Raw genomic sequence first — 57,179 nt, 5'->3', positions numbered from 1 at the left:
CCGCACCGGCCCGGAGGCGCTCGGCGCGAGCGGGGTGCTGCTGCTCAACAGCTCCGGCAAGGAGCCCCGGATCGCCGCCCGCGCCGCCCTCGCCGCCGCCCCGCCCGACGCCGAGACCGAGGACGCGCCGGAGCCCAAGGGCCCGGTCCTGGTCGGCGAGTTCAAGACCGGCTTCCTCAGCGGGCTGCTGGTCCGCCCGGGCCTCGGCCGGGTCTGGCTGCTCGACGACCGGCAGCGGGTGCTCGCCGCCAACGAGGGCTACAGCTCCTTCGGCGAGCTCCCGGACGGCCGCGCCCGGAAGGTCCTCGCGGACGCCAAGAAGTCCGCCGCCGCCGACGTCCTGCGCGACGGCGACGACCCGACGCTGCTCGCCGCCGCCCCGCTCGGCGGCAACGGCAGCGTGGCCAAGCTCGGCTGGTCCGTGGTCACCGCCCACCCGGTGGCCTGGCTGCACCTCGACCAGAACCGCGCCGACCGGCGCGCCGTGCTGGCCGGCATGCTCGGCCTCACCGCCGCCGCGCTCTGCCTCGGCTGGCTGTTCATCGTCGTCGGCCTCCCGCTGCGCCGGCTCGCCGCGAGCGCCGAGGCGCTGGCCGCCGGGGACCGCCGCACCGTGCTCTACCCCGTCCACCACGACGAGGTCGGTGCCGTCGCCCGCAGCCTGGAGCTGATCCGCCAGGAGCTGGTGCGCGCCGAACTCGCCGAGCGTGCCGTCCGCCGTACCCCCGCCACCGCCCGCTGAGCCCCGCCCGAAGGACCTCCCCGTGCTCTTCCTCTACGTCGTGCTGCTGGTGTGCTGCGCCGTGCTGCTGGTGGCCGGCATCGTCGAGCAGCGCCGGCACTTCACCGCGCTGGAGCAGATCCCGACCCGGGTGCTGGTGAACGGGATCCGCGGCAAGAGCTCGATCACCCGGCTGTGCGCGGGCGCACTGCGCGGCGGCGGGCTGGTGACGGTCGCCAAGACCACCGGCACCGCGGCCCGCTTCATCCACCCGGACGCCACCGAGGAGCCGGTCTACCGCAAGTTCGGCATCGCCAACGTCGTGGAGCAGATCGGCATCGTCCGCCGCGCCGCCACCTACCGGCCGGACGCCCTGGTGATCGAGTGCATGGCCGTCATGCCCGCGCTCCAGGAGGTCAACCAGACCAAGCTGATCCGCTCCACCATCGGCGTGCTCTGCAACGTCCGCGAGGACCACCTCGCCGAGATGGGCCCGACCCTGGACGACGTCGCCCGCTCGCTGTCCCGCTCGATGCCGGTCGACGGGGTGTGCGTGACCGCCGAGCAGGAGCGCGCGCACATCCTGCGCGCGGAGGCGGCCAAGCGGAACTGCGAACTCGTCGTGGTGGATCCGGAGTCGGTCACCGACGAGGAGCTGCGCGGGTTCAGCTGGTTCACCTTCAAGGAGAACGTGGCGATCGCCCTCGCCGTCGCCGAACTCCTCGGCGTGGAACGGCAGACCGCGCTGCAGGGCATGTGGGCCGCCCCGCCGGACCCGGGCGTGCTCTCGGTCGAGCGCTACCGGACCGCGGACGGCAAGCGGTTGCGCTTCGCCAACGTCTTCGCCGCCAACGACCCCGAGTCCACGCTGATGAACGTCCGCCAGCTGGAGGGCCTGGGCGCGATCCACCGCCCGCTCAACGTGGTCATCAACTGCCGCCCCGACCGGGTCGAACGCAACGGCCAGATGGGCCAGATCGTCCCGAACCTCGACCCGGACACCGTCTTCCTGATCGGCCACCCCACCAGGAGCGCCCGCGACGGCATCCCGGCCGGCTGGTCGGGCCGCGTGGTCGACCTCGGCGGCGACAAGCGCGACCCGGCGCAGCTCACCGCCGACCTGCTGGCCGAACTCGGCCCGGACTCCTCGCTGGTGGCCGTCGGCAACATCCACGGCCAGGGCGAGCTGTTCCTGGAGGAGCTGGCCCGGCTCGACCCGGACGACAGCCCGGACGCGCCGGAGGCACCGGAGTACGCGTACCACGAGCCCGAACCGCTCTACCCGGAGCCGGAGCCGTACCCCGGGCCGTACGCCGAGCCCTACCCGTACGCCGAGCAGTACCGCCACGCCGGGCAGGCCCCCTACGCCGATCCGTACCCGTACCCCCCGCAGGCCCCGTACGCCGAGCCGGTGTACCACCCCGAACCGCTCCCCGACTCCTGGTTCGACCCCGACCACCGCACCGCCGCCCCCTACGGAGACCAGCCGTGATCCCCACCGAGCTCACCCCCGAGATCGCCGCCATCGGCATCGCGCTCGGCCTGGTCTTCTCGCTGGTCTGCTACCTGACCACCAACCTCTCCCCCGGCGGCATGATCACCCCCGGCTGGCTGGCCCTCACCCTGGTCGAGTCGCTGCAGCGGGTGGCCATCGTGATCGGCGTGACGGTGCTGACCTACCTGGCCACCCGGGCGGTCCAGAAGCTGGTGATCCTGTACGGCAAGCGGCTGTTCGCCGCCGTGGTGCTGATCGGCGTGCTGCTGCAGGCCACCGTGATGCTGGTGCTGCAGCGCGAACTGCCCACCCTGTACGCCAACCAGACGCTCGGCTTCATCGTCCCGGGCCTGATCGCCTACCAGCTGGTCCGCCAGCCCCGCGCGGCGACCCTGATGGCCACCAGCACGGTGACGCTCGCCAACTACGTCGTCCTCACCGCCGGCGTCCTGCTCGGCGCCCTGCCCGGCACCTGATCGCCCGGCACCTGATCCGACGGGAACCCCCATGCCATTGACCCGCAAGTCCCTGCTCAGCGGCGGCCTCGCCGTGACCCTGCTGGCCGCCAGCGGCTACCTCACCGTCCAGCTGCGGGACCGCGACCGGCAGCCGGCGGCGGGCAGCAGCGCACCGCTGATCACCACCACCGCCGCCCCCGTCGGCGACGCCGCCACGGCCGCCGCCGCGCCCGCCCAGTACCGCTACGAGCGGCTGGCCGGGCCGGACCGCACGGTGGTCCGGGACGCCCGCGGCGGCGTGGTCGCCACGCTCACCGACAACGCCCGCACCGCCGTGCTGGCCGGCCCCAGCCGCACCTTCGCCGAGCCGGGCACCACCACCGCCACCGTGGTGACCGACAGCTGGGTGCGGCTGATGCCGCAGCCGTGGAAGCCGGGCGCCGAGCAGGAGGCCTGGTTCCGCACCTGGTTCCAGCAGTCGCTCGGCTCCACCGCCGACGACGTCCTCGCGGCGGCCACCCAGTACGTGGGCGGGGCGCCGGCCGAGAAGGACGCCAAGGGCGTGCGCTTCAAGGGCGACGCCTCCTTCGGCCCGCTCAACCCGAACGGCTCGGTCGGCAACGACCTGCGGCTGGAACAGACCGACTTCCTCGACTACCTCGGCGTTCCGTACACGTTCGCCGACAAGGTGACCAAGCAGCCCGACAAGACCCGCTACGGCGCCTTCGACTGTTCGGGCTTCGTCCGGATGGTCTACGGCTACCGCTCCGGCTACCCGCTGCTCTCCAAGGACGCGGCCGGCCCCGGTCTGCCGCGCACCGCCAACGGCCTGGCCCGGCTCGGCCCCGGCGTCCCGGTGATCCCGCTGACCACCGCCGCCGGCTCGGACACCACCCTGCGCCCGGCCTCGATCGACCCGCTGCTCCCCGGTGACCTGGTGTTCTTCGAGATCGACGCCCGTACCGGCGCCCGGCTCGACCACACCGGCATCTACCTGGGCCTGGACACCGACGGCCATCCCCGGTACATCTCCAGCCGGGAGGAGGCGGACGGCCCGACCTTCGGCGACAAGGGCGGCACGGCGCGACTGGACGACAACGGCATGTACGCGAAGGGGCTGCGCAGCGCGAAACGGCTGTGAGCCGGATCCGCAGCTGTCGGAACCGACGAGACCCGTCACCCGGAAAGCGCCATCGAGCTGTGGTTTCGGGTCAACCGGGTAACGATCCGACATGCCGCAGCGGATTTTCTACGCGCGTAGTCGATTCCCGTCTATCCTCGGACCCGTGAACGCTTCTCCTCAGTCGGTCCTCTCCGCCGACCCCTACGCCGCCGCCCAGGCCGCCGCCGAGCGCCTGCGCGAGCTGACCGGTGCCGAGCGCCACGACGTCGCCCTGGTGATGGGCTCCGGCTGGGTGCCGGCTGCCGACGCCCTGGGCGAGACCGTGGCCGAGTTCCCGGTCACCGACCTGCCCGGTTTCCCCGCCCCCGCCGTCGCCGGCCACGCCGGCAAGATCCGGTCGGTGAAGATCGGCGACAAGCGCGCCCTGATCTTCCTCGGCCGCAACCACTACTACGAGGGCCACGGCGTGGCCACCGTGGTCCACGGCGTGCGCACCGCCGCCGCGGCCGGCTGCGGCGTCATCGTGCTGACCAACGGCTGCGGCGGCCTGCGCCAGGGCTGGACCCCGGGTCAGCCGGTCCTGATCAGCGACCACATCAACCTGACCGCGGACTCCCCGATCGTCGGCGCCAACTTCGTCGACCTCACCGACCTGTACTCCAAGCGCCTGCGCGCGCTCTGCCACGAGGTCGACCCGTCCCTGGACGAGGCCGTCTACGTGCAGTTCCGCGGCCCGCACTACGAGACCCCGGCCGAGGTCAACATGGCCCGGGTGATCGGCGGCGAGCTGGTCGGCATGTCCACCACCCTGGAGGCCATCGCCGCCCGCGAGGCCGGCTCCGAGGTGCTCGGCATCTCCCTGGTCACCAACCTGGCCGCCGGCATGACCGGCGAGCCGCTCAACCACGAAGAGGTCCTGGAGGCCGGCAAGGCCTCCGCCGAGCGCATGGGCGAGCTCCTGGCGAAGGTCCTTGAGCGGATCTGACGCCCGGCAGGCGCAGAATTCATGAGTGACGGGGCCCACGGGCGGCGTGATCCGCTGATCACACCTTCCCGTGGGCCCCGTCCGCATGCGCATCCCCCTCTTTGCGGAACCCCCCGGTCTTAGCGGAACCCTCCGGCCGACACACCGACGCACTTCCCGATGGAGCTGGCAGCCATGTCTCAGGCACCCACCACCGACCTCCTCGCCCGGACCCGGGCCTGGCTGGCCGAGGACCCCGACCCGCAGACCCGCGAGGAGCTCAGCGCCCTGCTCGCCCGGGCCGAGGGCCCGGAGGCCGAGTCGGACAGCAAGCTCGCCTGGGCCGAACTCGCCGAGCGCTTTTCCGACCGGCTCCAGTTCGGCACCGCCGGCCTGCGCGGCGAACTCGGCGCCGGTCCGATGCGGATGAACCGCTCCGTGGTGATCCGGGCCGCCGCCGGCCTGGTCGCGTACGTCCGGAAGCAGGGCCTGGGCGACCTGGTCGTCATCGGCTACGACGCCCGGCACAAGTCGTACGACTTCGCCCGCGCCACCGCCGCCGTAGTGGTCGGCGCCGGGCTGCGCGCCGCGCTGCTGCCCCGCCCGCTGCCCACCCCGGTGCTCGCCTTCGCCATCCGCCACCTGGGGGCGGCCGCCGGCGTCACCGTCACCGCCAGCCACAACCCGCCGCAGGACAACGGCTACAAGGTCTACCTGGGCGACGGCTCGCAGATCGTCCCGCCGGCCGACGCCGGGATCGCCGCCGAGATCGACGCGATCGGCTCGCTGAGCGAGGTCCCGCTCGCCGAGGACGGCTGGGAGGTGCTGGGCGAGGACGTCATCGAGGCCTACCTGGCCCGCGCCGTCTCCATCGTGGACCCGCACAGCCCGCGCGAACTCGACGTCGTCTACACCCCGATGCACGGCGTCGGCCGCGACACCCTGGTCGCCGCCTTCCGCCGGGCCGGCTTCCCGGCGCCCACCGTGGTCGCCGAGCAGGCCGAGCCCGACCCGGACTTCCCGACCGTCGCCTTCCCCAACCCGGAGGAGCCGGGGGCGATGGACCTCGCCTTCCGCACCGCCGCCTCGGTCGGCCCGGACATCGTGATCGCCAACGACCCGGACGCCGACCGCTGCGCGGTGGCCGTGCCGGTCAACGGCAACGCAGCCGGCAGCGGCAACGGCACTTCCGGCTGGCGGATGCTGCGCGGCGACGAGGTCGGCGCGCTGCTCGGCTCGGCCCTGGTCGCGAAGAAGGCCGAGGGCACCTTCGCCACCACCATCGTCTCGGCCACCCTGCTCGGCCGGATCGCCGAGGCGGCGGGCCTGGGCTACGAGGAGACGCTGACCGGCTTCAAGTGGATCTCCCGCGCCGAGGGCCTGCGCTACGGCTACGAGGAGGCGCTGGGTTACTGCGTCGACCCGCAGGGCGTCCGGGACAAGGACGGCATCACCGCCGCCCTGCTGGTCGCCGAGCTCGCCGCCACCCTCAAGAAGTCCGGCCGCACGCTGTCCGACCTGCTCGACGACCTGGCGCTGGAGCACGGCCTGCACGCCACCGACCAGCTCTCGGTCCGGGTCCAGGACCTCTCGCTGATCGCCGACGCCATGCGCCGCCTGCGCGAGCAGCCCCCGACCGTCCTGGCCGGCCTGAGCGTCACCCGCGCCGACGACCTCGCGGCCGGCTCCGCCGAGCTGCCGCCCACCGACGGCCTGCGCTACTACCTGGCCGGCGAGGCCGTCCGCTCGGCCCGCATCGTGGTCCGCCCCTCCGGCACCGAGCCCAAGCTGAAGTGCTACCTGGAGGTCGTCCTCCCGGTCGCCTCCGCCGCCGAGCTCGCCGCGGCCCGCACCCGCGCAGCCGAGCTGCTCGACACCATCAAGCAGGACCTCGCCGCAGCCGCCGGCATCTGATCACCCGCACGCGGGAGGGCCCGCCGGTCCGTGACGTACGTGACCGGCGGGCCCTCCCGCGTTCCGGGTCGGGACTCCCGGGCTCAGACGGCGATGACGGTGACCAGCGCGATCAGGCCGGCCACGGTGGGGGCGATCACCCACCAGCACCAGCGCACCACGACCGGCCCGGCCGCGTCGGGGCGGGCGGCGTTGCGCTCGGCCATCTCCTGCAGCACGGCGGTGACCTGGTCGGACCAGGCGCGGGTCGGGTCGGGCGAGCCCTGGACGACGGGGTTGCTGCGGGTGGGGAGGCCCAGCCCCAGGCCGGTCCGGGAGGCGTGCTCGGTGGTGCCGCGGCTCTGGGCGCGGGTGGCCCGCTTGCGCTGGCGCAGCGACACCGGCACCGCCCACACCTGGTACTTCTCGCCGTCGGCGAACAGCTCGACCGAGTACCCGGCGCGCAGCCCCTCCACCGAGGCCCAGGGCGCGACGACGGTCCGCCAGGGGTTGCGCACCACCAGGCGGCTGCGGCTCGCCCGCACCTCGGGGCGCAGGGTGTAGGCGATCACCGGGAACGCGAACACCGGCACCGCGGCGAGCGAGACGTACGGGGTCTTCCCCGTCCCGGTCACCACCGCGTCGCCGATCAGCCAGGCGGCGACGGCCAGCAGCAGCACTCCGGAGATCACACCGGGAACGGAGCGGTACACGCGGTCCGCGTACTCGGGCTCCCCGTCGGGGGCGGCGGGGCCCTGGTGGGGCTTGCCGTCGGAATCGGTCATGGCCTCGATTCTGCCCCATGCTCCACACCCGGAGGTCTCGGTCCGGCCACGAAAGCGGCCACGAAAGGTGGCCGCTCTGGCGGACTACTACGCGCGTAGATATGCTGGTCTGGTGACTATGTCCACTGTTGCAGCCAATGCCCCCGGCGTTGCGGGCAGCGGCCTTCAGGACGTTGCGGCGTCCGAGGCCTCGCTCCGCCGCTTTCTGCACGGCCTGCCCGGCGTCGACCAGGTCGGCCTTGAGGCGCGTGCCGCCACCCTCGGTACCCGCTCGATCAAGACCACGGCGAAGGCCTATGCCATCGACCTGGCGATCTCGATGATCGACCTGACCACGCTGGAGGGCGCGGACACGGTCGGCAAGGTGCGCGCGCTGTGCGCCAAGGGCAGGACCCCCGACCCGACCGACCCGACCACCCCCCGCGTCGCCGCCATCTGTGTCTACCCGGACATGGTCGCCACCGCGAAGGACGCCCTCCGGGGCACCGACATCCAGGTCGCCTCGGTGGCCACCGCCTTCCCGGCCGGCCGCGCCGCCCTCCCGGTCAAGCTCGCCGACACCGCCGACGCGGTGGCCGCGGGCGCGGACGAGATCGACATGGTGATCGACCGCGGCGCCTTCCTCTCCGGCCGCTACCTCGACGTCTTCCAGGAGATCGTCGCCGTCAAGGAGGCGTGCAAGCGCGCCGACGGCAGCTACGCCCACCTCAAGGTCATCTTCGAGACCGGCGAGCTGCAGACCTACGACAACGTCCGCCGGGTCTCCTGGCTGGCGATGCTGGCCGGCGCCGACTTCATCAAGACCTCCACCGGCAAGGTCGCCGTCAACGCGACCCCGCCGGTCACCCTGCTGATGCTGGAAGCCGTCCGCGATTTCCGCGCGGCCACCGGCGTCCAGGTCGGCGTCAAGCCCGCCGGCGGGATCAAGACCACCAAGGACGCCATGAAGTACCTGGTGATGGTCAACGAGACCCTCGGCGACGACTGGCTGACCCCGCACTGGTTCCGCTTCGGAGCCTCCAGCCTGCTCAACGACCTGCTGATGCAGCGCCAGAAGCTGGCCACCGGCCGCTACTCCGGCCCCGACTACGTGACGGTGGACTGATCACCATGGCCAAGAAGAAGAACACCGAGGAGCCCACGGCCAAGCCCGCCGGCGGCCTCTTCGCGTACGCCCCGGCCCCCGAGTCCCCCGCCGCCGCGGGCGACATCGCCACCTCCTACGGCCACTTCATCGGCGGCGAGTTCGTCGACTCCTCGGGCAGCGAGGCCCTGAAGACGGTCAACCCGGCCACCGAGCAGGTGCTCGCCGAGTTCGCCCAGGGCACCGACGAGGACGTCGACCGCGCGGTCGCCGCCGCCCGCAAGGCCTTCACCGACTGGTCGGCGCTGCCCGGCAGCGAGCGCGCCAAGTACCTGTTCCGGATCGCCCGGATCATCCAGGAGCGCAGCCGCGAGCTGGCCGTGCTGGAGTCGATCGACAACGGCAAGCCGATCCGCGAGACCCGCGACGTCGACCTGCCGCTCGTCGCCGCGCACTTCTTCTACTACGCGGGCTGGGCCGACAAGCTCGACTACGCCGGCTACGGCCCGAACCCGAAGCCGCTCGGCGTGGCCGGCCAGGTCATCCCGTGGAACTTCCCGCTGCTGATGCTGGCGTGGAAGATCGCGCCCGCGCTGGCGACCGGCAACACGGTCGTCCTGAAGCCGGCCGAGACCACCCCGCTGACCGCGCTGCGCTTCGCCGAGATCTGCCGCCAGGCCGGTCTGCCGAAGGGCGTCGTCAACATCGTCACCGGTGACGGCCGCACCGGCGCCGCGCTCACCGCGCACCCGGACGTCAACAAGGTCGCCTTCACCGGCTCGACCCCGGTCGGCCGGGCCATCGCCAAGCAGCTGGCCGGCACCCGCAAGAAGCTCTCGCTGGAGCTGGGCGGCAAGGCGGCCAACATCGTCTTCGACGACGCGCCGATCGACCAGGCCGTCGAGGGCACCGTCAACGGCATCTTCTTCAACCAGGGCCACGTCTGCTGCGCGGGTTCGCGCCTGCTGGTCCAGGAGTCGGTCCAGGACGAGCTGCTGGACGCGCTGAAGCGCCGGATGGGCACCCTGCGGGTCGGCGACCCGCTGGACAAGAACACCGACATCGGTGCCATCAACTCGGCCGAGCAGCTGGCCCGGATCACCGCGCTGACCGACGCCGGCGAGGCCGAGGGCGCCGAGCGCTGGTCTCCGGCCTGCGAACTCCCGGGCACCGGCTTCTGGTTCAAGCCGACCCTGTTCACCGGCGTCAGCCAGGCCCACCGGATCGCCCAGGAGGAGATCTTCGGCCCGGTCCTGTCGGTGCTGACCTTCCGCACCCCCGAAGAGGCGGTCGCGAAGGCCAACAACACCCCGTACGGCCTCTCCGCCGGCATCTGGACGGAGAAGGGCTCGCGCATCCTCTGGATGGCGAACAAGCTCAAGGCCGGCGTGGTCTGGGCCAACACCTTCAACAAGTTCGACCCGACCTCGCCGTTCGGCGGCTACAAGGAGTCGGGCTACGGCCGCGAGGGTGGCCGCCACGGTCTGGAGGCCTACCTCGATGTCTGACACGACCTTCGCGCGTCTTGACGTCCTCAAGACCTACAAGCTGTACGTCGGCGGGAAGTTCCCGCGCTCCGAGAGCGGGCGGGTGTACGAGGTGACGGACTCGAACGGCGAGTGGCTCGCCAACGCCCCGCTGGGCACCCGCAAGGACACCCGGGACGCCGTCCTGGCCGCCCGCGCGGCGGTCAAGGGCTGGGCCGGCACCACCGCGTACAACCGCGGCCAGGTGCTGTACCGGGTCGCCGAGATGCTGCAGGGCCGGCGCGAGCAGTTCGCCGCCGAGGTGGCGCTCTCCGAGGGCATCGGCCCGAAGAAGGCCGCCGCGCTGGTGGACGCCGCGATCGACCGCTGGGTCTGGTACGCAGGCTGGACCGACAAGGTCGCCCAGATCGCGGGCGGCGCCAACCCGGTCGCCGGCCCGTACTTCAACCTGTCGAGCCCGGAGCCGACCGGCGTGGTCGGGATCGTCGCCCCGCAGGCCGGGTACGGGCACTCGCTGCTCGGCCTGGTCTCGGTGATCGCCCCGGCGATCGCCACCGGCAACACGGTCGTGGTCGCGGCCGCCGCGGACGCCCCGCTGCCCGCGCTGTCGCTGGGCGAGGTGCTCGCCACCTCGGACGTCCCGGGCGGCGTGGTCAACATCATCTCGGGCCGGACCACGGACATCGCCCCCACCCTGGCCTCGCACCAGGACGTCAACGCGCTGGACCTCACCGGGGCCATCGCCGCCGACGGCCCCGGCGCGGCGCAGGCCCTGGAGGCGTCCGCCGCCGATACCCTCAAGCGGGTAGTCCGTCCGGTGCTGGACCCGTTCGCCCAGGACTGGACCAATGCGCCCGGTACGGACCGGCTACTCTCGTTCCTGGAGACCAAGACGGTCTGGCACCCGATGGGTATCTGACCTCCGCTCTCCGGGCACAACTCCACAGACTGGCCGTCCCCAGTGCCCTCACCCCCCCTAGGGCCCGGACGGTCACAGGACGGACCCGCGCCTCTCCCCCCCTGGCGCGGGTCCGTCGGCGTTTTCTTCGGCGTTTCGTCCGTGTCCCGTGGGCGTCCCGTGGGCGTCCCCCGTGGGGTTCCGTCGACTTTCGTCAGGCCCGCCGCCGACTTTCGGCGCTCCCGACCGCCCCTCCGGCCGCGCCAGAATCGGCGGTACGCAAACGACCGAGGGGGGCACATGGGAGAGTTCTTGGGCGAGTTGGCGACACTGTTCGCGGACGGCGCCTTCCGCCGGTGGCACGTGGCCCGCACCAGGCGCCGGCTGGCCGCCGGCCGACCGGTCCGGGTGCCCTGCTCGGCGCGGTCCGACCGGGCCGGCTGGCAACGCGCCTACGTCAACGGCACGTTGGACATCACGCCCGGAGCCGCCACGGCGGCCTTCGGCGAGCGCGGCGGGGACCGGCTCCAACTGCCCACCGGGGGAAGCTTCCACGAGCCCGAGCCGGACACCTGGTACGACCAGGACTGGGCCGCGACCCGCTACCTGCCGCCCGACGGCGGGGAGCCGGTCCACCTCCAGGTCGACAGCCGGTACCTGCCGCTGGTCCACGTCACCCTCGCCGACCCGAAGTCGCAGCAGAAGGTCTGAACCGACCGGTTTCGGCAACGGGCCGGGATGCGTCAGACTGGTGTCCCGTGAGTGACTCCCCCATGAACCCCGCACCGACCGCGCACGCCCGGGTGATCCTGCTCTCCGGGCCCTCCGGGTCGGGGAAGTCCTCGCTCGCCGAGCGCAGCGGCCTGCCGGTGCTCCAGCTCGACGACTTCTACAAGGACGGGGACGACCCGACCCTGCCACGGCTGCCCGACGGCGCCGTCGACTGGGACTCCCCGCTCGCCTGGCACCGCGACCAGGCCGTCGCCGCCATCCGCACCCTGCACGAACGCGGCCGAACCGACGTCCCGGTGTACTCGATCCCGGACAACGGCCGGATCGGCACCCGCACCCTGGAGCTGGGCGGCGCCCCCGCGTTCATCGCGGAGGGCATCTTCGCGGCCGAGATCACCGGCGAGTGCGCCGAGGAGGGGCTGCTCGGCGACGCCCTGTGCCTGCGCAACGGCGCGCTCACCACGGCCTGGCGGCGGCTGCGCCGGGACGTCCGGGAGGGCCGCAAGTCGCTGCCGGTGCTGGTGCGCCGGGGCCTGCGGCTGATGCGGGCCGAGCGGTCCATCGTCGGGCGGCAGGTCGCGCTCGGCTCGTACGCGTGCGCCGGCCCGGAGGCCGAGCGGCGGATCCACGCCGCAGCCCGGACGACGGAGCTCTCCGCGGCCTGAGGCCGTCCGCCCCTGGAAGCAGGACAAGGCAGCAGAACGACGGGCCCGGTGCGTCTCCCCCGCACCGGGCCCGTCGCCGTCCCGAACGATCCTCGGCTCCCCCACGGGCATGCTCCCCCGAGCCGCTGCCCCCGGACCGTGACCGTCCGCTTCCCGTCCCCCGACGGGAGTCCTCTGTTGCGTCCTACGACCTCGTCGGCTGACCTCGCCGGCCGACCTGGTCGAACGACCCTGTTACGCGACCAGTTCGCCGAACGCCCGGACGGTGTCGCCCGACTTGTTCAGGTGCTCGTCGTCGCGCAGCCGGCGCAGGGCGCGCCAGATGCTGCTCTTGACCGTGCCGACGCTGATCCCCAGCACGTCGGCGATCTCCGGGTCGGTCTTGCCCTCGTAGTACCGCAGCACCAGCATGGTCCGCTGGTTCTCCGGCAGCTTCGCCAGCGCCTGCCAGAGCACGGTGCGCAGCTCGGTGCCGCCCATCGCGTCGGTGTCGCCGGCCGTCTCCGGCAGCTCCTCGGTCGGGTACTCGTTGACCTTGCGGCGCCGCCAGGCGGAGATGTGCAGGTTGGTCATGGTGCGGCGGAGGTAGCCGCCGACCGCGGCCTTGTCGGTGATCCGGCCCCAGGCCCGGTAGGTGCTGAAGAGCGCGCTCTGCAGCAGGTCCTCGGCCTCGTAGCGGTCACCGGTGAGGTGGTACGCCGTGGCGTACAGGGAGGCGCGGCGCTCGCGCACGTACGCGGTGAACTCCGTGATGTGGTCCTCCGCGGCGGCCGAGTGCTCCCCCTGCGCGCCTCCCTGTCCCGCCTCGGTGGTGCGGGCCGCGGCGGGGTTCAGCCGCAGCAGCGTCGCACCGGCGGCCTCACGACCGGCCGGTTCCCCCGAACCGACCGTCCGCAGACCGTTCCCCCCGGTACCCCGGTTCCCCCCCGGGGTGTCCGTGCCCTCGACGCGGACGGGGAGGATCCCCCGCAGCGTGAGGGTGTTGGCGGAGTCGACCGAACTCCCCAGCCGGCCGACTCCGTACAGCTCCCCCGTCCTGCCGCCGCCGCTCACCCGACGGGCGACAGGGTTTCCACCGGTGCTGTGCGCGCACCCCCGTACGGTCACGGCACCGGAGTTCTCGTCGGTCCTGATCTCGTACCGGGTGCGGTGGGCGGTGGCTGACGAACGCGCGGTGCGGACAGCCGGGTTGGTCCGGGTCTGAAGCATGGCGTTCATCGTGCGCCCCCTGGGTCGGTACGAGCGGTTCCGGTAGCCGCCCTCCAGCCGGCCTTGCGGCCCGCTGTCCTGCGGCGACATGGAAAATCCTGCCCGCCGGTTGTGATGGCGCTGTCCGCCGACTGTCACAGGGGTGTCACAGGCGTGGGCCTTTCGTCCCGGTCCGCCTCCCTCCGTACCGGACGCCGGTGGCGGTCCTTCCGGTTCCCGGACGGTCGGTGAACGGTCCCGGGGGTGATTCGACGCTTCCGGTGGGCCAAAATGGGGCCGTGCCTTTCCTCCTACTGATCGAGGACGACGACGCCATCCGGACCGGCCTCGAACTCGCCCTCACCCGCCAGGGCCACCGCGTGGCCACCGCCGCCTCCGGCGAGGACGGCCTGAGGCTCTTCAAGGAGCAGCGGCCCGACCTGATCGTGCTGGACGTCATGCTGCCCGGGATCGACGGCTTCGAAGTGTGCCGTCGGATCCGCCGCACCGACCAGCTGCCGATCATCCTGCTGACCGCGCGTTCCGACGACATCGACGTGGTGGTGGGCCTGGAGTCCGGCGCGGACGACTACGTCGTCAAACCCGTGCAGCCGCGCGTGCTGGACGCCCGGATCCGGGCGGTGCTGCGGCGCGGCGAGCGGGAGAGCTCGGACTCCTCGGCGTACGGCACCGTGGTGATCGACCGGGCGGCGATGACCGTCACCAAGGACGGGCAGGACCTCCAGCTCACCCCGACCGAGCTGCGGCTGCTGCTGGAACTCAGCCGCCGCCCCGGCCAGGCACTCTCCCGCCAGCAGCTGCTGCGGCTGGTCTGGGAACACGACTACCTCGGCGACTCCCGGCTGGTGGACGCCTGCGTGCAGCGGCTGCGCGCCAAGGTCGAGGACGTGCCGTCCGCGCCGACGCTGATCCGCACCGTCCGCGGGGTGGGCTACCGGCTGGACCCGCCGGCCTGAGGCCTCCCGGGCCGCCCGACCGCCCTTCTCGTCCTCAGGCCTCCGGCCCCAGACCTCCGAACCCCGCCCCCCGGCCCGCGAACTCCCGTACCACGACAGGCTCCTGTGACTGACCATCAGACGACTGCCCGGCGCTTCCCGGCGGGCTGGTGGCGACGGCTGCGCTCCCTGCGGGTGCGGCTGATCGCGGTGTTCGCGGCGGTGGCGCTGCTCGCCGCGGTCTCGGCCTCCGGCATCGCGTACTGGCTGAACCGCGACGCGGTGCTCAAGCGCGCCCAGAACACCGCGCTGAACGACTTCCGGGTCTCGCTCAGCCGCAACGTCTCCGAGCTGCCGCTGAACGCGAGCTGCCCGGAGCTCGCCGCGCTGGCCTCCAGCGTGGCCAGCTCCGGCCTGAGTTACGACGTGGTGGTGGTCGATCCGGCGCACCCGGAGTGCGCGCCCTCCTCCGACCCCGCGCACTTCACGCTGGCCGACGTACCGACCGCGCTGCAGACCACCGTCGCCAAGCCGCGCGAGGTCAGCGAGAGCAACCCGTACCCGTACCACCTGTACTGGCAGCGGCAGAACCTGGAGGGCCGGCCGTTCCTGATCGGCGGCACCAAGGTGGTGCCGAACGGCCCGACGGCGTACATGTTCAAGTCGCTGGAGAACGAGCGGGCCGACCTCAACACGCTGGGCTGGTCGCTGGCCACCGCCACGCTGTTCGCGCTGATCGGCTCGGCCCTGCTCGCCCAGGCCGCCTCGGCCACCGTGCTGCGGCCGGTCAGGCGGCTCGGCGACGCCGCCCGGCGGCTCGGCGAAGGGCACCTGGACACCCGGCTGGAGGTCGACGGCTCGGACGAACTCGCCGACCTGGCGAGGACGTTCAACCGGACCGCGGAGCAGCTGCACGAGCAGGTCGAGGAGCTGAGCGCGCGCGAGGCGCAGAGCCGCCGGTTCGTCGCCGACATGTCGCACGAGCTGCGCACCCCGCTGACCGCGATGACCGCCGTCACCGACATCCTGGAGGACGAGGCCGAGTCGCTGGACCCGATGATCGAACCGGCCGTACGGCTGGTGGTCAGCGAGACCCGGCGGCTGTCCGACCTGGTGGAGAACCTGATGGAGGTGACCCGCTTCGACGCCGGCACCGCCAAGCTGGTCGCCGACGAGGTGGACATCGCCGACCTGATCATGTCCTGCATCGACGGGCGGGCCTGGTACGACGCGGTCGAACTGGACGCCCCGCGCGGCATCCTGGCCGTGGTCGACCCGCGCCGGCTCGACGTGGTCTTCGCCAACCTGATCGGCAACGCGCTCAAGCACGGCGGCTCGCCGGTGCGGGTGCGGGTCCGGCAGGCCGAGGACTCGGTCGTGGTCGAGGTCTCCGACAGCGGCCCGGGCATCCCGGAGGACGTGCTGCCGCACGTCTTCGACCGCTTCTACAAGGCGGACCGCGGGCGGGCCCGCTCGGAGGGCAGCGGTCTGGGCCTGTCGATCGCGATGGCCAACGCCCAGATACACGGGGGGACGATCACGGCGGCGAACGGGGAGGTCGGCGCGGTGTTCACCCTGACGCTGCCGCTGACCCCGCCGCCTCCGCCGTCCGCGGGCGGGGCCGAGGACGGCCCCGCGCGCGACGCCGCCGAGGACAAGGACGCCACGTGACCGCCCCCGCCACCACCACCCTGCGCCGCGCCGCCGGCGTGCTGTTCCTGCTCGCGCTGGCCTCCGGCTGCGGGATCCGGCCGACCGCCGTACCGGTCGACGCCGGCGCCCCGGCCAGCCGGACCGCCTGCCCGACCACCCCGCACGTCCCGGCCGCGCTGGCCACCCCGCCCGGCCCGGCGCCGTCCATGACCCAGGCCCGCGGCGCGGCCAAGGCGTCCGCGAGCCCGAGTCCGAGCCCGTCGCCCACCGTGGTGGCACCGGGCAGCCCGCCGCCGGACAACGTTTTCGGCGCGGTGCCGACGGCTGCGCCCTGCAAGTAGCCGGGCGGGTGGCCGTCCCGGGCGCGGGGCGGGCGCCGGGGGCGCGTTCGGGAATGTTCACGCTCACGGTGGAACCGCCGTGCCACCGGGTCACGTCCTCCCTCCCGTGCAGCGAGATGGCACCAGGACACGCGACGAGCGTTCCGGCGCGGGGACCGAGAGCAGCCCGGCGGCGGACGTCCACCGTCCCCTCCGGAAGGCCGGACTGGCAGGCCTGGCCTGCCACCTGACGCTGGTGCTCTGGCTCGTGCTGAGACCGCTGCCGGTGGCCTGGGTCTACGACACCAACCTGACGCCGCTGGCCTCGCTCCGCTCCTCCAGCGTCTGGCAGGTGGCCGGCGAGCTCCTGCTGCTGGCCCCGCTCGGCATCCTCCTGCCGCTGGCCGGCGGCCGCCTCCGGGCCCCGTGGCTGCCCTCCTTCCTGCGCACCACCGGAGCCTCCGCGCTGCTGGCGACGGCGCTGGAGTTCCTCTCCTCCTGGACGCCCGGGCACGTCCTCGACGTGGACCACATCCTGTTCGCCGTGATCGGCGTGGCCGCCACCCACCTCGCGCTGGCCCCCGGGCTGCGGCACCTGCTGCGGGAGCGGCGGCCGCGGGCGCCCCGGCTGTCCGCGCCGGCCGCCCCGTCGGTGGCCGCCGTGGCCCCGGTGGCGGCCGTCGCGCCCGCCGGCCGCCCGCGCGCCTAGGGTTCGCCGGACAGGCCTCAGGACGCGGCGCCGCCCGTCGGCCGCCCGCGCGCCTAGGGTTCGCCGGACAGGCCTTAGGACGCGGCGCCGCCCGTCGGCCGGGCCGGCGCCGGCAGTACCCGGCCGCCGACCTCGATCAGCCCGCCCGGGCGCGGTCCGGTCATCAGCTGCGAGCCCCGGCCCTGGGTGACGGTCAGCGTCCGGCCCAGCTCCGCGGTCAGCAGCAGGGCGGCCGCACCGGTCGCCTCGTCCTCGTCGATCCCGTCACCGCGCCCGGGGAAGGCCCGCGCCCGGACGGTGCCGGCCGCCTCGTCCTGCCAGGCCCAGGCGTAGATCCACTCCCCCGGCGGCGGCACCTCCAGTGCCTCCACCTCGGCAGCCGAACCGTACTGGCGCAGCGTCCGCCCGGGAGCCCACTCCGGCCGGGCCTCGATCAGGGTCAGCCCGTCCGCGCGCCGCACGCCCACCGCACCGGCGGCCGTGACCAGCCGGTCCACCCCGAGCAGCCAGGCGGCGCCCACGCACGGGTGGCCGGCGAAGGGCAGGCGCACCGACGGGGTGTAGATGTCGATCGCCCCGCGCTCCGGATCGTCGACGAAGACCGTCTCGCTGAAACCGAGTTCGCGTGCGATCCGCTGCCGGTCCGCGTGCTCCGGCACGGCGGCGCCGTCGCGCACCACCCCGAGCTCGTTCCCGTGCTCCCCCTCGGGCCCGCAAAAGACCCGCAGCACCTCATACCCAGTCATTTCCCACCTCGTCAATTGCCGGTCCGGCAGAGCGCAACGACACCGTGACGTAAAGGCGGCGACGAATGTCGGCCGCCTCCAGTACTGTGCGCTCTCGTCCCCGAACGGTTCCGCCGTTTTCTCTCTTCCCTCCCACAGGAAACCCCCCTTGAACAATCTCGACTTCAGCGCCGAACCGCTGTTCTCCTGGTACGTCGTCCTGCTGGCGCTCAGCGGCGTCCTCATGGTGGTCCTCGGGGCCGTCGCCGGCGGACTGAAGGTCGGCCTGCGGATTCTCAACGTCGTCATCGGCCTCGGTTTCCTGGGGTACGCCTACTACCTCGCGTTCGTCTTCGAGGGCGGCACGTACTACATCTTCTTCAAGGTGTTCATCCTGCCGGTCGCGATGATCGTGTACTCGGTGAAGGCGATCACCGAGCGCAGCAACGCCAAGCAGGCCGCCGCGCAGGCCGCCGCGTTCAACCCCCACGCGCCGCAGGCGCCGTACAACCCGAACGCGCCGTACAACCCCAACGCCCCGCAGGCGCCGCAGGCCCCGTTCAACCCGAACGCCCCGCAGCCGGCCGCGCCCGTCCCGCCGCAGCCGGTGGCGGACAACCCGTACGCGCAGCCGAACCCGTCGCAGCCGCCGCACCAGGCGGGCTGATCGCGCGGCACCCGTCGCACGCACCCCGGAAGGCCCGTCCGTCACCCGCCGTCGAGCGGGGACGGGCGGGCCTTCCGCCGTTCGGAGCCGCCGGCGCGCCCTGCCGGTCGGGGCGGCCCTCAGGGTCACCCTGAGGAGGACCCCGACCTCCGGCTCCGCCTTGGCGGTGACCCGGCGGGGCCCGGAATCACCTGTCGGGCTGAGGATCGCGGGGCGGCGCCGGAGCAGTATGGAAGTACCCCGCCGGACCGGCCGGACCGGGCCGCCACCGTGCGGAGCAGATCACCGCCACCGTGCGGAGCAGATCAGGAGTGAACCCATGAGCGCTCGCCTCGCCCGCCCCCGTCACAACCGCGTCATCGCCGGCGTCTGCGCCGGGATCGCCGACCGCTTCGGCCTGACCCCGTGGACCGTCCGCCTGATCTTCCTGCTCTCCTGCCTGCTCCCCGGGCCTCAGTTCCTGCTCTACCTCGCCCTCTGGGTGCTCCTCCCGCAGGAGCCGTGAGGCCGAAACCCGAAACGGCGACGGGCCGCCCACCCCGGGAACACCGGGGTGGGCGGCCCGTCGCCGTGCGGGCGGTCCGGATCAGCCGCCCAGGCCCGGCAGACCCGGGAGGGCGCCGGTCAGCCCGCCGATGGGGGTCTTGTCGAGGCCCGGGACGGACGGGACGGCGGCGCGCTGCTGGGTGACGCCGGCGAGCGGAGCGGCGGCCGGGGCCTCGGCCGCCGGGGCCTCGGCGGCCTGGCCCGCGGTCGGGGCGAGGGTGCCCAGCGTGCCGGCGACCTTGTCGCCGCCGGGCAGCTTGGCGGCGGTGTCGGCGATCGCCCCGGTCACCGCGGGGTTCGTCACCGCGCCGGTGGGCAGCCCGAGGCCGCCGGGCGCCGGGGCGGCGGCGGAGGCGGTGCCGGCGCCGACCGCCGCGATGGCGATGCCGATCGCCGCGGTGCCGGCGGCCTTGAGAGCCTGCTTCATGGTTCGTCCCCTTGGGTCCTCATCGGTGGCCGGCCTCGCGTACGAGCTGGGCGGACGGGCGACCGCCACCGTGTCTGGTCGGCAATGACTGGCACACCGTAGTGAGCCGGTCGCGTGGGGACCAAGGGCCGTTCACTCACAGGAGTGAGTAGTCGGATGAACGCCAACTTCCGTGCCGAAGCGGGGCGTTCACCCGACCGCCGGAGACGGGCTCAGCCCTCGACTCAGTGGCCGCCGACGCCCGCGCTGAACAGCCACTCCGCCTTCAGCTCGGCGTAGCCCGGCTTGATCACGTCGTTGATCATCGCCAGCCGCTCGTCGAAGGGCAGGAACGCGGACTTCATCGCGTTCACCGTGAACCACTCCAGGTCCCCCAGGGTGTAGCCGAAGGCGTCCACCACGTGCCCGAACTCCTGGCTCATGCTGGTGCCGCTCATCAGCCGGTTGTCGGTGTTCACGGTGACCCGGAACTTCAGCCGGCTGAGCAGCCCGATCGGGTGCTCGGCGTACGAAGTGGCGGCGCCGGTCTGGATGTTGGAGGTCGGGCACATCTCCAGCGGGATGCGCTTGTCGCGCACGTACGCGGCCAGCCGGCCGAGCTCGACCGCGCCGTCCTCGCCCACCGTGATGTCGTCGACGATCCGCACGCCGTGGCCGAGCCGGTCGGCGCCGCAGCACTGCAGGGCCTCCCAGATCGACGGCAGGCCGAAGGCCTCGCCGGCGTGGATGGTGAAGTGGTTGTTCTCGCCCTTGAGGTAGTCGAAGGCGGCCTGGTGGCGGGTGGGGGGGTAGCCGGCCTCGGCGCCCGCGATGTCGAAGCCGACGACGCCCTGGTCGCGGTGGCGGTTGGCCAGCTCCGCGATCTCCTGCGAGCGGGCGGCGTGCCGCATCGCGGTGATCAGGGTGCCGATGCGGATCCGGTGGCCGGCCGCGCGGGCGTTGGCCTCACCGAGGCGGAAGCCCTCCTGGACGGCCTCGACGACCTCGTCCAGGGTCAGGCCGGCCTCCAGGTGCTGCTCGGGGGCGTACCGGACCTCGGCGTACACGACGCCGTCGGCGGCCAGGTCCTCGGCGCAGTCGGCGGCGACCTTGATCAGGGCCTCGCGGGTCTGCATCACGGCGCAGGTGTGCGCGAAGGTCTCCAGGTAGCGGACCAGCGAGCCGGAGTCGGCGGCCTCGCGGAACCACTCGCCGAGCTCCTTGGGGTCGGTGGTGGGAAGGCCCTGGTAGCCGACGGCGGCGGCCAGCTCGACCATGGTCTCCGGGCGCAGCCCGCCGTCCAGGTGGTCGTGCAGGAGGACCTTGGGCGCGCGGCGGATCTGGTCGGCGGTGGGGATGCGCGGGCCGGTGCCCGCAGCGGTGACGGAGATCTGCTTTTCCATTGCGGAAATATAGCCCCTACGCGCGTAGACCCACCACCGGGAACACCACCGGATGGTCCAAAGCACGCCCGGAATTCCACCGACCGGTCCATACGATCCACCAAAGCGACGGCCGCGCCGCCAAGGCGACGGTCGTACCGCCGACGCCTCAGTCGTGCTGGAGCAGCCGCCCGCGCCGGGACAGCACGAAGTCCCGGAACGCCTCCGCCGGCGGGGACAGCGGCCGCCCCGCCGCCCAGGCCAGCCCGATCGCCCGCCGGGTGCGCGGCGCCGTCACCTCCAGCTCCACCACCCCCGGCCGCGGCACCAGCGCCGGCGGCAGCAGCGCCACCCCCAGCCCGGCCGCCACCAGCCCGCGCAGCGTCTCCGCCTCCTCCCCCTCGAATGCCAGCCGGGGCACGAACCCGGCCCGCGCGCAGAAGCCGTCCGTCATCGCGCGCAGCCCGTAGCCCTGCTCCAGGCCGACGAACGGCTCCTCCGCCACCTCCGCCAGCCGGATGCGCCGCCGCCCGGCGAGCCGGTGGTCCGCGGGGACGACCAGCAGCAGCCGCTGCTCGTCCAGCGGGCGGGCGGCGAACGCCGGGTCGTCCGGCAGCGGCGCGACCAGGCAGAGGTCCAGCTCACCCGCCCGCAGCCGCTCCAGCATCGCCGCGCCGTAGTCCTGCACCAGCTGGAAGCGCACGCTCGGGCGCTCGGCGCGGAAGCCGCGCAGCAGCGCCGGCACCGTGTCCGGGCCCATCGTGTGCAGGAAGCCGAAGGCCACCAGCCCCGCCTCCGGGTCCGCCTCCGCCCGGGCCGCCTGCGCGCCGCGCTCGACCTCGGCCAGCGCCCGCTCCACCGAGGCCAGCAGCAGCCGGCCCGCCCTGGTCAGCCGGACCGTCCGACCCTGACGGGCCAGCAGCTCCACCCCCAGCTCCTCCTCCAGCCGGGCCACCGCGCGCGACAGCGTCGGCTGCGGCACCCCGAGCAGCGCGGCCGCCTGGGTCACGTGCTCCAGCCGGGCCACCGCGGCGAACTGCGCCAGCCGGGGCGCCAGCAGCACGGCCGGCTCGTCCGGGCCCAACTCGGCCGCCCGGTACCGCTGTTCCCCACCGTCCACCGACTCGGGACCGGTCAACGCGCCACCACCTCGACTCATACGCCAGTGCATCGATCATCCACGCTTCATGCATTGGACGCATCAACCAGGACGGGCCTACCGTCGACGACATGCAGCCCGCCGATACCAGGGCATCCGTGACCGCCCCGGATGCCCCGACCACCGCCCCCGCCGCCGCCCCCACCGCGGACGACCGCCACCGCCCCGGCCAGCGCGCCTTCCGCCGCGCCAACCTCGCCCTCTTCGCCGCCGGGATCGCGACCTTCGTCTTGCTCTACTCCACCCAGGGCCTGCTGCCGGTCCTCTCGGCCGACCTCGACCTCACCCCTGGCCAAGCCAGCTGGACGGCCTCCGCCGCCACCCTCGGACTCGCCCTCGGCCTGCTCCCCGCCAGCGCCCTGTCCGACCGGTACGGCCGCACCCCGGTGATGACGGCCTCCACCCTCGCCGCCTCCGTCCTCGCCCTCGCCCTGCCCTTCGCGCCCGACCTCACCACCCTCGTCGTGCTGCGCGTCCTCCAGGGCGCCGCCCTCGCCGGGCTCCCCGCCACCGCCATGGCCTACCTCGCCGAGGAGGTCCACCCCAGCGCCCTGGCCTCCGCGATGGGCCTGTACGTGGCCGGCAACAGCATCGGCGGCATGGGCGGGCGACTGCTCTCCGGCTGGACCGCCGCCGGCCTCGGCTGGCGCTGGGGCCTCGCCGCCTCCGCCGCCCTCGCCCTGCTCGCCACGCTCGCGTTCCGGCTGCTGATCCCCGCCGCTCGGCACTTCACCCCGGCCCCGGTGGACGCCCGCGCCCTCGCCCGCACCGTCGGCGGGCACCTGCGCAACCCGCTGCTGCTGCGGCTGTACGCGCTGGGGATGCTGTTCATGGCCGTGTTCGGCGCGGTCTACAACACCGTCGGCTACCGGCTGATCGCCGCGCCGTTCCACCTGCCGGAGTCGGTCGCCGCCTCGATCTTCGTGGTCTACCTGGTCGGCACCGGCACCTCGGCCGCGGCCGGCCGCCTCTCCGTCCGCCTCGGCCGCCGCGGCGCCCTCTACGCCGCCATCGGCGTCACCGCCACCGGCCTGCTGCTCTCCCTCGCCGACTCCCTGGCCTGCGCCCTGCTCGGCCTGGTCCTGATCACCGCCGGCTTCTTCGCCGGCCACGCCACCGCCTCCTCCGCGGTCGGCCGCACCGCCACCGAGGGCCGCGCCCAGGCCTCCGCCCTCTACCTGATCGCCTACTACCTCGGCAACAGCCTGGGCGGCACCCTCGGCGCCGACGCCTACCACGCCACCGGCTGGCCCGGCGCCGCCACCGTCGGCCTCACCGCCATGACCCTCGCCGCCGGCGTGACGCTCTACGCCACCCACCGGGCCCATACCACCCGGCGAGCGATCGCGGACGCTTGACAACCGCCGCCGACACACTCAGGGACATGAGCAGCGATCCTGCTGTGTACGCCCGGCTCCTGGAGATCGCGGATCAGCTGCCGAAGGTGCCGGGGATGGGGAAGATCGAGATCGCCGACGGCCAGATCGTCATGACGATGTCGCCGGCGAAGCGCCACGAACTCGCCGTGTTGCGCATCGCCCGACAGCTCAACGCCCAGCTGCCGACCACTCATCCGGGTCACATCGCTTACCACGGCGCGGACTTGGAGGATGCCGGACTCGGGCAGCTGCGCAACCCGAACCTGATGGTCTTCCTCGAGGCGACCTTGGAGGGTGAGCAGCGAGCGGTTCTCCCGCACGAGGTCCTGCTCGTGGTGGAGATCGTCTCCAACTCCAACCCCGAGAACGACTACCACAACAAGGTCCGCGACTACGCGGCCATGGGCCCCTGGACGATCGACACCGGCGGTCTGCTCACGTACGCCTGATCCGGCGTACGTGAGCAGACCTCACGCGGATCAGGCGATGCGGTCCAGCACGATCGGGTTCGGGGTGAACGCGGTGCCCTCCGGGGAGACGGTGATGCCGCCGGCCAGCGCCTCGATGGCGTAGTCGTAGCGCTCGGGAGTGTCGGTGTGGAGGGTCAGCAGCGGCTGACCGGCCACGACGGTGTCGCCGGGCTTGGCGTGCATCTCGACGCCGGCGCCGGCCTGGACCGGGTCCTCCTTGCGGGCGCGGCCGGCGCCCAGGCGCCAGGCGCAGACGCCGACGGCGTAGGCGTCGAGCTCGGTGAGCACGCCGGAGGCGGGCGCGGGGATGACGTGCTGCTCGCGGGCGACCGGGAGCGGGGCGTCCACGTCGCCGCCCTGGGCGGCGATCATGCGGCGCCAGTGGTCCATCGCGGAGCCGTCGCGCAGCGCGTCGGCCGGGTCCTTGCCGTGCACGCCGGCCGCGGCGAGCATCTCGCGGGCGAGCGCCAGGGTCAGCTCCACGACGTCGGCGGGGCCGCCGCCGGCCAGCACCTCGACGGACTCGCGGACCTCCAGCGCGTTGCCCGCGGTGAGGCCGAGCGGGGTGGACATGTCGGTGAGCAGGGCGACGGTGTTGACACCCGCGGTGGTGCCCAGGCCGACCATGGTGCGGGCGAGTTCGCGGGCGTCGTCCAGGTTCTTCATGAACGCGCCGGAGCCGACCTTGACGTCCAGGACCAGCGCGCCGGTGCCCTCGGCGATCTTCTTGGACATGATCGAGGAGGCGATCAGCGGGATCGCCTCGACGGTGCCGGTGACGTCGCGCAGCGCGTACAGCTTCTTGTCGGCGGGGGCGAGGCCGTCGCCGGCCGCGCAGATGACCGCGCCGGCGTCGCGCAGCACGTCCATCATCTCGTCGTTGGAAAGCAGGGCGCGCCAGCCGGGGATGGACTCCAGCTTGTCCAGGGTGCCGCCGGTGTGGCCGAGGCCGCGGCCGGAGAGCTGCGGGACGGCGGCGCCGCAGGCGGCGACCAGCGGGGCGAGCGGGAGGGTGATCTTGTCGCCGACGCCGCCGGTGGAGTGCTTGTCGCTGGTGGGCAGCGGCAGCGAGGAGAAGTCCATCCGGACGCCGGAGCGGATCATGGCGTCGGTCCAGCGGCTGATCTCGCGCGGCTTCATGCCGTTCAGCAGGATCGCCATGGCCAGCGCGGACATCTGCTCGTCGGCGACCTCGCCACGGGTGTAGGCGTCGATGACCCAGTCGATCTGAGCGTCGCTCAGCTCTCCGCGATCGCGCTTGGTCCTGATGACGGAGATGGCGTCCATGCGTGCTCCAAGAGGGGGTTCAAAGGCATGAAAAGCGAAGAGTGTCGCGAGATGACCGGGTTACGGCCCACTCGCGACACTCTACGCGCGTAACAAACGGCGATGCTAGAGCCGCTCCGGCCCGAATGCATCGGGCAGGACCTCGCTCATCGGCTTCACGCCGGAGGCGAGGTCGACCAGCAGCTCGGGCCCGCCGTGCTCGTACAGCAGCTGGCGGCAGCGCCCGCACGGCATCAGCAGCTCGCCGGCGCCGTCCACGCAGGTGAAGGCGGTCAGCCGCCCCCCGCCGGTGGCGTGCAGCGCGGACACCAGCCCGCACTCGGCGCACAGCCCCAGCCCGTACGAGGCGTTCTCGACGTTGCAGCCGGTGACCACCCGCCCGTCGTCCACCAGTGCGGCCGCGCCGACCGGGAACTTGCTGTACGGGGCGTACGCGTGGCCCATCGCCTCGCGCGCCGCCTCGCGCAGCCGCTCCCAGTCGATCGCGGAGGGCGCGGGGGCGGTCACTTGCCCTGGCCCTTGCGGTAGATCTGGCCGTCCGCCTTGGGCATCCGCAGTCGCTGCGAGGCCAGCGAGAGCACCACCAGGGTGATCACGTACGGCGTGGCGACGATCAGCGGACGCTGCACCTGGTCGGTCAGCGAGTACCAGGCGATCAGACCGCCGGCGATCACGAAGGAGATCACCGTCGCGGTGTACTTGCGCCGGTACAGCTGCCAGAGGGCGAGCAGGATCATCGCGATGCCGACGATCAGGATCAGCACGTGCACCGACTCCGGGTCGCGCAGCTGGAGGCTGTCGGTGAAGCCGAACAGGCCGGCGCCCATGGCGAGGCCGCCGGGCATCCAGTTGCCGAAGATCATCGCGGCGAGGCCGATGAAGCCGCGGCCCAGGGTCTGGCCGTCCTTGTAGAAGTGCGCGGCGACCAGCGAGAGGTACGCACCACCGAGGCCCGCGAAGGCGCCGGAGGCGATGACCGCCAGGTACTTGTACTTGTAGACGTTGACGCCCAGCGACTCGGCCGCGGTCGGGTTCTCACCGCAGGAGCGCAGCCGCAGGCCGAACACCGTGCGCCAGAGCGCGAAGTAGCTGACCACGATCAGCGCGGCCGCCAGCAGCACGACCACCGAGATGTTGGTGACCAGACCGCCGAGCACGCCCGCGACGTCCGAGACGAAGAACCAGTGGTGGTTCTCGATGTCCTTCAGGCCCGAGGACAGCCCCGGGATCGTGATGTACGGCAGCGGATCCGCCGGCGGGGACTGGTTCGCGCCGGCACCGGCCGAGATGTAGTCCTTGTAGTAGATCCGGTTGACGTACGCGCAGATGCCGGGGATCAGCAGGTTGATGCCGACACCGGAGACGATGTGGTCGACACCGAAGGTCACGGTGATGATCGCGTGCAGCAGACCGCCGAGCGCACCGCCGAGCATGCCGGCCAGCAGACCGACCCACGGGTTGACCAGGTAGCCGGCCCAGGCACCGCAGAAGGTGCCGGCGACCATCATGCCTTCGAGGCCGATGTTGACCACACCGGCCCGCTCGGACCAGAGACCGCCCAGACCGGCCATGCCGATCGGCACGGCGGCGCTGAGCGCGGCGGTGATCTGACCGGAGGAGGTCAGCGAGTGGTTGCCGGTGGCCATGCCCACGGCGGAGAACAGGACCAGGGCGCCCGCAATCAGGAGCAGGACCACCGGCCAGGACAGCTTGCGCTTCTTCGCGGGCGCGCCCGGCGCCTTCGGACGGGCAGCAGTGGCCGTACTCACGCGGACACCTCCTTCTTCTCAGTGGCCGCGGCCTGGGCGGCGAGCTCGGCGCCGACCTTCTGCTGCTGGCGCTTCAGGCCGTAGCGGCGCACCAGCTCGTACGCGACGACGACGCAGATGACGATGGTGCCCTGCATGACCGCGACGATCTCGGACGGGAAGCCACCCTGCAGGGGCAGCTGCGCGCCGGTGGCGTCCAGGAAGGCGAACAGCAGGGCCGCGAAGACCATGCCGATCGGGCTGTTGCGGCCGAGCAGGGCGATCGAGATGCCCAGGAAGCCCAGGCCGGGCTGGAAGCTCTGGCCGTAGTAGAAGGAGTTCTGCAGCAGCTCGGGCATGCCGATCAGACCGGCGATCCCACCGGAGACGAACATCGAGATGACGACCATCTTCTTGACGTTCACGCCGGAGGCGGTCGCGGCGGACTCCGAGCGGCCGGTGGCGCGCAGGTCGAAGCCGAAGCGGGTGCGGGTCAGGGTGAACTGGAAGAGCACACCGACCAGGATCGCGATGAAGAGGAAGCCCCAGAGGGTGCCGCCGGCCGTCTCGATGCCGAAGAAGTGGCTCGACTGCGAGATCGGCTCGGTCTGGATCGAGTTGCTGGTGCCGCTGACCTTCGGCGCGAAGACGCCGGGGACGAGCAGCAGACCGACGATCGCGAGCGCGATGGCGTTCAGCATGATGGTCGCGATGACCTCGCTGACGCCGCGGTAGACCTTCAGCAGACCGGCGATGCTCGCGTACAGGCCGCCGACCAGCATGGCGGTGACCAGCAGCAGCGGGATCTGGATGAACGCCGGCAGGTCGACCTGGGCGCCGATGTAGGCCGCGAACAGCGCCGCGACCTTGTACTGGCCCTCGACGCCGATGTTGAACAGGTTCATCCGGAACCCGAACGCGGCGGCCGCAGCGGCCAGGTAGTAGGTGGTGGACCGGTTGAGGATCGCCACCTGGCCGTCCGACTTCGTGGCGTACGTGATCATCACGTTCCACGCGTCGAACGGGTTCTTGCCCGAGGTCGCCAGCAGGACGGAGCAGATCGCGACGGAGAGCACGACCGCGAGCACCGGCGCCGCCAGTGCGAGCACGATCCGCTCACCGCTGATCCGCTGGGCCAGGCCGGGCTTGGCGGCCTTGGCGGCGGGGTTGGGACTGGTCATGTGGTTACTCCCCCGCCTGCGGGTCGTCGGCGGTGTCGGACGGGTCGGTGCCCTCGGCCTCGGTGCCCTCCACGAGGGTCTCGTGGAACTCCTCGACGGCCTCCGGCTCGGACTCGATGTGGCCGCTGGCGGCACCGGTCATCGCGGTGCCCAGGTCCTCGGCGGTCACGGTGGCCGGGTCGGCGTCGGCGACCAGGCGGCCGCGGTAGATGACCCGGATGGTGTCGGAGAGGCCGATCAGCTCGTCCAGGTCGGCGGAGATCAGCAGGACGGCCAGGCCCTCCCGCTGAGCGCGCCGGATGTGCTCCCAGATCTGGGCCTGTGCGCCGACGTCCACACCACGGGTGGGGTGCGCGGCGATCAGCAGCTTGGGCTGGTGGCTCATCTCGCGGCCGATGATCAGCTTCTGCTGGTTGCCGCCGGAGAGCGAGGCCGCGGTGACCTCGATGCCGGGGGTGCGGACGTCGTACTCCTCGACGATCCGCTGGGTGTCCGTCCGGGCGGAGGACGGGTCGAGCAGCACGCCCTTGGAGTTGGGGGCCTCGGTGACGTGGCCGAGGATCCGGTTCTCCCAGAGCGGGGCCTCCAGCAGCAGGCCGTGCTTGTGGCGGTCCTCGGGGATGTAGCCGATGCCGGCCTCGCGGCGGGCCCGGGTCAGGGTGCCGGAGAGGTCCTTGCCGTCCAGGGTGACGGTGCCGCCGTCCAGCGGCAGCATGCCCATGATGGCCTCGACCAGTTCGGCCTGGCCGTTGCCCTCGACGCCCGCGATGCCGAGGATCTCGCCCTTGTGGATGCGCAGCGAGATGTCGTCCAGGACGACGCGCTCGATGCCCTCGGCGTCGGTCTTGGCGATCCGCAGGTCCTTGACGTCGAGCATCTCGGTCGTGGTGACCGTCGACTCGCGGCTCTCCGGGGAGGGCAGCTCGGCGCCGACCATCATCTCGGCGAGCTGGCGGGCGGTGACGGCCTTCGGGTCGGCGTCGCCGACCGTGGTGCCGCGCCGGATGACGCTGATCGCGTCGGCGACCGCCAGCACCTCGTGCAGCTTGTGCGAGATGAAGATGACGGTGACGCCCTCGGACTTGAGCTCGCGCAGGTTGTCGAACAGCGCGTCGACCTCCTGCGGGACCAGTACGGCCGTGGGCTCGTCCAGGATCAGGATCTTGGCGCCGCGGTACAGCACCTTGAGGATCTCGACGCGCTGGCGGTCGGCGACACCGAGGTCCTCGACCAGGGCGTCCGGGCGCACGCCCAGGCCGTACTGGTCGGAGATCTCCTTGATCTTCGCCTTCGCCTTGGCGCCGATGCCGTGGAGGTGCTCGCCGCCGAGGACGACGTTCTCCCACACCGTGAGGTTGTCGGCGAGCATGAAGTGCTGGTGCACCATGCCGATGCCGCGGGCGATGGCGTCGCCGGGGGTGTTGAACTCGCACAGCTCGCCGTTGATCGCGATGGTGCCCTCGTCCGGCTTCTGCATGCCGTAGAGGATCTTCATCAGCGTCGACTTGCCGGCGCCGTTCTCGCCCATCAGGGCGTGCACGGTGCCGGTGCGGACGGTGAGGTTGATGTCGTGGTTGGCCACGACACCGGGGAAGCGCTTGGTGATGCCGCGCAGTTCGACGGCCGTTGTCGCCGTCCCCGCGCTGGGGGTGCCGTCCTTGCGCAGGGGGACGGGGTCGGATGCGGTGATGGCGGTCTCCTGGTGGTCTGGAGGCGCGTCGTTGCGCTCGGAGGGCCAAGGGCGGATACGGGGGGACGGAACGGGGCCCGGGGGTACGCGTTGAGCGCACCCTGCCGGGCCCCTCCCGTGAACTGAGTCGATCATCGCGCTGCCGGGCAGGCGGCAGGCGCTGTCGCGTCCGAGACGCGCGGTCCTTACTGGGCCGGCGCGGTCGGGATGGTGGTGGCGCCGCTCTTGATGGCGTCGCCGGCGGCCTTCAGCTTGTCCTGGATGTCGTCGATCTTGCCACCGGTGGTGGCGAGCGAGACACCGTCGGCCTTGAGGTCGAAGAGCTTGATGCCGGTGAAGGCGTTGCCCTGCTTGACCGACTGGATGTACGCGAAGACCGCGTTGTCGACGTTCTTGACCATCGAGGTCAGGATGCTGTTCTTGTACTTCGCCAGGGCCGGCTGGCTGGCCTGGTCGGAGTCGACACCGATGGCCAGGGCGCCCGACTTGTTGGCGACGGCCTCGATGGCGCCGTTGCCGGAGGAGCCGGCGGCGGAGTAGATGATGTCCGCGCCCTTGTCGAGCTGCCCCTGGGCGGCTTCCTTGCCCTTGTCGGGCGAGTTGAAGCCGGTGAAGTCCGGCGGGGTGGTCAGGTAGGTGGTCTCGATCACGATGTTCGGGTCGACGGACTTGGCGCCCGCCTTGTAACCGGCCTCGAACTTCTTGATCAGCTCCGACTGCACACCACCGATGAAGCCGATGTGGTGGGCCTTCGACTTGTTCGCGGCGGCGACACCGGCCAGGTACGAACCCTCCTGCTCGGCGAAGAGCAGCGAGGTGACGTTGGACGGCTGGTCCTTGTCGTTCGAGTCGATGATCGCGAACTTGACGTTCGGGTTGTCCTTGGCGACCTTGTTGACCGCCGGCTGGTAGACGAAGCCGACCGCGATGATGGTCTTGTAGCCGGCGTCGACCAGGTTCTTGAGGCGGGTCTCCTTGTCGGCCTCGGCCTCGCCGGACTTGGCCTCGGCCTCGGTGACGGAGGCACCCAGCTCGGCCTTCGCCTTGTCGAGACCACGGGCAGCGGAGTCGTTGAACGACTGGTCGCCACGGCCGCCGATGTCGTAGGCCATACCGACCTTGAGCGAGCCGTCGCCCGAGCCGGAAGCGGAGGTGTTGTCGGTGCTCTTTGCGCCGCAAGCGGCGAGCGAGGCCATGCCCAGGGAACCCGAGAGCACAACCGCGGCGAGCTTCATTGAACGGCGCAAGGGAGTTTCTCCTTCTGACACGCAACCGTTTGGCGTGATTGGACGCCACCGTAACGCGCGTAGAACACGGTTGGGTTACGGGGTGCCAGAGCATTCGGGTTGTTATCAAACCGTGGTCTGACGCCCTCCCGAGGCCCTTCTCCCCTGCGCGGACGGTGGTCCGGGGTTGGTGCGGCCCAGTTTACGGAACCGCACCGGTACCCCGGATTCCGACGATCCGCCCACGTGTCGGCCGTTTCGACCCGCGGCGGCGCCTCAGCTCCCGTCCGCCTCCAGGGCCAGTGCCGCGAACAGTTCGGCGCCGATGCCGATCGCCCGCTCGTCGACGTCGAAGCGGCCCTGGTGCAGGTCGCGGACGGTGGTGTCGCCGGGGGCGCGGACGCCGAGCCGGGCCAGCGCGCCCGGGGCGTGCTCCAGGTACCAGGAGAAGTCCTCGCCACCGAGGCTCTGCTCGGTCCCCTCGACCACCACCGCGCCCTCGCGCCCGAAGCGCGCGTTCATCACCTCGTCCAGCAGGGCGATCGAGACCGCCTCGTTGACCACCGGCGGCACCCCGCGGTGGTAGTCCAGCGTCCACTTGGCCCGGTAGGTCTCGGCCAGCTTGGCGATCAGCTCGTGCAGCAGGTCCGGGGCCTCGCGCCAGCCGTCCAGCTCCAGGCAGCGGACGGTGCCCTCCAGTTCGGCGTGCTGCGGGATGACGTTGGGCGCGGAGCCGGAGGCGATCCGGCCCCAGACCAGGCTGACGCCCCAGCGCGGGTCCATCCGGCGGGCCAGCGCGCCGGGGAGGTCGGCGGCCATCCGGGCCACCGCGGTCACCAGGTCGGTGGTGAGGTGCGGGCGGGCGGTGTGCCCGCCGGGGCCGTCCAGGTGCAGCACCAGGCGGTCGCAGGCGGAGGTGATCGCACCGGTGCGCAGGGCGATCCGGCCGACCTCCACCTTCGGGTCGCAGTGCACCGCGAAGATCCGGCCGACGCCGTCCATCCCGCCGGCCTTGATCACGTCCAGCGCCCCGCCCGGCATGACCTCCTCGGCCGGCTGGAAGACCAGCCGGACCGGGCGGCGCAGCTCACCGGTGCGGGCGGCCTCGGCCAGCACCAGGCCGGCGCCGAGCACCACCGAGGTGTGCACGTCGTGGCCGCAGGCGTGGGCCCGGCCGGGGACGGTGGAGCGGTACGGCACGTCGGTCTTGGCGTCGTCGATCGGCAGCGCGTCGATGTCGGCGCGGAAGGCCAGGAACTCCTCGCCGGGGCCGGTGCCGGGCGGGACGATGTCGACCAGCAGGCCGGTGCCGCCGGGCAGCACCCGGGGTTCGAGGCCCGCCGCCACCAGCCGGTCGCGCAGCAGCCCGGTGGTGCGGAATTCCTGGCGGCCCAGCTCCGGGTGCCGGTGCAGATCACGGCGGAAGGCGATCAGCTCGGGCTCCAGCGCCCTCACCCGGTCGCGCAGTTCGGCGGCGGGACGTGCGGCGGCGAGAGTGGCGCCCGGCTGAGCGGGCTCAGGACGGTTCATCTCCCCAAGGGTAGGCCCGTTGGGAGGATTTGGCCCGACTTCCGGAAAATTAGTCTCCGGATGGGCGCATACCGGCCGGACAGGTGGGTATGACATCTCGTTTCGGCCGCCTTCCCCGGGTTGCTTGCCCTGTGCAACGATCACCCCGGCCGGTGGTCACGGCCGCCATTTCCTTGACGAAGAACCGGCGTTGACGGCCGTTCAACAGCCGGTCGACAGCCGGTCGGCACCCGCTCGGAAGCCGGTCAGCAGTCGCCCGGAAGTCGCTCAGAAGCGCTCCACCGGAGCGTACGTGCCCCACACCCCGCGCAGCGCGTCGCACACCTCTCCGACGGTCGCCCGAGCGGCCAGCGCCTCCTTCATCGGGTACAGCACGTTCTCCGGCCCCTCGGCGGTGCGGCGCAGCGCGTCCAGCGCCCGGGTGACGGCTCCGGCCGAGCGCCCGGCCCGCAGCCGGGCCAGGCGTTCGGCCTGCTGCCGCTCGATCGCCGGGTCGACCCGCAGCGGCTGGTACGGCTCCTCCGCGTCCAGACGGAAGCGGTTGACGCCGACCACCGTCCGCTCGCCGGAGTCGGTCTCCTGCTGGAGGCGGTAGGCGGTGCGCTCGATCTCCCCCTTCTGGAATCCCTGTTCGATCGCGGCCACCGCGCCGCCCCGGTCCTCGATCCGGTCCATCAGGGCCAGCGCGGCGGCCTCCACCTCGTCGGTGAGCGACTCGATCGCGTAGGAACCGGCGAACGGGTCGACGGTGGCGGTCACGTCGGTCTCGTGGGCGAGCACCTGCTGGGTGCGCAGGGCGAGCCGGGCGGCCTTCTCGGTGGGCAGCGCGATCGCCTCGTCGTAGCTGTTCGTGTGCAGCGACTGGGTGCCGCCGAGCACCGCGGCGAGCGCCTGCACGGTGACCCGGGCCAGGTTCACCTCGGGCTGCTGGGCGGTGAGCTGCACTCCGGCGGTCTGGGTGTGGAAGCGCAGCATCTGCGAGCGCGGATCCTTCGCGCCGAACTCCTCGCGCATGATCCTGGCCCAGATCCGGCGCGCGGCACGGAACTTGGCCACCTCCTCCAGCAGGGTCGTGCGGGCCACGAAGAAGAAGGAGAGCCGGGGCGCGAACTCGTCCACGGCCATTCCGGCGGCGATCGCGGTCCGGACGTAGGCGATGCCGTTGGCCAGGGTGAAGGCGATCTCCTGCACAGGGTCGGCCCCGGCCTCGGCCATGTGGTAGCCGGAGATGGAGATGGTGTTCCAGCGCGGGATCTCGTCCCGGCAGTACCGGAACACGTCCGCGACCAGCCGCAGCGAGGGCTGCGGCGGGAAGATGTAGGTGCCGCGGGCGATGTACTCCTTCAGCACGTCGTTCTGGACCGTGCCGGTGAGCGCGGCGGGCGCCACCCCCTGGGCCTCTCCGACCAGTCGGTAGAGCAGCAGGAGCAGGGCGGCGGGCGCGTTGATGGTCATCGAGGTGGACACCTCGCCGAGCGGGATGCCGTCGAGGAGCACCGCCATGTCCTCGACGCTGTCCACGGCCACGCCGACCTTGCCGACCTCGCCGGCCGCGAGCGGGGCGTCCGAGTCGTAGCCCATCTGGGTGGGCAGGTCGAAGGCGACCGAGAGGCCGGTGCCGCCGCCGGCGATCAGCCGGCGGTAGCGGGCGTTGGACTCGGCGGCGGTGCCGAAGCCCGCGTACTGGCGCATCGTCCACGGCCGGCCGGTGTACATCGTCGGGTAGACGCCCCGGGTGTACGGGTACTCGCCGGGCCGGCCCAGCCGGGTCGCCGGGTCCCAGCCGGCCAGCGCCTCGGGGCCGTACAGCGGCTCGATCGGGAAGCCTGATTCGGCAGGACGCGGCATGGTCCCTCCACGGGATCGGCGGGGGCGCGGGTTCGGTGCCTCGCAATCTAGGGCCCGGCCGGGCGACGGGGACGCAGACGCGGTTGAGATGATCGGGTGAACGACCGGATGAGCCCCCAGGGAGTGGCAATGACCGAGCAGAAGGTGGCCGTGGTCACCGGTGCCAGCAGCGGGATCGGCGCGGCGACCGCCCGCCGGCTGGCCGACGAGGGCTTCGAGGTGGTGCTGACCGCCCGCCGCACCGACCGGATCGAGGCGCTGGCAAAGGAGATCGAGGGCCGGGGCGGTGCGGCGCGCGCCGTCACCCTGGACGTCACCGACCGGGCCGCCGTGGACGCCTTCGCGGCCGCGGTCGGCCGGGTGGACGTCCTGGTGAACAACGCGGGCGGCGCGGTCGGCGCCGAGACGGTCGAGCACGGCGACCCGGCCGACTGGCGCGCGATGTACGAGGTGAACGTGCTCGGCGTGCTGCACGTGACGCAGGCGCTGCTGCCGGCCCTGCGGGCCACCGGGGACGGCACGGTGCTGGTGCTCTCCTCCACGGCCGCGCTGGCCGCGTACGAGGGCGGCGGCGGCTACGTGGCAGCCAAGCACGCCGCGCACACCATCGCGGCCACGCTGCGGCTGGAGCTGTGCGGGGAGCCGATCCGGGTGATCGAGATCGCGCCCGGCATGGTGAAGTCCGAGGGCTTCGCGATCACCCGCTTCCGCGGCGACGAGGAGAAGGCCGCCGCGGTGTACGCGGGCGTGGCCGAGCCGCTGACCTCGGAGGACATCGCGGACACGGTGGCCTGGGCGGTCACCCGGCCCTCGCACGTGAACATCGACCTGCTGGTGGTCCGGCCCCGGGCGCAGGCGGCCAACCACAAGGTCCACCGCGGCTGACCCGGCCCGGCGGGCGACCCGGGGGTCAAGATCGAGCACGTCGGGGCCCAGTGGTACACACGTGCGATGAACAGCTTCCGGGCCGCCCGCCCACACGTCCTGCTGACCGCCGTGGCGGCAGGCACCCTCCTCCTCGCCACCGCCTGCAACCACGCCGCCGAGCCCGCCCAGGACCGGGCCGCCGGCACCCCGGCGTCCGCCTCCGCGACCCCCGCCCCCGCCCCGACGCCGACCACCCGGCCCACCGGCGAGGCCGACCCCGCGCTCAAGCCCTTCTACGGCCAGCAGATCACCTGGGCGGCCTGCCCGGCCGACCCGAAGGCCGAAGCGGCCAAGATCGACACATCCGGGCTGCAGTGCGGCACGCTGCACGTCCCGCTCGACTACGCCAACCCCGCCACCGACGCGATCGACCTCGCGCTGATCAGGTACCCGGCCGCCAAGCCGGACCAGCGGGTCGGCTCGCTGATGGTCAACCCCGGCGGCCCGGGCGGCTCCGGCGTCGAGATGGTCGAGTACGGCACCAAGGACTTCGCCGGCGCCCTGCACGACCGCTTCGACGTGATCGGCTTCGACCCCCGCGGCACCGGCGCCAGCTCCCCGGTCGTCTGCTACGACGACAAGCAGCACGACGCCGCCAACCAGACGGACGAGCCGCTCGACCCGGCCGAGCGCAAGGCCGCGCACGTCAAGCAGTCCACCGACCACGCCGCCGCCTGCCAGGCCAGGTCCGGCAAGCTGCTGCCCTTCGTCGGCACCCGCAACACCGCCCGCGACCTGGATGTGCTGCGCGCCGTCACCGGCGACAAGAAGCTCAACTACCTGGGCATCTCCTACGGCACCTACCTCGGCGCGCTGTACGCCGAGGAGTTCCCGAAGAACACCGGCCGGCTGATCCTGGACGGCGCCGTCGACCCCGCCCAGGACACCCTGGACCACGGCGTCGACCAGCAGGTCGGCTTCGAGAAGTCCTTCGAGCGCTTCGCCGCCGACTGCGTGGAGAACCACGCCGACGAGTGCCCGCTCGGCACCGACAAGGACAAGGCCGCCAAGAAGGCCGCCGACTTCCTGGACGGCCTCCACGACAAGCCGCTGACCACCAAGGACGGCCGCAAGCTCACCCGCGACCAGGCCTGGACCGGCGTCATATCGATGCTCTACGGCGACGAGAAGACCTCCTGGAAGTACCTGCGGGCCGGCCTCGGCTGGGCGATGATGCGCGGCAAGGGCGACTACCTGCTGGCCTTCGCCGACGAGTACAACGGCCGCGACGAGAACGGCCACTACAGCCCGATGGACGAGGCCAACGGCGCGATCAGCTGCGCCGACGCCGCCCGCCCGGCGCCGACCCCCGAGCACGCCAAGGCGGCGGTGGACCGGCTGCTCGCCGAGGCCCCGCTGCTGTCCAAGGGCGTCACGTTGGACGACTACAGCGAGCCGGGCTGCGCCTACTGGCCGTTCAAGACCCAGGAGAAGCCGCACACCATCCGGGCCGAGGGCAGCGCGCCGATCCTGGTGGTCGGCACCACCGGCGACCCGGCAACCCCGTACGCCTCGGCCGAGTCGCTGGCCAAGGGCTTCGCCGACGCCACCCTGCTGACCCGGGTCGGCGAGGGCCACGGCGCCTTCGGCAAGGGCAACACCTGCATCGACCGGGCCATGGAGGCCTACCTGGTCGACGGCACGATGCCGGCCCCGGGCACCCGCTGCAGCTGAGCCGACAACCGGGTCAGCAGAAGGCCCGACTATCAGAAAGACGTGGGGAGGGCGCTGACGCGATGGTGTCAACGTCACAACTTGATAGCTCGTCCGGATGAATTCGGCGCGCGCCCTCCCCAACTGATGACGGCTCAACTACCTTGGAGGCGCTGCCGGACCGGCGCCGTGCGCCCCTCCTCAGCCCCCATACTTCAGCTGCTCCACCACCCCACTTCTTCACCGGCACCTTCCCGCCCTCACGAGGAGGACCCGCTGGCCAGCGACATCCCGTCACAGCGGCTCGACGTCAGAACAGAGCCGACCCTCCTCGGGTTGCACCGCTTCAACGAAGCCGACGCCGGCGCCGCCGAGGAGGCCCTGCTGGCCTGCTGCGGCAGCCACCGCTGGGCCCTGCGGCTCGCCGCGCACCGGCCGTACCCCGACATAGAGTCCCTGCTGGCCGCCGCCAGCGAGGCCTCCTACGACCTGCGCCCGGCCGACCTCGCCGAGGCACTGGCGGACGAGAGCTGGATGCCGCAGCCGCTGCTCGGCATGCGGGCCCCCGGCAGCCAGGCCGCGCACACCGCGCTGCGGGCGGCACACGCCGCGTACGAGGCCCGGTTCGGCCACGTCTTCGTGGTCTGCCTGGAGCGCGTCGCCCCGGAGGAGATGCTGGACACCGTGCTCTCCTCCATCCGCACCCGGCTGGCCAACGACCCGGACGAGGAGCGGCTGATCGCGGCGGACGAGCTCCGCCGGATCGCCCTCACGCGGCTGGAGCACCTGGTCGCCACCCACTCGGAGGCCGGGGCGCACTGAACCCGGCACGCGCCGGCCGCCCCGTCCTCCCGCCCCCTTCCACGCCCCCTTCTCTACGGCCTCTCCCTACGCTGTCTGCGCGGCCCGGAGCTTGGCCACCTGCTGCCGGACGATCCGCTCGTCCGGCGCGGCGGCCGACGCAGCCGCACCCCCGAAGGTGGTGAACACCGCGAGCGCCGGACCGACCCGGGCCAGCACCGCGCGCTGGGCGAGCACGGCCGTACCCGATTCATTCGTGAGGGTGAATCCGATCGCCTCGTCCGCTCCCCCGGGCGTGGGCGTGTCCACCCGGTTCAGCCGGTGCCTGGTCCGGATCGGCACCCGCTTCCCCGGCTTCTCGGCCGGCGGCGGCGGGGCCGTCGACGTGAACGAGGCGCACGGGCCGAACAGCCCCTCCAGCTCCGCCCGCACCGCGGCCGCCCGTCCGGCCCGGTAGCCGAGCAGCCCGCCGTACACCCCGCCCGCCGGGTCGGCGGCCCGGGCCACACTCAGGTCGGTCTCCGCGTACGGGCGGCCGGAGGCCGGGGAGGCCGAGGCGGAGGCCGGGCCCGGCGGGGCGACCGGGGCGACCACGTCCAGCAGCGGCTGGCAGGCCGGAAGGTCCGCCCGCTCCCGCCCGGAGCCCGCCCCGGTGTCCCGGTGGCCGGGCGTCACCACCGTCACCGTGTACCCCGGGCCCAGGTCGGCGTCGGCCACCGCGGCCGCCCGCAGCTGCGCCGCGGTCAGCTCCCGGCCGGGCCCCACCGCATCCCCGGAGGGGCCGCCGACCGTGGTGCAGCCGGTCGCGAGCAGCAGAGCGGCCAGACCGGCCAGGGCGGCGGCGGACGGACGGGCAGGGCGAAGTGGCACGGACGCCTCGGCAGGGTGTCGGCGGTCGGGGGCGGCCACCGTAGCGCATCCGATCGATCACCGAGAGTGCCGAAAGTCGGCTTGGTTCCCGCCCTGCTAGGCCAGAAGTGCCTGTTTGATCACACCTGGGGCCCCCGGAGGCGGCACGCGAGAAGGCGTCGATAGGATGCTCGCGGCCGGTGGACCGACCCGGCCGGGCTGACCGACACCGAAGCCGGCCGAGCCCCCAATCGCTTCCGGAGGGTTTTTCCGTGCCGGCTGGAACGCTGTACCGCGGCCGGGAAGGCATGTGGAGCTGGGTGGCTCATCGAGTCACCGGCGTCCTCATCTTCTTCTTCCTGTTCGCCCACGTCCTGGACACCGCCCTGGTGCGAGTGTCCCCGGAGTCCTACGACACCGTCATCCAGACGTACAAGACTCCGCTCGTGAACCTGATGGAGTACGGCCTGGTGGCCGCCATCCTGTTCCACGCCCTGAACGGCCTGCGCGTCGTCGCGGTCGACTTCTGGTCCAAGGGCCCGAAGTACCAGAAGCAGATGCTCTGGACCGTCGTCGGCGTCTGGGTCGTCCTCATGGCCGGCTCCTTCTACGGGATCCTGCAGCACACGCTGATCTCCTGGTTCGGGAAGTGAGCCGAGACATGTCCACGGAAATCTCCGACGCCGTCGTCGTCCCCTCGAAGCAGGCGCACACCGGCAAGGGCCTCGGCACGGGCAACCCCGCCGACGCCTTCGTCATCGAGCCGGCCCGCCAGCGGACCAAGAAGACGCCGCGTCGCACCCGCACCAACTTCGAGATGCTGGCCTGGCTCTTCATGCGCCTGTCCGGTGTCGTCCTGGTCGTGCTGATCCTCGGCCACCTGCTGATCATGCTGATCCTCGACGGGGGCGTCTCCAAGATCGGCTTCGCCTTCGTGGCCGGCCGTTGGGCCTCGCCGTTCTGGCAGGGCTGGGACCTCCTGATGCTCTGGCTCGCCATGCTGCACGGCGCCAACGGCATGCGTCAGGTCATCAACGACTACGCCGAGAAGGACTCGACCCGGCTCTGGCTCAAGGGGCTCATGGGTACCGCCACGGTCTTCACCGTGCTGCTGGGCACCCTGGTGATCTTCACCTTCGACCCCAACATCTGAGCCGCGAGCACCATCGACCATCGGCAGAGGCCAGAGGCGAGTTAACCCCCCATGCAGATTCACCAGTACGACACCGTCATCGTCGGCGCCGGCGGCGCCGGCATGCGTGCGGCCATCGAGTCCACGCAGCGCAGCCGCACCGCGGTCCTGACCAAGCTCTACCCGACCCGGTCCCACACCGGCGCGGCGCAGGGCGGCATGTGCGCCGCCCTCGCCAACGTCGAGGAGGACAACTGGGAGTGGCACACCTTCGACACGGTCAAGGGTGGTGACTACCTGGTCGACCAGGACGCCGCCGAGATCATGTGCAAGGAGGCCATCGACGCGGTCCTCGACCTGGAGAAGATGGGCCTTCCCTTCTCCCGCACCGAGCAGGGCCGGATCGACCAGCGCCGCTTCGGCGGTCACTCCCGCAACCACGGCGAGGCCCCGGTCCGCCGCTCGTGCTACGCGGCCGACCGCACCGGCCACATGATCCTCCAGACGCTGTTCCAGAACTGCGTCAAGCACGGCGTCGAGTTCTTCAACGAGTTCTACGTCCTCGACCTGCTGCTCAACGAGGGCAAGACGGCCGGCGTCGTCGCCTACGAGCTGGCCACCGGCGAGATCCACGTCTTCCAGGCCAAGTCGGTCGTGTTCGCCTCCGGCGGCACCGGCAAGTTCTTCAAGGTCTCCTCCAACGCCCACACCCTCACCGGTGACGGCCAGGCCCTGGTCTACCGCCGCGGCCTGCCGCTGGAGGACATGGAGTTCTTCCAGTTCCACCCGACGGGCATCTGGCGCATGGGCATCCTGCTCACCGAGGGCGCCCGCGGCGAGGGCGGCATCCTGCGCAACAAGGACGGCGAGCGCTTCATGGAGCGCTACGCCCCCGTCATGAAGGACCTCGCGTCCCGTGACGTCTGCTCCCGCGCGATCTACACCGAGATCCGCGAAGGCCGCGGCTGCGGTCCGGACGGCGACCACGTCTACCTGGACCTCACCCACCTGCCGCCGGAGCAGCTGGACGCCAAGCTCCCGGACATCACCGAGTTCGCGCGCACCTACCTCGGCATCGAGCCCTACACGGACCCGATCCCGATCCAGCCCACCGCGCACTACGCCATGGGCGGCATCCCGACCAACGTCGAGGGTGAGGTCCTGCGCAACAACACCGACGTCGTCCCGGGTCTGTACGCGGCCGGCGAGGTCGCCTGCGTGTCCGTGCACGGCGCCAACCGCCTGGGCACCAACTCGCTGCTGGACATCAACGTGTTCGGCAAGCGGGCCGGCATCGCCGCCGCCGACTACGCGCAGACGGTGGAGTTCACCGACCTGCCCGAGAACCCGGCCGAGAAGGTCCAGGCCCTGGTCGACGGCCTGCGCGAGTCCACCGGCACCGAGTCCGTGGCGCAGATCCGCAAGGAGCTGCAGGAGACCATGGACGCCAACGCGATGGTGTACCGCACCGGCGCCACCCTGAAGCAGGCGGTCGAGGACATCGCCGCGCTGCGTGCGCGCTACAAGAACGTCTCCATCCAGGACAAGGGCTTCCGCTACAACACGGACCTGCTGGAGGCCGTCGAGCTGGGCAACCTGCTCGACCTGGCCGAGGTGCTGGCCGTCTCCGCGCTGGCCCGCGAGGAGTCCCGCGGCGGCCACTACCGCGAGGACTTCCCGACCCGTGACGACGTGAAGTTCATGCAGCACACCATGGCGTACCAGGAGGTTGCCGCCGACGGCACCACCTCCATCCGCCTCGACTACAAGCCGGTCGTCACGACCCGCTACCAGCCGATGGAGCGTAAGTACTGATGAGCACTCCGACCGTGGAGAAGCACTCGGCCGCTCTGGACGCGGCCGAGAGCGGTGCCGCCCAGCTGATCACCGTCACCTTCCGGATCCGCCGGTTCAACCCGGAGGAGCACCCGGACCCGGTGTGGGTCGACTACCAGCTGACGATGGACCCGAAGGAGCGCGTGCTGGACGCGCTCAACAAGATCAAGTGGGAGCAGGACGGCACCCTCACCTACCGCCGTTCCTGCGCGCACGGCATCTGCGGCTCCGACGCCATGCGGATCAACGGCCGCAACCGGCTGGCGTGCAAGACCCTGATCAAGGACGTCGACCCGGAGAAGCCGATCACGATCGAGGCCATCAAGGGCCTCACGGTCCTCAAGGACCTGGTCGTGGACATGGACCCGTTCTTCCAGGCGTACAAGGACGTCATGCCGTTCCTCATCACCAAGGGGAACGAGCCGACCCGCGAGCGCCTGCAGTCCGCCGAGGACCGCGAGCGCTTCGACGACACCACCAAGTGCATCCTGTGCGCCGCGTGCACGTCGTCCTGCCCGGTGTTCTGGAACGACGGCCAGTACTTCGGCCCGGCCGCCATCGTCAACGCGCACCGCTTCATCTTCGACTCGCGCGACGAGGGTGCCGAGCAGCGCCTGGAGATCCTCAACGACCGTGAGGGCGTGTGGCGCTGCCGCACCACCTTCAACTGCTCCGAGGCCTGCCCGCGCGGCATCGAGGTCACCAAGGCGATCCAGGAAGTGAAGCGGGCCCTGGTCACCCGCCGCTTCTGATCCCCGCCTGACACCCCGAAGGCCCCCGCCCGATCTCCGGATCGGCGGGGGCCTTCGGCGTGCTCCGGGCCCGGTCAGTCGGCGGCCGGGGTGCGGCGGGTGGCGCGCAGGCCGCGCAGGCCGACGGTGCCGACGGCGATGCCGAGGGCGAAGGAGGTGACGGCGAGGAGGAGGTGGACCCAGAAGAAGGCGGTGGGCCGGGAGTGGTCGCCGTCGGTGAAGGCCTGGCCGCCGGAGTCCTTCCAGAGGTTCTTGACGAAGGTCGTCCAGATGATGATCGACCAGACGCCGAAGGCGGTCAGGAACCAGGAGGTGCGGCGGCTGAGCTTCATGAGTGGTCCTCGGCGGGGGTGTGAAGACGGTGTGCATCCCCAGTATGCGCGGGCCGCCGATCGGCGTACGGCGGGCCCCTCCTGCGGAGGACGGGCCCGGAGTGGCGGACGCCGGCGGGCGTGAATGGGTACGGTCTGCTGGTGCCCACACCCCGTCACACGTTCGCACGCATGTGCGCCGCGGTCACCGCGGCGCTCCCGGTCCTGCTCGTCGGCCCGGCCACGGTCGCGGCCCCGCAGCAGCCGCCCCCGTCGGTCGCGGTCGGCGGCGAGCGGCTGGGGCTCCCCGGGGTCCAGGTCTCCCCGCTGGCGGGCACCCCGCCACTGCCGACCGGCCTCACCGGGCAGTCCTGGATAGTCTCCGACGCCACGTCAGGGGAGGTGCTGGCGGCCTACAACCCGCACCTCAGGCTGCCGCCGGCCAGCACCTTGAAGATCCTCTTCGCGGACACCGTGCTGCCCAAGTTCGACCGCAACGCGGTGCACAAGGTCGCCGACGAGGAGATCCTGGGGATCGGCCCCGGCAGCAGCCTGGTCGGGATCAAGGAGGACCTGGAGTACCGGGTCGAGGACCTGTGGCGCGGGGTCTTCCTGAGCTCGGGCAACGACGCCGTGCACGTCCTGTCGCACATGAACGGCGGCATCCCGCAGACCGTGGCCGAGATGCAGGCGCGCGCCGAGGCGCTGCAGGCGAAGGACACCAAGGTGATCTCCCCGGACGGCTACGACATGGACGGCCAGGTCTCCTCGGCCTACGACCTGTCGCTGTTCGCCCGGGCCGGCCTGCGCAACGCGGACTTCCGGGCGTACTGCGCCACCCGGGACGCGATGTTCCCGGGCGCCGTGGACAAGAACACCGGTCAGCGCGGCTCCTTCGGGATCGCCAACACCGACCGGCTGCTGGGCAAGTACCCCGGCCTGATCGGCGTGAAGAACGGCACCACCACCAACGCCGGCTCGACCTTCGTCGGCGCCGCCGAACGCGACGGCCGCACCCTGCTGGTGACGGTGATGCACCCGGCGAGCTACCAGAAGGTGTACGACGAGACGGCCGAGCTGCTGGACTGGGGCTTCGCCGCGGCCGGCAAGGTGCAGCCGGTCGGGAGGCTGGTGGACGAGGTGCCGGCGGGCGGCGCGCAGCCGACCGGCCAGGCCGGCGGCACCGACGGCGTGCCCGCTCCGCCGCCGCACCCCTCCGCGACCCCGACGCGGGCCGCCGCGGCGCCCGACCCCGCCGGGGACGACGGGCTCGGCCCGGTCGGCTGGGCGGCGGTCGTCCTGGCCGGGGCCGGCGCCGGGTACGGCGCGCTGGTCCTGCGGCGGCGGCGCTCCGCCGGCTGATCCCCGCCCTGACGGGCAGGCCCGGTCTCAGTCCTGGGGCCGGGCCTTCGCCTGCCCGGGGCCTTGCCCGGGGGCGCGCCCGGCGGCCTTCCCGGGGGCCTGTTCGGCGGACTGTCCGGTCTCGGCCTTCGCCTCCGCCCGGTCCGCGGCCTCCAGCAGGGAGCGCCCGTGCGCCCTGGTCCGCTCCCGGGCGGCCACCGGGTCGGCCGTCGCCGTCCAGGCCACGCAGTACATCAGCAGCCGGCAGACGACGTTGATCCAGAGCAGCAGGGCGACCGGCGTGGCGAAGGCGCCGTACAGGCTCCGCCCGGCGACCGAGCCGAGGTAGGAGGCGAGCAGGAACTTGAGCAGTTCGAAGCCGACCGCGCCGATCAGCGCGCCCTGCAGGAGGTCCCGGCGGCGCTGGCCGGTGATCCCGGGGAACGGCGCCAGCAGGTAGGCGAAGAGCAGCATGTCGCACCCTATGGCGATCAGCACGCCGACGCCGGTCAGCAGGTAGCCGCTGCCGAGGCCGATCGCCTCGGCGATCCGCCCGGCCAGGGTCGTCCCGGCGGCGGAGGCGGCCAGCGAGAACAGCGACACCAGGCCCAGGCCGCCCAGCACCACCACGTCCCAGGCCTTGCGCAGCACCGGGTTGCCCTCCTCGTCGGGCAGCTGCCAGAGGTCCCGGATGGAGGTGCGCATGGTGTCCACCCAGCCCAGGCCGGAGAGCAGCAGCAGCGCCCCGCCGACCAGCCCGACGGTGCCCGCGCCGGCGATCAGGGACGGCAGGTCGAGCGCGTCCGAGATGCCCGGCAGCTGGTCGGAGATGTGCTTCTGCACCTCCGCCACCTGGGTGTCGTCCAGCGTGGAAACGGCGATCGCCAGACCCACCGTCAACAGCGGGAAGAGCGCGAGGAACCCGAAGAAGGTGACGGCGCCGGCCAGCCGGTTGCCGCGGGCGGCCGAGAAGTACTCGTACACCCGGTAGGGGCGGCTGCGCAGCACCCGGGCCACGAGCGGGCCGACGACGGGGAGGCGGGTCAGGAAGTCCACGCGACCGGTTATACCGGGCCGCCACCCGAATGGCCGTCAGGCGCGGGCCTCAGCGCCGGACGAGTCGACGGGCCTTGGCGAGGGCGCGCACGGCCTGGTACGCGCCGTAGCGGCCGTGGCTGAGCAGTTCGGTGCGCACGCCGTCCACGCCGGCCGGCGGGCGGTAGCCGGCCGGGCGCAGCCGGGCGCAGTGCTCGGCTGCGCGGCGGAAGTACTCGCGGCGGTCGCCGGGCGGGACGCGGCCGGGCTTGGACACCACGGTGTTGAGGTGGTGCAGCATCCGGCCGTAGACGACCGGGCGCCACGGGTCGAGGTCGGGGCGGCGGTCGAGGAAGGCGAAGACCAGGTCGTACTGGGCGAAGACGTCGAAGTGCTTGCGGCTGGCGGTGGCCAGGATGTTGCCGCCCTCCTGGCGCTGGCGGTAGTGCACGCCGACCCGGTCGAGCAGGGTGATCCGGGCGGCGGCGAGCAGCGCCGGGTACGTCCAGGGGGTGTCCTCGTAGTAGCCGGCCGGGAAGACCAGCTGCTGCCCGGTGACGAAGTCGCGGCGGTAGGCCTTGTTCCAGACGACCTGGAGCAGGTCGAGCAGGTCGGGGCGGGCCGCGAGGTCGAAGACGTCCGGGGAGGCGGCGCCGAAGACGTGCGCGGAGGCGGCGCGGGTGATCCGGCCGTCGGCGTAGGTGCGGGCGTAGTCGTAGACCAGGACGTCCGGGTCGCCGGTGGCGGTGAGCCGCTCGTCGATGCTCTTGAGCAGGCCGGGGGTGAGGGTGTCGTCGCTGTCGAGGAAGACCACGTAGTCGCCGCCGGCGACCTCCAGGCCGGCGTTGCGGGCCCGGCCGAGGCCGACGTTCTCCGGCAGGTGCAGCACCCGGACCCTCGGGTCGGTGGCGGCGGCCGCGTCCAGCATCGCGCCGCAGCCGTCCGGGGAGCGGTCGTCCACCGCGATCAGTTCGAGGTCCGGACCGTCCTGTCCGAGCACCGATTCGAGGCACTCGGCGAGGTAGTCCTGGACCTTGTACACGGGGACGATGACGCTGAAGCGGGGCACGGCCCCAGCGTAGTGGTCCCCGGGGAGGGCCCTGCCCCGGAGGTAGGATCGGGAGGCACGTACGCACCGATCAACGTGCGGTCTGGCCCCACCGGGCTGCCACGCTCCTTCCCGAGAAAGGCCTGCGTAGCCGATGGCTCCCCGCCTCTCCATCGTCGTTCCGATCTACAACGTCGAGCGTTATCTCGTCGAGTGCCTCGACTCGATCGCCGCCCAGACCTTCACGGACTTCGAGTGCGTCATGGTCGACGACGGATCGAAGGACGGCAGCGCGGCGCTCGCCGAGGCGTACGCGGCCGAGGACTCGCGATTCCGGCTGGTCCGGCAGGTGAACAAGGGCCTCGGAGCGGCCCGCAACACCGGCATCCGGCACATCGACCCGGACTGCGAGTTCCTGTGCTTCGTGGACAGCGACGACTCGATGCCGCCGAGTGCGTACGAGCTGATGATCAACACGCTGGAGGAGACCGGCTCGGACTTCTGCACCGGCAACGTGCTGCGCTTCCGGGCCGTGGGCTACTACCAGTCCGGCGGCCACGTGAAGCCGTTCAAGGAGACCAGGCTCAAGACCCACATCACCGAGATCCCGGCGCTGGTCACCGACCGCACCGCGTGGAACAAGGTGTACCGGCGCTCCTTCTTCGACGCCGCGGGCATCCTCTACCCCGAGGGCATCCTGTACGAGGACGCGCCGGTCAGCGTGCCGCACCACTATCTGGCCAAGAGCGTGGACGTACTCTCCGAGCCGATCTACCACTGGCGCGAGCGCGAGGTCGGCGAGATGTCGATCACGCAGATGCGCACCAACCCCAAGGGCCTGATCGACCGGGTCGCCTCGGTCGAGCTGGTCCGCGGCTGGCTGGGCAAGCAGACCGAGCCGCGCTTCGCCCAGTACCTGCGCTCCTACGACGAGAACACCCTCGTCGAGGAGATCCCGATGTTCTTCTGGTCCATCGTGGACGGCGACAAGGAGTACCGGGACGCCTACCTGCAGCACGTCAGCCGGCTGCTCCGGGCGATCGGCCCCGAGCAGGTCCGCAAGCTGCGCGCGCCACTGCGGCTCAAGTACCACCTGACCCTGGCCGGCCGGATGGACGAGCTGATCGAGCAGATCAAGTACGAGGGTGAGAGCGGCGGCGGTGTCCAGGCCCGCGGCCTGCTGCGCGCGTACGCCGACTACCCGTTCCTGCGCGGCGGGCGCAGGAGCGTGCCGGCCGGGGTGCTCAAGCTGGACAACTCGCTGGTCATGCGCAGCCGGCTGTACGAGAGCGGCTGGGTCGGCGGGAAGCTGCGGCTGACCGGGCACGCGTACCCGGAGCAGCTGGGCGCGTCCGGCAAGCACGACATGGTCCGCACCCTGGTGCTGCGCGAGACCAAGGGGCGCCGGGTCATCGCGGTGCCGATGAAGACCACGTACAGCCCCGAGGCCACCGCGAGCTGCAACCACGACCTGTACAGCTGCGACTGGTCCGGCTTCACCGTCTCGGTCGACCCGAAGAAGCTCAGGCACCGCGGCGAGTGGAAGGACGGGCACTGGCGCGTCCTGGTGGCCGGCGCGGGCAAGGGCGGGGTGTACAAGGGCCGGATCTCGGCCGGGTGGAGCGACACCGCGCAGGTCATCCCGTCGCACTGGGTCGAGCCGGACGTGCGGATCGTGCCGTGGGTCCGGGACAACTTCGTCTACCTGCGGGTGGAGACGGTCAAGGCCCGGGTGACCGGCCTGTCCGCGCACGCCGGCCGGGTGGAGGTCTCCGGCGCGGCCCGCTCCGGCCCGAGCTTCGCCGGTGCCCGGCTGCAGCTCACCCACCTGGAGTCGGACCGGCAGGTGACCGTCCCGCTGGAGCTGGGCGCGCCGGTCGGCTCGCTGCAGCCCTTCACCGCCTCCTTCGCGACCGCCGAGCTGACCGCCGTCCGCGAGGCCTGGGCCGAGCTGGACCCGGTGGCCGGCGAGCGCGTCCGCGACCACTGGGACACCGAGCTGCTGCTGGGCGACGGCAGCACCGTCCCGCTGGCCTGGGACGAGCGCAACGCGCCCGAGCGGCTGCACCTGCCGCTGAACCCGCAGGCCCCGGCGGCCGAGCACCGGGCGCTCTACTCCAAGCCCTCCCCCGGCGGCTACCTCCAGTTCGCCGACCAGGTGCTGCAGCCGCTGGTGGACGAGCTGTCCTCGCGCGGCGCCGACGGCTTCCTGCTCAGCGGCTCGTTCCCGCTGCCCGGCGCGCACCGCTGGGAGCTGGTGGTCCGTCACCACTGGCGCGAGGAGGAGCACGTCTACCCGGTGGAGATCTCGGACGGCCGGTTCCGCACCGCGCTGCCCGCCGTGCCCACCGCCTCCTTCGCCGGCCGGGTGCCGCTCGCCAAGGGCACCTGGAACGTCTTCTTCCGCCGGGTCGGCGGGGCGGCCGACGTGCTGCCCGGCGCCTCCGTGCTGGTCACCCCGGACTGCTTCGAGTCGCTGCCGCTGGAGGTCGAGTCCCGCGGCAAGCGGATCACGCTGGAACGCCGCGACCACGACGGCCTGTCGCTGGAGGCGCACGCGGCGCTGCTGCCCGAGGAGCGGGCCGGCTTCCGCCAGCGCCGGCTGCGCACCGTCGACTACCCGGCCGCCCGCCGGCTGCCGCTGCGCGACACCGTGCTGTACTGCGTCGGCGGTGACGGCGTGTACGCCGACTCGCCGCGGGCCGTCCACGAGGAGCTGGTGCGCCGCGGCCTGCCGCTGGAGCACCTGTGGGTCAACGACGACATGCAGGCCGAGCTGCCGAAGAGCGCGACGGCGATCCGGTTCCGGAGCCCGGAGTGGTTCGAGGCGCTGGCCACCGCCAAGTACGTCGTCACCAGCACCCACCTGCCCGAGTTCTTCGTCCGCCGCCCCGGCCAGGTGGTCGTGCAGACCTGGCACGGCACCCCGCTGAAGCAGGTCGGCTTCGACTTCGAGAAGGTCTGGTTCACCGACTCCAGCTACCTCAAGAGCCTGGCCAAGGAGGTCCCGAACTGGAGCCTGCTGGTGGCCGGCAACAGCTGGTCGGCCCCGGTGCTGCGGCGCGCCTTCGACTTCAAGGGCGAGATCCTGGAGAGCGGTTCGCCCCGCAACGACCTGCTGTTCGCATCCGACCGGGAGAAGACCGCCGAGCAGGTCCGGGAACGGCTCGGGCTGCCCCAGGGCAAGAAGGTGGTGCTCTACGCACCGACCTGGCGCGAGGACCGGCGCCGGCCGCAGGGCGGCTACCAGATCGACCTGCGGATCGACCTGGCGGCGGCCCAGGCCGCGCTCGGCGACGACCAGGTGCTGCTGGTGCGCCGGCACGAGCTGATGTGCGGCCAGATCCCGGGCGCCGGCAACGGCTACATCTGGGACGTCGGCAGCTACCCCGACATGGCGGAGCTGCTGCTGATCGCCGACGTGCTGGTGACCGACTACTCGGCGAGCGTGTTCGACTTCGCGTCGACCGGAAAGCCGATGCTCTTCTTCACCCACGACCTGGAGCACTACAGGGACAACCTGCGCGGATTCAGCCTGAACTTCGAGGCGGAGGCGCCCGGCCCGCTGCTCTCCACCTCCGAGGAGCTGGTCGCCGCGCTCGGCCGGGTGGACGCGGTCGCGACCGAGTACGTGGACAAGGCCGCCGCGTTCCGCGAGGCGTACTGCGACCTGGACGACGGCAAGGCCGCCGCCCGGGTGGTCGACGCGATGCTCCGCAAGGAATAGCCCTCCGCGAGTGACCGCGGCGGCGCCCGACACCGGTGGTGTCGGGCGCCGCCGCATGTCCCGGGGTCGCTGGGAACCGGAATGACCCGATCCCGTGAATCATGTACGAACAGGCGTCCGGGAAAAGAACTCCCGAAGGAATTCGAAAAAGCGTGCAGTTGACCCGGGTGGCATTTCCGGATGGGATATGGATTTCCATTCCGAAGGGCCCCTCGCGCAAATGCCTGTGCTCACCCGGTTCGTCCTGCCGCACGCCGCTCCCCGGGTCGCCGCCGGGCGCCCCGCCGGCGACGGGGACGCGGTGTTCGGGCTGCTACGCGCGCACTGGCACGACCGGGGCCTGGAACTCACCGGCTTCGCCCGCCCCGACGACCTGGACACCGGCCGGCCCGGCTCCGCCTGGACCTGGCTGACCCTGCGCCACGGCGGCGGCGAGCCACCGGTGCACCTGCGCTCCACGCCGCGCAGGATGCCCGAGATCACCGACGACAGCGCCCAGCCCGAGTACAACCACGACTGGTCCGGCTTCACCGCCCTGATAGCGCCCGGCCGGCTGCGCCGCGACGGCCGCTGGCTGCTCGGCGACTGGCAGGTCGAGACCACCCTCTTCACCCGCCCCCGCCGCACCCGGGTGCGGCGCCAGTACGGCACCCTCGCCCCGCACTGGTGCGGCTCCGGCGAGTACCCGACGGCCCGCTGGGTGGACCACGACGTCCGGCTCCAGCCGGGCTTCCAGGACGGCCGGCTGCGCCTGCGCCTGGAGCGCCCCGCCGTCCGGATCACCCGGGCCGCCCGCACCGCCGTCGGGCTCGACCTGACCGGCGTCGCCGACTCCTGCCCCGCCGGCACCCTGCTGCGGCTGCGCCACCGGGAGAGCGACGCGGTGATCGAGCAGCCGCTCACCCGCGCCGGCAACACCTTCACCGCCCACCTGCCGTACCGGCCGTTCGTCACCGAAGGACACGGCACCGGCGAACTGGAGCACTGGGACGCCGAGTTACGGCGCCCCGACGGCGGCACCGAGCAGCTCTGCCTCGACGAGCGCGGCGGCCCGGTGGCCGGCCAGCACCCGCTGCCCGACACCCCGGACCGGGTGCTCTACCTCAAGCACCTCGCCGACGGCCGGCTCCAGGTCTGCGTCCAGCCCGCGGCCGGCCTGGTCGACCGGATCGCCGTACGGCCCGACGGCTTCGAACTGTCCGGCCACTGCCCGGCCCAGGCTCCCGACCGGCTGGAGCTGGTGCTGCGGCACTCCGGCACCGCGAGCGAGGTCCGCACCCCGGTCGAGAGCGCCCCGGACGGCCGGTTCCGGGCCCGGGTGCCCGCCACCCGCACCGGCTCCGACGGCGCCGCGCTGCCGCTGCGCAAGGGCATCTGGCAGGCCGCGCTGGAACCGGCCGACCGCACCGGCCCCGGCCGACCGCTGCTCGCCGCCCCCGCCGCGCTGGCCGCCGTCCCCGCCGCCACCACCGTCGGCGGCAAGACCCTCCTGCTGCAGCGCCGCTGGAACGACACCCTGCTGGTGGACTCCACCCCGGTGCTCACCGCCGCCGAACGCAGCGCCTGGACGCAGCACCGCCTGCGCACCGGGCAGTACCCGGCCGCCCGCCGCGAACCGCTGCGCGAGGCGGTGCTGTACGACGTGTTCGGCGGCCGCGGCTACGCCGACTCCCCGCGCGCGGTGCACGTCGAACTCGCGCGCCGCGGCGCACCGCTGGAGCACCTGTGGGTGGTCGACGACGCCCAGGCCGAGGTGCCGGCCGGGGTCACCCCGGTCCGGATCTGGAGCCCGGAGTGGTACCGGGCGCTGGCCACCTGCCGCTACCTGGTCGGCAACACGCACTTCCCCGACTTCCTGGAGCGCCGCCCCGGCCAGGTCGTCGTGCAGACCTGGCACGGCTCGCCGCTCAAGCGGATCGCCCACGACGTCGAGAACCCCTGGCTGGCCGACCACGGCTACCTGGCGGCGCTCGACCGGGAGACCCCGCAGTGGAGCCTGCTGCTCTCCCCCAGCCCGTTCGCCACCCCGATCCTGCGGCGCGCCTTCCGGTACGGCGGCGAGGTGCTGGAGTCCGGCTACCCGCGGGGCGACGTGCTCGCCCGCCCGGACGGGCGGACCGCCGCGGCCGTCCGCCGCCGGCTCGGCATCCCCGACGGCAAGCGGATCGTGCTGTACGCGCCGACCTGGCGCGAGGACCAGCAGCGCGGCGACGGCGACGGCTTCCGGCTCGACCTGCGACTGGACCTCGACCACGCCCGGCGCCTGCTCGGCGAGGACCACGTGCTGCTCGTCCGCCCGCACGCCCACGTGCGCGAACCGCTGCCGGGCGCCGGCGACGGCTTCCGCTACGACTGCGGGGACTACCCCGACCCGCAGGAGCTGCTGCTCGTCGCGGACGCGCTGGTGACCGACTACTCGTCGATCATGTTCGACTTCGCGATCACCGGCCGCCCGATGTACTTCTTCACCTACGACCTGGAGCACTACCGCGACACCCTGCGCGGCTTCTACTTCGACTTCGAGTCGAACGCCCCCGGCCCGCTGGTGACGACCTCCGCCGAACTGCTCGGCGCGCTGCGCGCACTCGCCGACGGCGGCGCCGCCCTGCCGCCCGGCTACACCGAGCGCTACCGGCGGTTCCGGGCCGGGCACTGCGCCCTGGACGACGGCGGCGCGGCGCGGCGGGTGGTCGACCGGATGCTCGAACTCGGGCTGGCCGCAGAGTAGTTCGAGCCGGGGCGCGGACGGAGGTTCAGGCGGCTCAGCCGAACGAGTAGCCCCGCCAGGGCCGCCAGACCTCGTCCGCGTCGAAGCGGGAGAGGCCGAAGCCCGGCACCGAGAAGGCCGCCCGGAAGCCGCGGGCCTGCTCGTACGCCTGGTCCAGCACGTCGTCCGGCAACCCGTGGGCGACCGTCACGTGCGGGTGGTACGGGAAGGCCAGCTCGCGGGCCAGCGGGCCGGAGCGGACGTCCGCCTCCAGCAGCCGGCACTCCTGCGCACCCTCCTCGACCCGGACGAACACCACCGGCGACACCGGGCGGAAGGTCCCGCTGCCGCGCAGCAGCATCCGGAACGGCCGGTGCGCGGCCGCCACCGCCGCCAGGTGCTCCTCGATCTTCGGCAGCGCCTCGGCCGGCACCTCGGTCGGCGGCAGCAGGGTGACGTGCGTCGGTATCGACCGGGCCAGCGGATCGCCGTGCCCGGCGCGGGCGTCCTGGATCGCCGCGCCGTACGGGTCCGGAACGCTCACGGACACGCCGATGGTGATCAGCTCACCATCGGGCAGGCGTGTGAGGGGAGTCACCGCTTGGCGGCCGGGAGGAAGCCGATCCGGTCGTACACCGTCTCCAGCGTCGCCGACGCCACCTCGCGGGCCTTGTCGGCGCCGATCGCCAGCACCCGGTCCAGCTCGGCCGGGTCGTCCAGGAAGGTGCGGGTGCGCTCCTGGAAGGGGGTGACCCAGTCGGTGAACAGCTCGGCCAGCTCGGTCTTCAGGGCGCCGTACATCTTGCCCTCGAAGTGCTCGACCAGCTGGTCGACCGGCCGGCCGCTGAGCGCGGAGTGGATGCGCAGCAGGTTGGAGACGCCCGGCTTCCCCTCCTCGTCGTAGGAGACGACGGTGTCGGTGTCGGTGACGGCGCTCTTGAACTTCTTGGCGCTGGCCTTCGGGTCGTCCAGCAGGCTCACCAGGCCCTTGGGCGAGGAGGCCGACTTGCTCATCTTGATGCCCGGGTCCTGGAGGTCCTGGATCTTCGCCGTCTCCTTGAGGATGTACGGCTTCGGCACCGTGAAGGTGGGGCTGTAGCGGGTGTTGAAGCGCTCGGCGATGTCGCGGGTGATCTCCACGTGCTGGCGCTGGTCCTCGCCGACCGGGACGGCGTCCGCCTGGTAGAGCAGGATGTCCGCGATCTGCAGGATCGGGTAGGTGAACAGGCCGACCGTGGTGCTCTCGGCGCCGTACCGGGAGGACTTGTCCTTGAACTGGGTCATCCGGGAGGCCTCGCCGAAGCCGGTGAGGCAGTTCATCACCCAGCCGAGCTGCGCGTGCTCGGGCACGTGCGACTGGATGAAGAGCGTGCAGCGGTCCGGGTCCAGGCCGGCGCCGAGCAGCTGGGCGGCGGAGATCCGGGTGTTCTCGCGCAGCGTCGCCGGGTCCTGCGGCACCGTGATCGCGTGCAGGTCGACGACCATGTAGAAGGCGTCGTTGTCCTTCTGCAGGTCGACCCACTGGCGTACCGCGCCCAGGTAGTTGCCGAGGTGGAACGAGCCGGAGGTGGGCTGGATGCCGGAGAGCACCCGGGGACGGTCCTTGACCGGACCAGTGACCGCTGCGTTGACCATGCGGGCCATTGTTCCAGTTCCACCGGTCGCTCAGGAAACGTCTGCCCCTGGAGGTTCCGCCAGTGTGACCGCACTCACCCTCACCCGGGCGATCCGCCGGCCCTCGACCTTGGCCACCGTCAGCAGCACCCCGCCGCCGCCCTCCAGCGGGACACGGACCTGGTCGCCGTCCCGGGGCAGCCGGCCGAGCGAGGCCACCAGGCAGCCGGCCACCGTCTCGTACGGGCCCTCGGGCAGGGTGACGCCGGTCTCCTCCGCGAAGTCGCCGAGGTTGAGCAGGCCGTCCAGCTCCATGCCGCCGCCGGCCAGCCGACGGGTGGGGGCGGACTCCGGCCGGTCGTACTCGTCCCGGATCTCGCCGATCACCTCCTCGACCAGGTCCTCCAGGGTGACGATCCCGGCGGTGCCGCCGTACTCGTCCACCACGATGGCCAGGTGGTGGCCCTCGCGGCGCATCTCCCCCATCGCCTCCAGCACCCGCTTGGTGCCGGGCAGCAGCTTCACCGGGCGGGCCAGGTCGCGCACCTTGGCGGCCTGCTCGCCGCGAGCGCCGTACAGGTCGCGGACGTGGACGAAGCCGACCACCGCGTCGGCGCTGCCCTCGACCACCGGGTAGCGCGAGTGCGGCGAGGTGTCGGCCTGCTGCCGTACGGCGGCCAGCGGGCGCTCGGCGTCCAGGAAGGTCACCTCGGTGCGCGGGACCATCACCTCGCGCAGCTGGCGCTCCCCGGCGGCGAACACATCGGCGATCAACGCCCGTTCGTCGCTGCCGAGTTCGGTGTTGGTGGCGACCAGGCCGCGCAGCTCCTCGGAACTCATCGAGCCACGGCCGGCGGTCGGATCCCCGCCGAGCATGCGGACCATCAGGTTGGTGGAGTGGCCGAGCAGCCAGATCGCCGGGCGCAGCACGACCGACATCACGTCCACCACGGGCGCGGCGATGACGGCGATGGACTCGGCGCGCTGCAGGCCGATCCGCTTGGGCGTCAGCTCGCCGAGCACCAGCGAGACGTAGCTGATCACCAGGGTGAGGCTGACCAGGGCGACCGCGTCGGCCACGCCCTCGGTCAGGCCCGCCCGGACGAACACCGGGGCGACCTTGCCGGCCAGGGTGTCCGCGCCGAAGGCGGCGGACAGGAAGCCCATGCAGGTCACCCCGACCTGGACGGCGGCCAGGAAGCGGTTCGGGTCGGCGGCCAGGTGCGCGGCCCGGGCCGAGCGCCGGGTGCCGCGCGCCTCCAGCGTCCGGATCTGGCCCTCGCGCAGCGAGATCAGCGAGATCTCGGCGACGTTGAACAGGCCGCCCAGCAGGATGAAGACGAGGACGAGCGCGGCGTCCCCGAGGGTTTCGTTCACAGCGGGCCAGTGTAGGGCGGCCGGCGCGCGGGGGCTGGCCCGCAGCCCCGAGCGGGCGAGCCCCGCCCCGAGCCCGGACACTCGCGAGCGGGCGAGCAACAGCGACGGCCCGCCGCTTCCCCGGGAGGGAGGCGGCGGGCCGTCGGAAAACCGGTGCGGGGGGCTCAGATGAGGCCGAGCTCCTGGACCGCGTCGCGCTCCTCGGTCAGCTCCTTGACCGAGGCGTCGATGCGGGCGCGCGAGAAGTCGGAGATCTCCAGGCCCTGGACGATCTCGAACTTGCCGTCCTTGGTGGTGACCGGGAAGGAGGAGATCAGGCCGGCCGGGACGCCGTAGGAGCCGTCGGAGACGACACCCATGGAGGTCCAGTCGCCCTCGGCGGTGCCGTTGACCCAGGTGTACACGTGGTCGATGGCGGCGTTGGCGGCCGAGGCGGCCGAGGAGGCGCCGCGGGCCTCGATGATGGCGGCGCCGCGCTTGGCGACGGTCGGGATGAAGTCGTTCTCCAGCCAGGCCAGGTCGCTGCCGACGGCCTCGAAGGCCGGCTTGCCGGCGACCTCGGCCTGGAAGATGTCCGGGTACTGGGTCGCGGAGTGGTTGCCCCAGATGGTGACGCGCTTGATGTCGGAGACCAGGGCGCCGGTCTTGGCGGACAGCTGGCCGACGGCGCGGTTGTGGTCCAGGCGGGTCATCGCGGTGAAGCGCTCGGCCGGGACGTCCGGGGCGTTGCGCTGGGCGATCAGGGCGTTGGTGTTGGCCGGGTTGCCGACGACCAGGACCTTGATGTCGTCCGCGGCGTGGTCGTTGATGGCCTTGCCCTGCGGGCCGAAGATGCCGCCGTTGGCCTGCAGCAGGTCGCCGCGCTCCATGCCGGCGGTGCGCGGGCGGGCGCCGACCAGCAGCGCGACGTTGGCGCCGTCGAAGGCCTCGGCCGGCTTGTCGGTGATGGTGATGTCGCGCAGCAGCGGGAAGGCGCAGTCGACGAGCTCCATGGCGGTGCCCTCGGCGGCCTTCAGGCCCTGCGGGATCTCCAGGAGGCGCAGGTTCACCGGCACGTCGGCACCGAGCAGGTGGCCCGAGGCGATGCGGAAGAGCAGCGCGTAGCCGATCTGGCCGGCCGCTCCGGTGATGGTGACGTTGACGGGGGTGCGGGTCATTTCTACCTTCTCCAGCAAATCGCCAGGTGCCCCAGGCACACCGGCGCGCTGGAGCCGAGGATGTTCTCTCGACATCGAGAGACCGGCGTCAGGTTATCGCAAAGGGAAGCGTACGCCGCGGGTTCCGTCCTGGCTGATGCGTCACAGACGCACCGCGGCCCCCGCCCTGGGTCGGGCGGGGGCCGCGGGGAGCCGGTCGGCGGACGGGCCGGTCAGTGCCTGGACCGGCCCATCAGCTGGCCGATGTTGTCGAGCAGCGGGATCTGCAGCCACGGGTTCGGCTGCGCGACCAGGGTCAGCAGCACGATCGAGGCGCCCAGGAAGGTCAGCACGATGACGTCCGTGAACCGGCTGCGCACCGCCAGCATCCCGACCTCGGGCAGCACCAGGCGCAGCACCGCGCCCAGCAGCACGCCGCCGCCGAGGATCAGCAGCCCGTACTTGAAGCCGTCCTTGGAGTCGGCGAGCCAGGTGACCGCGAGGCCGGCGCCGACGACCAGCAGGACCAGCGTTATCGGCCACTGCCGCACCGGCAGG

The 57,179-nt window shown here is 72.4% G+C and carries 52 protein-coding genes (2 of these 52 running past the window's edge); 29 read left to right on the top strand and 23 right to left on the bottom strand.

What is annotated here, in order from left to right:
• The 6 genes from CRP52_RS19595 to CRP52_RS19570 all read left to right on the top strand — a co-directional run.
• On the top strand, positions 1–742 hold the final stretch of the coding sequence (locus CRP52_RS19595; protein WP_257032661.1) for a cache domain-containing protein. It extends 1,484 nt beyond the left edge of the window; the window shows 742 of its 2,226 coding nt (coding positions 1,485–2,226); its start codon lies beyond the left edge, outside the window; it ends in the stop codon at positions 740–742.
• A 22-nt stretch (positions 743–764) separates the two neighbouring features.
• On the top strand, positions 765–2,213 hold the full coding sequence (gene pgsB, locus CRP52_RS19590; RefSeq protein WP_097240194.1) for a poly-gamma-glutamate synthase PgsB: 1,449 nt from the start codon (positions 765–767) through the stop codon (positions 2,211–2,213).
• Complete coding sequence (locus tag CRP52_RS19585; RefSeq protein WP_097237584.1) at positions 2,210–2,692, top strand: poly-gamma-glutamate biosynthesis protein PgsC/CapC; 483 nt, start codon at positions 2,210–2,212, stop codon at positions 2,690–2,692. Before pgsB ends, CRP52_RS19585 begins: the two co-directional genes overlap by 4 nt.
• Before the next feature lie 31 nt (positions 2,693–2,723).
• Positions 2,724–3,815, top strand: a complete 1,092-nt coding sequence (locus tag CRP52_RS19580; protein ID WP_097237583.1) for a C40 family peptidase — start codon at positions 2,724–2,726, stop codon at positions 3,813–3,815.
• Between the two features lie 145 nt (positions 3,816–3,960).
• A complete protein-coding gene (locus CRP52_RS19575; protein ID WP_097237582.1) occupies positions 3,961–4,782 on the top strand; it encodes a purine-nucleoside phosphorylase in 822 nt (273 codons plus the stop codon).
• Between the two features lie 174 nt (positions 4,783–4,956).
• Entirely contained in the window at positions 4,957–6,675 is a 1,719-nt protein-coding gene (locus CRP52_RS19570) for a phospho-sugar mutase (RefSeq protein ID WP_097237581.1), read from the top strand.
• An 83-nt stretch (positions 6,676–6,758) separates the two neighbouring features.
• On the opposite strand, the gene CRP52_RS19565 is transcribed toward CRP52_RS19570, so the two are convergent.
• On the bottom strand, positions 6,759–7,439 hold the full coding sequence (locus CRP52_RS19565; protein WP_097237580.1) for a PH domain-containing protein: 681 nt from the start codon (positions 7,437–7,439) through the stop codon (positions 6,759–6,761).
• A gap of 118 nt (positions 7,440–7,557) precedes the next feature.
• Here CRP52_RS19565 and deoC point away from each other — a divergent pair, with 118 nt between their 5' ends.
• From deoC to CRP52_RS19540, 5 genes are all read left to right on the top strand, one after another.
• Positions 7,558–8,544 carry a deoxyribose-phosphate aldolase gene (gene deoC, locus CRP52_RS19560; protein ID WP_097237579.1) on the top strand — a complete coding sequence of 329 codons (987 nt, stop codon included), beginning with the start codon at positions 7,558–7,560 and terminating at the stop codon, positions 8,542–8,544.
• 5 nt (positions 8,545–8,549) lie between these two features.
• A complete protein-coding gene (locus CRP52_RS19555; protein ID WP_097237578.1) occupies positions 8,550–10,031 on the top strand; it encodes an aldehyde dehydrogenase family protein in 1,482 nt (493 codons plus the stop codon).
• Complete coding sequence (locus tag CRP52_RS19550; protein WP_097237577.1) at positions 10,024–10,929, top strand: aldehyde dehydrogenase family protein; 906 nt, start codon at positions 10,024–10,026, stop codon at positions 10,927–10,929. Before CRP52_RS19555 ends, CRP52_RS19550 begins: the two co-directional genes overlap by 8 nt.
• 279 nt (positions 10,930–11,208) lie before the next feature.
• On the top strand, positions 11,209–11,619 hold the full coding sequence (locus CRP52_RS19545; RefSeq protein ID WP_097237576.1) for a hypothetical protein: 411 nt from the start codon (positions 11,209–11,211) through the stop codon (positions 11,617–11,619).
• Between the two features lie 47 nt (positions 11,620–11,666).
• Positions 11,667–12,305 carry an ATP-binding protein gene (locus CRP52_RS19540; protein WP_097237575.1) on the top strand — a complete coding sequence of 213 codons (639 nt, stop codon included), beginning with the start codon at positions 11,667–11,669 and terminating at the stop codon, positions 12,303–12,305.
• 234 nt (positions 12,306–12,539) lie between these two features.
• On the opposite strand, the gene CRP52_RS19535 is transcribed toward CRP52_RS19540, so the two are convergent.
• Complete coding sequence (locus tag CRP52_RS19535; RefSeq protein WP_441349063.1) at positions 12,540–13,439, bottom strand: SigE family RNA polymerase sigma factor; 900 nt, start codon at positions 13,437–13,439, stop codon at positions 12,540–12,542.
• A 353-nt stretch (positions 13,440–13,792) separates the two neighbouring features.
• On the opposite strand from CRP52_RS19535, the gene CRP52_RS19530 reads away from it, so the two are divergent.
• The 4 genes from CRP52_RS19530 (at position 13,793) to CRP52_RS19515 (ending at position 17,131) form a co-directional block, all read left to right on the top strand.
• Positions 13,793–14,470, top strand: a complete 678-nt coding sequence (locus CRP52_RS19530) for a response regulator transcription factor (RefSeq protein ID WP_063349065.1) — start codon at positions 13,793–13,795, stop codon at positions 14,468–14,470.
• A gap of 105 nt (positions 14,471–14,575) precedes the next feature.
• A complete protein-coding gene (locus CRP52_RS19525; RefSeq protein WP_097237574.1) occupies positions 14,576–16,120 on the top strand; it encodes a sensor histidine kinase in 1,545 nt (514 codons plus the stop codon).
• Complete coding sequence (locus CRP52_RS19520; RefSeq protein WP_097237573.1) at positions 16,117–16,443, top strand: hypothetical protein; 327 nt, start codon at positions 16,117–16,119, stop codon at positions 16,441–16,443. Before CRP52_RS19525 ends, CRP52_RS19520 begins: the two co-directional genes overlap by 4 nt.
• Positions 16,444–16,549: 106 nt before the next feature.
• Positions 16,550–17,131: a VanZ family protein gene (locus tag CRP52_RS19515; protein WP_179852853.1), complete on the top strand. Its 582-nt coding sequence runs from the start codon at positions 16,550–16,552 to the stop codon at positions 17,129–17,131.
• A gap of 74 nt (positions 17,132–17,205) precedes the next feature.
• On the opposite strand, the gene CRP52_RS19510 is transcribed toward CRP52_RS19515, so the two are convergent.
• Complete coding sequence (locus CRP52_RS19510) at positions 17,206–17,877, bottom strand: PhzF family phenazine biosynthesis protein (RefSeq protein WP_097237571.1); 672 nt, start codon at positions 17,875–17,877, stop codon at positions 17,206–17,208.
• A gap of 148 nt (positions 17,878–18,025) precedes the next feature.
• Here CRP52_RS19510 and CRP52_RS19505 point away from each other — a divergent pair, with 148 nt between their 5' ends.
• Entirely contained in the window at positions 18,026–18,523 is a 498-nt protein-coding gene (locus CRP52_RS19505; protein WP_097237570.1) for a hypothetical protein, read from the top strand.
• 319 nt (positions 18,524–18,842) lie between these two features.
• Positions 18,843–19,028 carry a PspC domain-containing protein gene (locus CRP52_RS19500; protein ID WP_030241583.1) on the top strand — a complete coding sequence of 62 codons (186 nt, stop codon included), beginning with the start codon at positions 18,843–18,845 and terminating at the stop codon, positions 19,026–19,028.
• A gap of 81 nt (positions 19,029–19,109) precedes the next feature.
• Here the strand turns inward: CRP52_RS19500 and CRP52_RS19495 are convergent, their stop codons facing one another.
• The 3 genes from CRP52_RS19495 to CRP52_RS19485 all read right to left on the bottom strand — a co-directional run bounded on the left by CRP52_RS19495 (position 19,110) and on the right by CRP52_RS19485 (position 21,977).
• A complete protein-coding gene (locus tag CRP52_RS19495; RefSeq protein ID WP_097237569.1) occupies positions 19,110–19,496 on the bottom strand; it encodes an ATP-binding protein in 387 nt (128 codons plus the stop codon).
• Between the two features lie 224 nt (positions 19,497–19,720).
• The gene (locus CRP52_RS19490; RefSeq protein WP_097237568.1) at positions 19,721–20,878 is read right to left on the bottom strand and encodes an adenosine deaminase; all 1,158 of its coding nucleotides are present in this window, start codon (positions 20,876–20,878) and stop codon (positions 19,721–19,723) included.
• Positions 20,879–21,026: 148 nt separating this feature from the next.
• On the bottom strand, positions 21,027–21,977 hold the full coding sequence (locus CRP52_RS19485) for a LysR family transcriptional regulator (RefSeq protein WP_373560565.1): 951 nt from the start codon (positions 21,975–21,977) through the stop codon (positions 21,027–21,029).
• Between the two features lie 110 nt (positions 21,978–22,087).
• On the opposite strand from CRP52_RS19485, the gene CRP52_RS19480 reads away from it, so the two are divergent.
• Both CRP52_RS19480 and CRP52_RS19475 read left to right on the top strand, forming a co-directional pair.
• Complete coding sequence (locus CRP52_RS19480) at positions 22,088–23,374, top strand: MFS transporter (RefSeq protein ID WP_097237566.1); 1,287 nt, start codon at positions 22,088–22,090, stop codon at positions 23,372–23,374.
• 26 nt (positions 23,375–23,400) lie between these two features.
• Complete coding sequence (locus tag CRP52_RS19475; RefSeq protein WP_097237565.1) at positions 23,401–23,844, top strand: Uma2 family endonuclease; 444 nt, start codon at positions 23,401–23,403, stop codon at positions 23,842–23,844.
• Positions 23,845–23,874: 30 nt separating this feature from the next.
• On the opposite strand, the gene CRP52_RS19470 is transcribed toward CRP52_RS19475, so the two are convergent.
• The 8 genes from CRP52_RS19470 to CRP52_RS19435 all read right to left on the bottom strand — a co-directional run bounded on the left by CRP52_RS19470 (position 23,875) and on the right by CRP52_RS19435 (position 34,375).
• A complete protein-coding gene (locus CRP52_RS19470; RefSeq protein WP_097237564.1) occupies positions 23,875–25,152 on the bottom strand; it encodes a thymidine phosphorylase in 1,278 nt (425 codons plus the stop codon).
• A gap of 105 nt (positions 25,153–25,257) precedes the next feature.
• Positions 25,258–25,659: a cytidine deaminase gene (locus tag CRP52_RS19465; RefSeq protein ID WP_097237563.1), complete on the bottom strand. Its 402-nt coding sequence runs from the start codon at positions 25,657–25,659 to the stop codon at positions 25,258–25,260.
• Positions 25,656–26,921 carry an ABC transporter permease gene (locus CRP52_RS19460; RefSeq protein WP_097237562.1) on the bottom strand — a complete coding sequence of 422 codons (1,266 nt, stop codon included), beginning with the start codon at positions 26,919–26,921 and terminating at the stop codon, positions 25,656–25,658. Before CRP52_RS19460 ends, CRP52_RS19465 begins: the two co-directional genes overlap by 4 nt.
• On the bottom strand, positions 26,918–28,081 hold the full coding sequence (locus tag CRP52_RS19455; RefSeq protein WP_097237561.1) for an ABC transporter permease: 1,164 nt from the start codon (positions 28,079–28,081) through the stop codon (positions 26,918–26,920). Before CRP52_RS19455 ends, CRP52_RS19460 begins: the two co-directional genes overlap by 4 nt.
• A gap of 4 nt (positions 28,082–28,085) precedes the next feature.
• Entirely contained in the window at positions 28,086–29,663 is a 1,578-nt protein-coding gene (locus tag CRP52_RS19450) for an ABC transporter ATP-binding protein (RefSeq protein WP_373560503.1), read from the bottom strand.
• A gap of 293 nt (positions 29,664–29,956) precedes the next feature.
• Positions 29,957–31,018: a BMP family lipoprotein gene (locus CRP52_RS19445; RefSeq protein ID WP_097237560.1), complete on the bottom strand. Its 1,062-nt coding sequence runs from the start codon at positions 31,016–31,018 to the stop codon at positions 29,957–29,959.
• A 255-nt stretch (positions 31,019–31,273) separates the two neighbouring features.
• A complete protein-coding gene (locus tag CRP52_RS19440) occupies positions 31,274–32,527 on the bottom strand; it encodes an amidohydrolase (protein WP_097237559.1) in 1,254 nt (417 codons plus the stop codon).
• Between the two features lie 267 nt (positions 32,528–32,794).
• A complete protein-coding gene (locus CRP52_RS19435; RefSeq protein WP_097237558.1) occupies positions 32,795–34,375 on the bottom strand; it encodes an acyl-CoA mutase large subunit family protein in 1,581 nt (526 codons plus the stop codon).
• Between the two features lie 129 nt (positions 34,376–34,504).
• Between CRP52_RS19435 and CRP52_RS19430 the strand changes: the two genes are divergently transcribed.
• The 3 genes from CRP52_RS19430 (at position 34,505) to CRP52_RS19420 (ending at position 37,777) form a co-directional block, all read left to right on the top strand.
• Entirely contained in the window at positions 34,505–35,260 is a 756-nt protein-coding gene (locus tag CRP52_RS19430; RefSeq protein ID WP_097237557.1) for an SDR family oxidoreductase, read from the top strand.
• Between the two features lie 66 nt (positions 35,261–35,326).
• The gene (locus tag CRP52_RS19425; protein ID WP_097237556.1) at positions 35,327–36,976 is read left to right on the top strand and encodes an alpha/beta hydrolase; all 1,650 of its coding nucleotides are present in this window, start codon (positions 35,327–35,329) and stop codon (positions 36,974–36,976) included.
• A gap of 315 nt (positions 36,977–37,291) precedes the next feature.
• A complete protein-coding gene (locus CRP52_RS19420) occupies positions 37,292–37,777 on the top strand; it encodes a 2-oxo-4-hydroxy-4-carboxy-5-ureidoimidazoline decarboxylase (protein WP_097237555.1) in 486 nt (161 codons plus the stop codon).
• 66 nt (positions 37,778–37,843) lie between these two features.
• Here CRP52_RS19420 and CRP52_RS19415 read toward each other — a convergent pair whose 3' ends face one another.
• On the bottom strand, positions 37,844–38,626 hold the full coding sequence (locus CRP52_RS19415) for a hypothetical protein (RefSeq protein WP_143685785.1): 783 nt from the start codon (positions 38,624–38,626) through the stop codon (positions 37,844–37,846).
• A 251-nt stretch (positions 38,627–38,877) separates the two neighbouring features.
• Between CRP52_RS19415 and sdhC the strand changes: the two genes are divergently transcribed.
• The 4 genes from sdhC to CRP52_RS19395 are packed head-to-tail and all read left to right on the top strand — an operon-like array spanning position 38,878 to position 42,325.
• Positions 38,878–39,258 (top strand): succinate dehydrogenase, cytochrome b556 subunit, encoded by a 381-nt coding sequence (sdhC, locus tag CRP52_RS19410; RefSeq protein WP_033332398.1) that lies wholly within the window; start codon positions 38,878–38,880, stop codon positions 39,256–39,258.
• A gap of 8 nt (positions 39,259–39,266) precedes the next feature.
• Complete coding sequence (gene sdhD, locus CRP52_RS19405; protein WP_097237553.1) at positions 39,267–39,758, top strand: succinate dehydrogenase, hydrophobic membrane anchor protein; 492 nt, start codon at positions 39,267–39,269, stop codon at positions 39,756–39,758.
• Between the two features lie 51 nt (positions 39,759–39,809).
• A complete protein-coding gene (sdhA, locus tag CRP52_RS19400) occupies positions 39,810–41,552 on the top strand; it encodes a succinate dehydrogenase flavoprotein subunit (RefSeq protein ID WP_097237552.1) in 1,743 nt (580 codons plus the stop codon).
• Complete coding sequence (locus tag CRP52_RS19395) at positions 41,552–42,325, top strand: succinate dehydrogenase iron-sulfur subunit (protein WP_097237551.1); 774 nt, start codon at positions 41,552–41,554, stop codon at positions 42,323–42,325. Before sdhA ends, CRP52_RS19395 begins: the two co-directional genes overlap by 1 nt.
• Positions 42,326–42,399: 74 nt before the next feature.
• Here the strand turns inward: CRP52_RS19395 and CRP52_RS19390 are convergent, their stop codons facing one another.
• On the bottom strand, positions 42,400–42,657 hold the full coding sequence (locus CRP52_RS19390) for an SCO4848 family membrane protein (protein WP_097237550.1): 258 nt from the start codon (positions 42,655–42,657) through the stop codon (positions 42,400–42,402).
• A 141-nt stretch (positions 42,658–42,798) separates the two neighbouring features.
• Here CRP52_RS19390 and CRP52_RS19385 point away from each other — a divergent pair, with 141 nt between their 5' ends.
• Positions 42,799–43,998 carry a D-alanyl-D-alanine carboxypeptidase family protein gene (locus tag CRP52_RS19385; protein ID WP_257032642.1) on the top strand — a complete coding sequence of 400 codons (1,200 nt, stop codon included), beginning with the start codon at positions 42,799–42,801 and terminating at the stop codon, positions 43,996–43,998.
• A 27-nt stretch (positions 43,999–44,025) separates the two neighbouring features.
• Here the strand turns inward: CRP52_RS19385 and CRP52_RS19380 are convergent, their stop codons facing one another.
• Together CRP52_RS19380 and CRP52_RS19375 are read right to left on the bottom strand one after the other, a co-directional pair.
• Positions 44,026–45,033, bottom strand: a complete 1,008-nt coding sequence (locus tag CRP52_RS19380; RefSeq protein WP_097237548.1) for a YihY/virulence factor BrkB family protein — start codon at positions 45,031–45,033, stop codon at positions 44,026–44,028.
• Between the two features lie 49 nt (positions 45,034–45,082).
• A complete protein-coding gene (locus CRP52_RS19375; protein WP_097237547.1) occupies positions 45,083–46,081 on the bottom strand; it encodes a glycosyltransferase family 2 protein in 999 nt (332 codons plus the stop codon).
• A gap of 133 nt (positions 46,082–46,214) precedes the next feature.
• Here CRP52_RS19375 and CRP52_RS19370 point away from each other — a divergent pair, with 133 nt between their 5' ends.
• Both CRP52_RS19370 and CRP52_RS19365 read left to right on the top strand, forming a co-directional pair.
• Positions 46,215–49,787: a bifunctional glycosyltransferase/CDP-glycerol:glycerophosphate glycerophosphotransferase gene (locus CRP52_RS19370; RefSeq protein ID WP_097237546.1), complete on the top strand. Its 3,573-nt coding sequence runs from the start codon at positions 46,215–46,217 to the stop codon at positions 49,785–49,787.
• A gap of 220 nt (positions 49,788–50,007) precedes the next feature.
• On the top strand, positions 50,008–52,515 hold the full coding sequence (locus CRP52_RS19365) for a CDP-glycerol glycerophosphotransferase family protein (RefSeq protein WP_143685784.1): 2,508 nt from the start codon (positions 50,008–50,010) through the stop codon (positions 52,513–52,515).
• Between the two features lie 34 nt (positions 52,516–52,549).
• Here the strand turns inward: CRP52_RS19365 and CRP52_RS19360 are convergent, their stop codons facing one another.
• From CRP52_RS19360 to CRP52_RS19340, 5 genes are all read right to left on the bottom strand, one after another.
• The gene (locus tag CRP52_RS19360; protein ID WP_257032640.1) at positions 52,550–53,038 is read right to left on the bottom strand and encodes a 2'-5' RNA ligase family protein; all 489 of its coding nucleotides are present in this window, start codon (positions 53,036–53,038) and stop codon (positions 52,550–52,552) included.
• Between the two features lie 50 nt (positions 53,039–53,088).
• Positions 53,089–54,129 (bottom strand): tryptophan--tRNA ligase, encoded by a 1,041-nt coding sequence (gene trpS, locus CRP52_RS19355; protein WP_097240190.1) that lies wholly within the window; start codon positions 54,127–54,129, stop codon positions 53,089–53,091.
• 30 nt (positions 54,130–54,159) lie between these two features.
• Positions 54,160–55,485, bottom strand: coding sequence for a hemolysin family protein (locus tag CRP52_RS19350; protein WP_097237544.1), 1,326 nt, complete (start codon positions 55,483–55,485; stop codon positions 54,160–54,162).
• A gap of 164 nt (positions 55,486–55,649) precedes the next feature.
• Complete coding sequence (locus CRP52_RS19345) at positions 55,650–56,642, bottom strand: malate dehydrogenase (RefSeq protein WP_097237543.1); 993 nt, start codon at positions 56,640–56,642, stop codon at positions 55,650–55,652.
• 212 nt (positions 56,643–56,854) lie between these two features.
• Positions 56,855–57,179 carry the 3' portion of a DUF3017 domain-containing protein gene (locus CRP52_RS19340; protein WP_097237542.1) on the bottom strand. It continues 101 nt past the right edge of the window, so the window shows 325 of its 426 coding nt (coding positions 102–426); its start codon lies off the right edge, out of view — the gene reads right to left on this strand; the stop codon is at positions 56,855–56,857.

Origin of the sequence: Streptomyces sp. 1331.2 (assembly GCF_900199205.1) — a bacterium.
In the GTDB taxonomy this organism is placed as follows: Bacteria; Actinomycetota; Actinomycetes; order Streptomycetales; family Streptomycetaceae; genus Kitasatospora.
The sequence above is the reverse complement of the archived record's forward strand: the minus strand, read 5'-3'. Positions and strand labels throughout refer to the sequence as shown.

Excerpts from the sequence above, each read along its gene's own strand:
- CRP52_RS19580 (WP_097237583.1), top strand. The coding sequence starts at position 2,724 with ATGCCATTGACCCGCAAGTCCCTGCTCAGCGGCGGCCTCGCCGTGACC.
- CRP52_RS19570 (WP_097237581.1), top strand. The coding sequence starts at position 4,957 with ATGTCTCAGGCACCCACCACCGACCTCCTCGCCCGGACCCGGGCCTGG.
- CRP52_RS19565 (WP_097237580.1), bottom strand. The coding sequence starts at position 7,439 with ATGACCGATTCCGACGGCAAGCCCCACCAGGGCCCCGCCGCCCCCGAC.
- deoC (WP_097237579.1), top strand. The coding sequence starts at position 7,558 with ATGTCCACTGTTGCAGCCAATGCCCCCGGCGTTGCGGGCAGCGGCCTT.
- CRP52_RS19555 (WP_097237578.1), top strand. The coding sequence starts at position 8,550 with ATGGCCAAGAAGAAGAACACCGAGGAGCCCACGGCCAAGCCCGCCGGC.
- CRP52_RS19550 (WP_097237577.1), top strand. The coding sequence starts at position 10,024 with ATGTCTGACACGACCTTCGCGCGTCTTGACGTCCTCAAGACCTACAAG.
- CRP52_RS19545 (WP_097237576.1), top strand. The coding sequence starts at position 11,209 with ATGGGAGAGTTCTTGGGCGAGTTGGCGACACTGTTCGCGGACGGCGCC.
- CRP52_RS19510 (WP_097237571.1), bottom strand. The coding sequence starts at position 17,877 with ATGACTGGGTATGAGGTGCTGCGGGTCTTTTGCGGGCCCGAGGGGGAG.
- CRP52_RS19500 (WP_030241583.1), top strand. The coding sequence starts at position 18,843 with ATGAGCGCTCGCCTCGCCCGCCCCCGTCACAACCGCGTCATCGCCGGC.
- CRP52_RS19495 (WP_097237569.1), bottom strand. The coding sequence starts at position 19,496 with ATGAAGCAGGCTCTCAAGGCCGCCGGCACCGCGGCGATCGGCATCGCC.
- CRP52_RS19490 (WP_097237568.1), bottom strand. The coding sequence starts at position 20,878 with ATGGAAAAGCAGATCTCCGTCACCGCTGCGGGCACCGGCCCGCGCATC.
- CRP52_RS19480 (WP_097237566.1), top strand. The coding sequence starts at position 22,088 with ATGCAGCCCGCCGATACCAGGGCATCCGTGACCGCCCCGGATGCCCCG.
- CRP52_RS19475 (WP_097237565.1), top strand. The coding sequence starts at position 23,401 with ATGAGCAGCGATCCTGCTGTGTACGCCCGGCTCCTGGAGATCGCGGAT.
- CRP52_RS19470 (WP_097237564.1), bottom strand. The coding sequence starts at position 25,152 with ATGGACGCCATCTCCGTCATCAGGACCAAGCGCGATCGCGGAGAGCTG.
- CRP52_RS19455 (WP_097237561.1), bottom strand. The coding sequence starts at position 28,081 with ATGACCAGTCCCAACCCCGCCGCCAAGGCCGCCAAGCCCGGCCTGGCC.
- CRP52_RS19440 (WP_097237559.1), bottom strand. The coding sequence starts at position 32,527 with ATGAACCGTCCTGAGCCCGCTCAGCCGGGCGCCACTCTCGCCGCCGCA.
- CRP52_RS19435 (WP_097237558.1), bottom strand. The coding sequence starts at position 34,375 with ATGCCGCGTCCTGCCGAATCAGGCTTCCCGATCGAGCCGCTGTACGGC.
- CRP52_RS19430 (WP_097237557.1), top strand. The coding sequence starts at position 34,505 with ATGACCGAGCAGAAGGTGGCCGTGGTCACCGGTGCCAGCAGCGGGATC.
- CRP52_RS19425 (WP_097237556.1), top strand. The coding sequence starts at position 35,327 with ATGAACAGCTTCCGGGCCGCCCGCCCACACGTCCTGCTGACCGCCGTG.
- sdhD (WP_097237553.1), top strand. The coding sequence starts at position 39,267 with ATGTCCACGGAAATCTCCGACGCCGTCGTCGTCCCCTCGAAGCAGGCG.
- sdhA (WP_097237552.1), top strand. The coding sequence starts at position 39,810 with ATGCAGATTCACCAGTACGACACCGTCATCGTCGGCGCCGGCGGCGCC.
- CRP52_RS19395 (WP_097237551.1), top strand. The coding sequence starts at position 41,552 with ATGAGCACTCCGACCGTGGAGAAGCACTCGGCCGCTCTGGACGCGGCC.
- CRP52_RS19390 (WP_097237550.1), bottom strand. The coding sequence starts at position 42,657 with ATGAAGCTCAGCCGCCGCACCTCCTGGTTCCTGACCGCCTTCGGCGTC.
- CRP52_RS19370 (WP_097237546.1), top strand. The coding sequence starts at position 46,215 with ATGGCTCCCCGCCTCTCCATCGTCGTTCCGATCTACAACGTCGAGCGT.
- CRP52_RS19365 (WP_143685784.1), top strand. The coding sequence starts at position 50,008 with ATGCCTGTGCTCACCCGGTTCGTCCTGCCGCACGCCGCTCCCCGGGTC.
- trpS (WP_097240190.1), bottom strand. The coding sequence starts at position 54,129 with ATGGTCAACGCAGCGGTCACTGGTCCGGTCAAGGACCGTCCCCGGGTG.
- CRP52_RS19345 (WP_097237543.1), bottom strand. The coding sequence starts at position 56,642 with ATGACCCGCACCCCCGTCAACGTCACCATCACCGGAGCGGCCGGCCAG.